Raw genomic sequence first — 55,695 nt, 5'->3', positions numbered from 1 at the left:
GCGGTCGGGTGACGCATAGTCTCTATCTGAGCGCGGGCATAGCCCGGGAGGTCCCGCCGTAGCCTCGCATCTCTGCCAATCCGCCTTTAGCCGTTGCCGGTTCATGGTCTTGTCAGGCGGGCTGTTTCCGCCTCCTGCACGTCGATGGCGTACAGCAGTTCGCCGTTCTCGTCGCGCAGGCGCACGAGCCAACCTGAAAGATCGTCCGTGCCCGGCTGAAGGTCGACCAGAAGATCGATAGCGCATCGAACTGCTTCCTCCCGCGCAGCCTCTAAACTTGGCATCCTGGACGGAGGAACCTGACGGCCGCGTCCGCCGTCGCGATACTCGAAGGTGTAGAGCCCGCCGTTTTCATCTTTCGTCGCTGTGACGGCGACTTCGTCAAATTGCCATTGCTTCGGGCATCGTAGTCGTTCACAGCCAAATCGAGAGTCGCGGTCTGGACCAAGGCCGCCTTCGCTCGGCTGATAGCGGCCTCGTTGTTTCCGCCGTAAACGCGTGCCATGTCGACGGTAACGCAGTCACCGCCTTCGCCGCAGAAGATCACGCGCAGGATGGGCTGTCCGGTCGGGGCGGTTGCCTGGGTAACTTCGGTTCGAATGATCTGCATGAGAAACTCCGTCACCATCGCTACAATTTGACGGCCATTTCCCGGCTCCAGAGACGCAGCTTGCGGCAGCCCTCGATAAAACCAGTAATCGCCTTGGGATCATCGAGACCAATCATGCCTTCATCGGCTTCCGGATCGACGCCGGCCTTCTGCAGCAGCGGGACGGCCTCCGAAGTGAAGCCGATGAATTTGCAATGAGCAAAAGCGTCGGCAACGAAATCGCGCGCGGCGGCCTCGCCCGTCAGGCGCTCCGCTCCTTCCTCGGAGAGGATCAGCGCTACTGCGTCGAACAGGACCGATGGCCCGCCGTCGATCATGTGCTTTGCAGCGATGAGACTTCCATCCGCCGCCTCGACGCCGCCCACCTTGGGCGCTATGACCTCCATCACCGCGCCTTCCTTCTCGATCGCTGCCTGGAGGTTCTTCAGCAGCGCTGCATCGGCGCCGGGACTGACAAGCACACCGACTTTGCGGCCAGCAAAACTGTCAGGCCCGTTCCGGATGATGCTGAGCGCCGGCGATGGTTCGAGATCGTCCCTCGGCGCGACCGCCGCATCCGCGGGCTTGGGCAATTGCTTCATGCCAAGCTTGTCAGCGACAGTTTCTGCCAAGCCTTCATCAATGTTGAGGAGATGCGACACCATGCGCTCGCGGATAACCGTTGTCTCGACCTTGGAGAGCTCGAAGGACAGCGCCATGGCGATATGCTTCTGCTCAGGCGCGGTCTGACTGTTGAAGAACTGTCGCGCCTGGCTGTAGTGGTCGGCGAAGCTCTCTGCGCGCAGACGGACTTTCTGGCCTTCCTCCGCCTCGGCGAACGACCGGAAACCGTGCTGCGGCGATTCCCGCGGGCCTTCGCCGAATGAATTCGGCTGGTAGTTCACGCGGCCGACCGGATTGCGCATTGCCATGTGGCCATCCTGCTGGAAGTGGTGGAACGGGCATTTGGGTGCGTTGATCGGGATATGGGTGAAGTTGGGGCTGCCGAGACGCTTCAGTTGCGTGTCCAGGTAGGAGAAGTTTCGACCCTGCAGCAGGGGATCGTTGGAAAAGTCGACGCCGGGCGGTACGTTCTGCGTCATGAACGCGACCTGCTCGGTCTCGGCGAAGAAATTGTCGGGCATACGATCGAGCACCAAGCGGCCGACCGGGACCGGCGCGAGGATTTCTTCCGGAATGATCTTGGTCGGATCCAGAACGTCGAAGTCAAAACTGTCCGCGAAGTCCTGATCGAAGAGCTGGAGGTTGAGCTCCCATTCCGGGAAATCACCAGACTGGATGGCATTCCAGAGGTCGCGTCGATGAAAATCGGGGTCAGCGCCGTTGATCTTGACCGCTTCGTTCCAAACGACCGACTGCATGCCGAGCTTCGGCTTCCAGATGAATTTGACGAAGGTGGATTCGTCCTTCGCATTGACCAGCCGGAACGTGTGAACACCGAATCCCTGCATGAACCGGAAGGACCGAGGTATCGCCCGATCCGACATGACCCACATAATCATGTGCATCGATTCGGGCGTCAGGCTGATGAAGTCCCAGAAATTGTCGTGTGCCGATTGCGCCTGCGGGAAGGCACGATCAGGCTCAGGCTTCACTGAATGAATGACGTCGGGAAACTTGATTGCGTCCTGAATAAAGAAAACCGGGATGTTGTTGCCGACGAGATCCCAATTGCCTTCGTTGGTGTAGAATTTGACGGCGAACCCACGCACGTCCCGCGCCAGGTCGAACGAGCCTTTCGAACCGGCCACCGTGGAGAACCGCACGAAGGCCGGCGTCTTCTCGCCGGCACGCTGGAAGATATCCGCGCGGGTGTAAGCCGCTAGCGATTCATAGGTCTCGAAGAAGCCGTGCGCGCCATAGCCGCGTGCATGCACGACGCGCTCGGGAATGCGCTCGTGATCGAAATGAAAAATCTTCTCACGGAAGTGGAAGTCTTCGATTAGTGACGGTCCGCGCTGGGCAATCTTTAAAGTATTCTGGTCATCGGCCACTGGGCCGCCTTGGGCGGTCGTCAGGATCTCGCTGTCACGTTCGGCGATCTGGTGAAGCTCGCCTCCGTTCCCCCGCACGAGCTTTTGATCATGGATCGTCGCGGGCTTGCCCGACGACTGTCTGGTTGTCTTGGCCATGCTTGAATTCCTTGAAAAGGAGGGGGCGGCTTCAGGTCTCTCTCAATGCTGGGACACCCATTTAAGTTCCTGGTGGTGGGTGTCACGTGCCCGCATTTCGAAGAATAGCACTCGGCTGCCTGAACAGTGGACCCGGTCGGGCCGGCGAGTTCTTGGGGTCGGAACTGAACCAAGACGAAGACGTTCTCTTGCGCAACCAGAGGAAAGCCTTCGTGAGCTCGGCCGCCGATATTCTGCCCAATCCAGACAAAAACCGGCTCTCCGCACACAAGCGATTGCGACGAGCCGCAACGTTCAAACAACTCGGCCCGGGGCTTATCACGGGCGCAGCAGACGATGATCCGAGCGGTAATGCCACCTATTTCCAAGCAGGCGCCTAGTTCGGCTACAACATGCTGTGGACGATGGTCGTGACCTACCCGCTGATGAGCGTTGGTCAGCGGGGAAATCGGGCGTGTCACCGGATGCGGCCTCGCCAAAAACCTCGGCGACATACTGCCTAGATGGACGGTGCTGAGACTGGTCGCTCTGCTTTTCGTGGCTAACACGATCAATATCGGCGCCAACCTCGCTGCGATGGGAGCAGCAGCACAATTATCCACCGGCACGCCGGCGTTGCCGTTCACGATCGGCTTTGCCGCGATCTCCGTCACATTGCAGACGTTTGTCTCTTACGCGCCTACGCTCGATACCTAAAATGGCTGACACTTGTGCTGCTTGCCTATGTGGCAGTCCTTTTGGTCGCAGATGTCGACCCCTGGCTCGCTGCGGCCAAGGGTCTGGTGATACCTTCGTTTCCGCTCAACGGAGATAGTTTCACCGTCATCGTAGCGATCCGGGGAACGACGATCAGTCCTTATCTTCTGTTTTGGCAAAGCTCCCAGGAAGTCGAGGAAATTGAACAAGAACCGCAAGCCAAAGCGCTGGTCAGGGCACCGGATGGGGCGAAACGTGAAATCCGGCGCATCCGACTGGATACGTTCGTCGGCATGGCTGTTTCCAATGCGGTCGCGCTTGCCATCATGACGAGCACAGCAGCAACCCTTCATGCAGCGGAAAGACCGAGATCGCGAGCGCCCCCGACTTTGCCGAGGCACTGCGCCCGCTTGCAGGCGAGTTCGCGTTCTTCATCTTCAGCCTTGGTATCATCGGAACCGGTTTATTGTCGCTTCCCGTTCTCGCCGGTTCCGCAGCCTAAGCATTTGGGGAGGCCCGCCGGCTGCGTCGCGTCTAGCAACCGGCGGTTGGCACCTTTAGGCACGGCGGGCTTTCGGTTGGCTGGTGTATGGCGCCACCTTCCCGTATAAGCGTAAAAAGGAGAGCGCCGCACGTGCCTCGCAGCCGCCCGATCAGGATGCTTCCTGCACTTCCTCGACTTGTGGCGTCACGGGTGCAGAATTAACGACGTAGGTGTTCGAGGTCAGGTCGCTCGTAGATCGAATGATGATGCCGTCGTCTCTTAATCGGGCAAAGGTCGCCCTTGCGACACGCAGGGGCTTGCCTTTGGCATCTGCGGCGGTGACTTTGTTCGACCAGGGAACGTGAGTGATGGTGTCAACGCGCTTGAGAAAGCGCTTTCCGTCTCGGTCAACTCGATCACGCCCGTTCCTCCATACCATTTTGCTGCGTTTGGTTGGCCGGTAACGCCGATGATGCGACTCCGTTCCAAGGACCCACGGCACCAAACCATGGTAGGGACCTAGCGGGTCCGCCGGGCTTGCTTATCCGCTGAAGCACCCTCCAACGAGGGCGGGGAATTTACCATTTGGCCGCCAGGCACCTCTTCACCTCATGAGCCTCAGCGCCTACTGCGGCCGGCAGCGGGAAGCGCAAAGGCGGAAGGTAGCTTAAAGAATTCGCGGGCATGTCCCGGAACCGCCTTCAAGTGATGCGTCTGGCACGGCAGAACGTGCTGCTGCATAGTCCCTCGATCGGAACCAGGACCCATCGTTATGAACTGGGGTATTGAGGTTTTTACGGCTGCGGCCACGGTCGGCGGCGCTTTCAAGCTCTTCCGAAACAGATAGGCGGGTCATTCAGAGGGCCGCATAGTCAGTGGCAGAGATAGCTGCCCGTCTTGTGGTTCGTCATGGTGCACTGCTGGGCTTTCGATTCTTCAGAATGTTTGCCTCGCGCAGCAGTGATGATCGATCCATTCCTAGCAATTCTATGAGCGTGAGAGCCTGATCCCGGGTGATCCCGGTTTCACGTGCGAGCGCCTGCGCCTAGAGTTCCTTTGCCGCTCGGGTTCACTTTTTCTATCTTCGCCCATGGTGAGATGTTCCTCCCACTACGAACCCAACTTGCGACATAGCGCCTTGTTCCTCTTCCTTCCGAAATTCGTTCATCCGCTCTGTTGTTCGTGTTCAAGCTGGAACTAATGTCCGTTCGGTAGCTTATGCCCAAATGAGCGCACGCGGCATCACCTTCCTGAACAAGTGGATTGCGAACAGCGTTCCTAAAACGGCCCGGCCGGATGTGATTTCGATCAATGAGCTGACGCACAAGCTGTTTGCCGACGCGAAATCAGTGGGCATCAGGCGTGAAGAGATCGACGAGGAAGTCGACAGTCTCTACCGCACCATCCTTAGTGCCATTGTGCATTTCGACCCCGGATTGTCGTTGTAATGGTTTTATCCACGAGCGCCCGCCTGAAGCGCGCGCAGGTGAAGGCGTATGGCAGGGCAGGGCTTCACTTTGCCGTCGTCGAATTTCTCCACGCCGGGAGGGAAATGACGCGCCGACATTTGCCGTCGAGCGTTCGTAATGGGTCCAGTTGGCATAACAGCGTCCGACGCCGACTAACCGCGCGTACATCGACGCGGTGCGTCCACTGGGAACCGTGGTTGTGACCGGCGTCATCCATGGCGGCGCCAGGCTTGATCCCTTCCAATGGCTGGTGAAGGGCATCACCGTCCAGGCGACGCTCGCCTATCCCAAGACCCTGTGGCCCCGGGTCTTGGCGATGATCGCCTCGGGCAAATTCCCGGTGGAAAAGCTTATCGACGCGACAATCAAGGCCGACGAAATCATCGAGAAGGGATTCTTGCGGCTGCTCGACCCTGACTCGTCGGCAATGAAAATTCTGGTGCGGTCTTAGTCACGGCAGCGAGCTCTCCGCTTGGCGGCGCTTGAGCAGTCCATCATAGCCGAAGCCCGCAATCGTCTCACTGATATCGGGTGAACGGCAAGCGGCCACGATCGCCGGAATATCCTGGACCTCGAAGGTCAGACCGCCTGGCGAACGCAACAGTTCGCCAATGGACGCACCGATGCCGGAAGTGAAGATCGTGACGTCAATCGCGTTGCGGCGAAGCTCGGTATCGCAGAAATTCGCGCCGGATCATACACCGCGTCGGTGACCAGCAGATGGTCTCCGGCCGAGCAGTGCTTTCAGTGCGCTGGCATTTGCAGCCAGGCCTGACGGATGGAGAACGGCTCCATCCGCACCTTTAATTTCGGCCATCGCCTCTGTCAGCGCGAACGACGTCTGTGTGCCATGCCGGCCATATCGCAACGCGCCAATTGGCTGGTTCGGGAGCGTTCGTTCGCGCCGAAATCAGGACAGAGCACCCTCGAGGCGCGGACCACTTGCGAATTCACGACACGGCCGAGATCGGCTGGATGGCGGCCGGCATGCACCAGCCGTGTATCCCGTTTGAGTGAAAAATCTGGACGCCCGGGATTGGACTTGGTCTGGCCGGCGACACCCTAAGACGGCGTGAGCCGCCCCCATGCCGAAGGCATCGAGATGGATCGCACGCCTCGCTTCGGCAGTGCATTGAACATGGCCATCTGCGAATTTCGTTCACAAGTCGTGTTCTGTGCGTGCGGCTAGTGCATCGTTCGTCCCAGCAAGAAGATTGGCATGGCGAGAGTGAGGCGTCGAAGGATGCCAAGGGCACGACCCTCACCGCGCCGGAAACGACTGGGAGAGGTCGTCGGCACCGCCACAACGGGAGGAACCATTGAAATCATATCTGTCACGATTGAGAACACTGACCCGTGCCGTCAGCGCACTCGCCGTCGCGAGCGTTTTGCTGGTCCAGACGGCACAGGCCGGCACCTTCATGCCGGAATGCTACAAGCCGGGCCTCGGCGACACCGGCACGATCAAACACGCCAAGAAAGAAGGGCCGTACCGTGTCGCGTTGGTCAACGGCCACACGGGCATTCCTTGGCGCGAGCAGATGATCAAGAGTGTCAAGGTCTGGGCTGCTGCTCCGGAAAACGCCAAGAACATCACCGAACTCAAGGTCGTCAGCACCGGATCTGACGTGGCTGCGCAGATTGCCGCGATCGACAACTTCATTCAGGCTGGCTACGACGCCATCGCTTTCATTGCTGTGAACCCGACCGCCTTTGACGCGGTCATAAAACGGGCAAAACAGGCGGGAACCGTCCTGGTTTCGTTCGACAATCCCGTCGACAACCCGAGCGTGCTGCGCATAACGCCGGAATGGATCGAGTTCGAAGGCATAATCAAAGCCCAGTCCGTCGTGAACCAGATGAAGGAACCGAAGGGCAAGATTCTGGAGATCCGCGGCATTCAGGGCAATTCCACGGATCGTGATCGACATTTGGGCGTGCAGAAGGTCCTCGCGAAATATCCGGACATCGAAGTCGTCGAAGTGGTAGGCAATTGGGATACGGGGACTGTCCAGAAGGTGACCGCCGACGCCATTGCGGTTCACGGTTTCTTTGACGCCATCATTTGCCAGCATGGCTGCCGCGGCGTGACCAACGCGATTAAGGCGACTGGCCATCCGCCGGTGCCAGTTGGCGGTGATGCCGAAAACGGCTTCGTCAAGGCGCTGGCGATGAACGACATTCCTGGCATTTCCGTTTCAACGTCGCCCGGCCAGGGTCCCGTCGCCGTTCGCGCTGCCATTGCCTTGCTGCAGGGCGGAGAGTTTCCGGCCCTGGTCAACGTTCCGACGCCGTATGTCGAAACCAAGGACATGAAACCCAATGTCAACTACTTCCCCGACGAGCCCGACACGTTGGAAACGGTGACCGGCTATGCGGTCTGCGGTGCCGACATGGTGTTCACGCCGGCGCAATTGAACGCCCAGTCCGCCGACAACAACTAGTCACCCCAGCGAAGGGGCCGAACGCACGCAATTGCATATCGGCCGAGAGCAGATTGGATCGGTTCTCGGCCAACCGCGATCGATGGAAGGAGGGAAGATGACCGAAGGTAATTCCTTCTTGGCGTTGACGGACGTTACCAAGACGTATGGCGGCGTCAATGCGCTAAAAAGTGTCTGCTTCGAAGCCAAGCGTGGATCCATTCACGCCATACTGGGCGAGAATGGCGCTGGCAAGAGCACGCTAATGAAAGTCCTTGCCGGTGTCACCCAGCCTGATTCCGGTGCCATTCGCCTGCAGGGCGATAACGTTACATTCACAAATCCCGCCGATGCCGCGGCCAAGGGCATCGTGTGCATCTTCCAGGAGCTTTCCATAATCCCGGATCTGAGCGTCGCCGAGAATATCTGCCTTACCCAGCCGCCGAAGACGGCGTTCGGATTGATCGACCGCAAGGCGCAGGATCGTCTTGCCACCGCGGTGCTGAAACGGATGGGCTGCGGGGAGGATATCGATACGCGGAGCCGCTGCGCCGACCTGCCCTTGTCAAAACGGCAGATCGTCGAAATCGCCAAGGCGATCGTCCGAAAGCCAGACGTCCTCATTCTCGACGAAGCCACCTCCGCGCTGACCGCGTCGGATGTCGGGCCGGTGATGGAGCTTTTGCGCCGCATGCGCGACGGCGGCGCCTGCATCCTGTTCATCTCCCACCGCATGCATGAAATCGAGGCGCTGGCCGACACCTGTTCGGTCTTCCGCAACGGCGAGCACGTCTCGACCTTTGCCAGCGGCGCCAAGACGCATGACGAGATCGTCCAGCTGATGATCGGCAAGCCAATCTCGCAGGTCTATCCCGACAAACCAGCCGAGGTGCCGGTGGCGCCGCCTTACCTCGACATCCACGACCTGCGCTGGGGCGATCAGCTAAAAGGCGTCAGCCTGTCGCTGCGGCCGGGCGAAATCGTCGGGCTTGGCGGCCTCGACGGGCAGGGCCAGCAGGAGGTGCTGCTGGCCATCGCCGGCGTGCTGCGCGGTACCAGCGGCACCATGCGGGTCAACGGCCGTCCGGCCGTCCATCGCGGCCCGAAAGGGGGTAAGGGTTCGGACATGCGGATCGCGCTGATCCCCGAGGACCGGAAGACGCAAGGGCTCTTCCTGAGCCTTTCAGTCCGCGACAACCTCACCGTCTCGATGCTCGACCGCCTGAGCCGCTACGCCGTCGTCGACCGTCTAGGCGAAAAGGCGCTGGTCGACCGCATGATCGATCTGCTCAAGATCAAGGCCGACAACGCCGATGTCGCGGTCGGCACACTGTCCGGTGGCAACCAGCAGAAGGTGGTGCTGGCCAAATGGCTGGCGACGGATCCGAAGCTGCTGCTGCTGATGGACCCGACCCGCGGCATCGATGTCGGCACCAAGCAGGAAATCTATCGGCTGCTGCGCCGGCTGGCTGGCGACGGCCTCGCAATCCTGTTCCACTCAACCGACTATGACGAGCTGATCGGTCTGTGTGACCGGGCCCTCATCATGTACGACGGCCGCGTCGCCTCGACGCTGAGCGGTCCGTCACTGAACGAGCACAACATCCTGTCGAGCGCGCTCAACCTGTCCCATGACAACTCCGGACGAGGAACTGCAGCGCCGAGTGCAGCACTGGCGGAGGGCTTGGCATGACCGCTTTCCTCGACATCCATCTGCGCCGCAACAACCGCGCGCTACTCGCCTGGCTGGTGCTCGGCGGGCTGCTCGTCTATTTCCTGTACATCCATCCGAGGGGTGCAAGCATTGGTGTCCTTTCGGCATGGGCGAACCAGGGTACGGCGCTCGCCTTCCTGGCCGTCGGCCAGACCATCGTCGTGCTGTCGCGCGGCGTCGACCTGTCGATCGGTCCGATCATGGCGTTGACCAATTGTCTGGCTTCGCATCTGGTCAATGGCGGGCCGCTGGAGCTTGCTTTTGGCATCGCCGTCGTAGTCCTCGCCGGCGCCGTCTGCGGTGCGATCAACGGCATCGTCGTCGTCTTCGGCAAGATACAGCCGATCATCGCGACCCTGGCGACAGGAGCCATCTATTCGGGCTTTGCCCTGATTGTCAGGCCGATCCCGGGTGGGTCGATAGACGAGATGCTCAGCGAACTAACGACTGGCGACCTTGCCGGCATCCTGCCCAGTTCGATCGTTATGCTGCTCGTCCTCGTCTGCCTGTTCTGGCTGCCGGTGTCGAAAGCCAGCCTCGGCCGATCGATCGTCGCGGTCGGCTCGTCGGAACAGGCCGCCTATATGTCCGGTCTCAAGGTCGATCGGGCCAAGATCGCCGCCTACACGCTTAGCGGCATCTTCGCCTCATTCAGCGGCCTCTTCATCGGCTTTCAGACACTGAGCGGCGACCCATCGATCGGGCTACCCTACACACTCAATTCGATCGCCGCGGTGGTGATTGGCGGTACCGCGCTGACCGGTGGTGCCGGCAGCATACTGGGCTCGATCGCCGGCGCGCTGATCCTGCGCACCATCGGCAGCCTGATTTTCTTCACCGGCCTGCCGCCGCTGGCACAGCCTCTCTTCGAAGGCACGGTGCTGCTAGTGGCCGTGGCATTCGGCGCTACCCGGCTGCTGCGCATCAACAATCGGCTGGAGGTGTTTCGATGAGAGCCGTGTCGTTCGTCACTTCCTTCGACGGTCCGACCAAAGCGATCGCCTTGGCGATGCTGCTGCTGCTGGCCGTGGGCGGCGCCTACTATCACCAGTTCCTTTCGCCGATGTACCTTGTGCAACAGCTGCAAAACGGGGCGTTTCTCGGCATTGTCGCAGCTGGCGCGATGATGGTGATCCTGCTTGGTCACATAGACCTGTCGGTGCCGTGGACAATTACCGCGTCTGCCACCCTGGCTACCGCGCTGGTCGGCACCAACCCGGAAGCTCTCGTCAGCGAGCGCGGCCTGGTTGCCGGCCTCGGCGCCGGGCTGTTGATCGGTCTGGTCAACGGGCTGGGCGTCGCTTACCTGCGCATCCCGTCGATGATCTGGACGCTGGTCACCAACAACATCATCCTGGGGGTGTGCGTGTTCTACAGCGGCTTCTACGCACTGCGCAGCCAGCCTTCCCCGGTCATGTCGGCATTGGGAGCGGGCCGCCTGTTCGGGATACCGTGCGCCATCCTCGTCTGGTTTGCGGTCTCGGCGGTGATCGTGTTCCTGCTTCGCCGCAGCAGGACGGGCCGCTATATCTACGCGGTCGGCACCCACGAACCAGCCGCCTATCTGTCCGGGATCGATACGCGCAAAGTCATCGTCTTCGCCTTCGTCGTCGCCGGCCTGTGCAGCGCCGTCGCCGGGATGCTCCTCACCGGCTATGCCGGCCAATCCTATCAGCGCATGGGCGATCCTTATCTGCTGCCGGGCATCGCCGCGGTCGTTCTCGGCGGCAGCAGCCTGTTCGGTGGCCGGGGATCCTACTCGGGAACCGTCGCCGGCGTCCTGCTGATCACCCTGATCTCGTCGATGCTGTCGATCATGCAGGCGCCCGAAGCAGCCAAGCAGATCTGCTACGGCGTCGTCATCATTCTCATGGTCGGGCTCTACAGCCGGGCAACGCCGGCCAACTAAATCACACTCAGGCAGACAGGATCGGTCGGCATGCAACGAAGTGACGCACAGCGGCATTTGCAGCCGCCGGCCAAATGGAGCGATGCGTTCAAGCAGGAGTTCGCCGTCAATCAGCTCAATGGCTGCGTCGGCCAGTTGCTGGTATCGGAGACCACCCGGGTTCGCGTCTGGATGATCCGCCTGAAGCCCGGCGAACGGCTGGGCTTCCATCGTCACGTGCTCGACTATTTCTGGACGACGTCGACGGCTGGTAGTTCGCTCTCGTCCTTTCACGACGGCCGGGTTGCCGAGACGATTTACCGTCCTGGCGATACGAAGCATTTTCGCTTCGGACCCGGGCAGTTTGCAGTGCACGACCTGAAAAACACCGGGGATGCGGCGCTGGTCTTCACGACGGTCGAATTCATGGAGAGTGCCAATCCGCCGCTGCCGGTGCCCGATCATGTTCGGGTGCGGCCAGGGCGGGCGACCTGGCCTGCGTTGTCCGAATAGCTCACGAGCCGTTAGGACGGCTGACCGGTGGTTATGTGGCGTGGAATGCGCTCTGCCAGGAAGTTCACGAAGACGCGGATGCGGTTGGACAGATGCTCGTGGTCGACGAAGATCGCGTGGATGGGTTCGAGGTCGCCGGGGTTGAAGTCCTCAAGGACGGTGACCAGCCGGCCCTCCTCGATATCCTTTCCGACATGGAATGACGACAGCCTTGCAATGCCGAGTCCGGCCAGCGCCAGTTGGCGCATGGTCTCGCCATTGTCGGTTCGCATGTTCCCGCTGACCGGCAAGCTGAGCAGGGCTGCGGCAGCATCCTGTCTGTCCTGGAACGGCCAGGTATCGAGGTTGCGGCGGATGTTGAAGTTCAGACAGTTGTGTGACGCCAGTTCCTGCGGATGCGATGGAATTCCGTACTTCGCGAAGTAGATCGGCGAGCCGATGACGTGTCGATCGCTTTCCAGCAGCTTGCGGGCCTTGAGCGACGAGTCATGCAGGACGCCGGTCCGGATGGCGACGTCGGCGCGTTCGTAGATCAGGTCGACCGGAAAATCGGAGAGGGTGAGGTCGAGCGTAATGCCGGGGTTTTGGGCTAGGAATTCGGGAATGATCGGGATCAGGTAGTGCGTCGCGAAAGGAATGTTGGCGTTCACCCGCAGCGGCCCGCGGGGCTCATTGGATCCCGATGCGACGGCGCGCTCGGTCTGTTCGATCTCGCTGACGATGCGCTGAGCCCGGTCGAACAGCATCTCGCCCTCCGGTGTGAGCTGAAGATTGCGCGTCGACCGGATGACCAGAGGAACGCCGAGCCGCTCCTCGATTCTAGTGACCAGCTTGCTGACTGCCGAGGGCGTGATGTACAGCGCGCGCGCCGCAGCCGAGAAACTGCCCATCTCGACAACCCGGACAAACACCTCCATTTCGGCGCCGCGATTGATCACGTGATCTTCCTCCCGCGCTGGACCTGGCGACACCAGGCGCGCCCACTACGCGCTTGATCATAAGGAATCTGCGAGCAATTGTGAAATTGGTTCACAGCTGAAATCTGTTTTTCGCAAATTCTGAAAAACACTCTCTTGCGCTACTGAATGATCAAGCCGGTGCCAACCGGACGACAGCTGAGGAGGGCGGCATGGACAGGATTCAGGATCTTCATCTGTTTCGCACGGTGGTACGCGCCGGCAGTCTCACCTCTGCTGGCAACCATCTGGGTCTTTCACCGGCTGCCATGAGTGGCCGCTTGAAGGCGTTGGAAGCCCACTACGGCGTCTCCCTGCTGAAACGTTCGACCCGTTCGATGAACCTGACCCCGGAAGGGCGGCTCCTGTTCGAGAATTCAGACCGCGTGATCGAGGAATTCGACACGCTGGAGGCGACGTTGCGCCGCGGCGGCAGCGATCTGCGTGGCTCTATCACGCTGACATGTCCAAGCGATCTGGGCCGGCAGCATGTGGCGGGGATGGTGGATGAGTTTCTCGCCGAGAATCCTGAAATCCAGCTGCGCATGTTCCTCACCGACAACCTGCTGGACATCGTCGAGACCGGCTGCGACGTGGCGATCCGCTACGGCAACCTGCCCGACAGCGCTCTGACCACCAGACGGCTCGGACCCAACCGGCGGCTGATCTGCTGCGCGCCTGCTTATGCCGAGCGGCATGGCATGCCGGCCACGCCTCATGATCTTGCGCAGCACAACTGCCTGACGCTGCTCAGGTCGGATCGCATCATGGATGAGTGGGAATTTGTTAGGGATGGCGAGACAACGACCGTCCGCGTCCAGGGCGACCGGATGTCGAGTGATGGCTTCGCCCTTCGGCAGATGGCGATGGACGGTGTTGGCCTGGTGCGCAAATCGCTGTGGGATGTTGCCGATGATCTGAAGAGCGGACGGCTGCTGAGCGTGCTCGACGACTACACGCGCAGCCCCTTCGGTTTTCACCTGCTGACCGACCACCGCACGATGATGCCGCGGCGGATCCGCCTGTTCATCGACTTCGCGGTTCGATATTTCAAGAGGCTGAGCGGCGAGCTGGCGGCCTATGTCTAGGTCGCCGGATGCCAGCATCTGCCTCAAAGCAGTAGCATCTTTCGGAAATGCCGAAATAGGTCTTTCGCCCTTGGCTGTTTTTCCGGCCGGCAAAGACGGGCAACAAGGCGGCGGGCAGAGCGCGTGCAGTCAGCTGCGATCAGCACGAGCGACCGGGCGGACGTTTGCCACAGTCAATTTTCTTCAATCAACAGGATGGAGGCCAAGGTCATGGATCTCGGTATAGCTGGAAAAGTTGCAATCGTGACCGGCGGCAGTTCCGGCATCGGACTGGCAATCGCCCGGTCGTTCCACAATGAAGGGGTAACCGTCGTCATCAACGGCCGTGATGAGGCGAAGCTGGAGGCGGCCGTCACCAAAATCGGACCCAACTGCCGCGGCATCGTCGCCGATCTCACCACGGCGGAAGGCGCGGCCAAGCTCTACGCCTTTGCACGCCAGTCCGGTCCGATTTCGTTCCTGGTCAACAATATCGGCCGCTTCGACGTCGAGGATTTTTTCGACATCTCCGACGAGCGCTGGCACGAATATTTCGAGTTCAACGTCATGACCGGCATCCGCATCACCCGGCCGGTGCTGAAGGAGATGCTCGGAAACGACGACGGCAGTATCGTCTTCATCTCGAGCGAGGCGGCGGTGCGCTCGATACCTTTCATGGTCCATTATTCCCTGACCAAGACCGCCCAGCTCGGCCTGTCGCGGGCGCTTGCCGAGATGACGCGCGGCACCCGCGTCCGCGTCAACGCCTACATGCCGGGACCGACGGCGACGGATTCGGTCAAGGACTACTTCCACGGAATAGCCGCCGAACGGGGGATCTCGTTCGATGACGTGCTGCGGGGATTTTTCAAGGACGACCAGCCCGGATCGCTCATCCAGAAGCTGATCGATCCGGAAATGCACGGACGGGCCGTCGTACAGATGGCGGCCAACTGGGCGATGAACGGCACCACGCAGCGTGCCGACGGCGGCGCTGTCCACTCGATCCTCTGAGCGCCGGGAAAACACGCGCCCGATCCGCAGCGATGATCGGCCGCCGACATCATCCGCATTGACGTGGCGGCACAGCTGTTTGGAAACGCAGCCGGCTGCCGCTGGTCGATGCTCGAGCCTAATATTTCATCGATCGCCATGGGGCGCATCGCGCCGCGTGGACGACAGCATCAGGGAGATCCCATGTACAAGAAACGCGCCTTGATCGTCGGTGTGACCGGCATCGTCGGGCTGAACGTCGCCGAGCATCTTGCCGAGCAGGGGGGCTGGGAGATCAATGGCATCTCCCGGCGGCCGCCGCTCGGCACGAGTTATGTCAACGCGATCACTCTCGATATCCTCGACCGCGAGAAGACACTCCAGAGCCTGGCTCATCTGGAACCGACGCATATCTTCTACTGCACCTGGACCCGGGGCGCCGACGAAGACGAGAACATCCGACTGAACGGCGCCATGCTTGGCAATGTGCTCGAGGCGTTCAGGGGCAAGAGTTGCGTCGAACATGTGGCGGTTGTGACCGGCACCAAGCACTATCTCGGCCCGTTCGAACACTATGCCAAGAGCACGCCGGTGACGCCGTTCCGCGAAGACCAGCCGCGCCTGCCCCACAAGAATTTCTACTATGCGCTGGAGGACATCGTCATGGCGGCGGCGGCAGAGCGCGCCTTCACTTGGAGCGTGCACCGTTCGCATACGATTATCGGCTATGCCCTCGGCAACCTGATGAATATCGGCGCCACGCTGGCGACGCATGCCTCGATCTGCAAGGCAACCGTTCAGCCGTTCTTCTTTCCCGGCCATCCTGCAGCCTATCACGGCCTGAACGACATCACCGATGCGCGCCTGTTGGCCCGGCAGATCGTCTGGGCCTCTACCGAACCGAATGCAGCCAACGAGGCCTACAACGCGGCCAACGGCGATGTCTTCCGCTGGAGCCGGCTGTGGAAGGTCATCGCTGGCTATTTCGGTATCGAGGCCGCGCCTTACCCCGAAAGGCAGGTCAAGCTTGAGGACCAGATGAAGGACTTGGGCCCAGCATGGGACGGGCTGGTCGCCCAACACGGTCTCCAGCCGAACAAGCTTGGCATGCTGGCCTCTCCCTGGCACACCGACCTCGACCTCGGCCGACCGATGGAATGCGTCAACAGCATGGAGAAGAGCCGCCGTTTCGGCTTCCTGGACTATCAGGACACAGACCGTTCGTTCATCGACGTCTTCGATCGCCTGCGGCGCGAACGCGTCATTCCGTGATCTCTTGGATCGGCATCAAGCGGCGCTGGCAGACAGCGCCGCTTTTTTGCGACCGGAGCTGGTGCCAGGGTCTTGTGGGAAGCTTGCCGAGCGGAGTTGTAAGCGGTCGGACCCGCATCAGGTGCGGCGTCGGCCGATGCGGTCGTTACTCGAAGGGGCGGGCGCCCAGCATGTGGGCGATGCGGTCGAGGGTCCGCTCCGATGCATGCATCCGCCGGCACTTTACATCCATGACGCCGGGGACCTCCATCAGGAAGGTGCGGATCGACCCTGCATAGGTCATGGCGATGTTGGGGCATGCCTCGCAGGCACCGGTCAGCTCGACGGTGACGACGCCATTGTCGACATCGACGATTTCGATGTTGCCGCCATGGCCGAGCACCAGCGGGCGGATGCAGGCCAGTGCCCGTTCAAGACCGTCCGCGCTGATCGGTGGGCCACCGGCGGTCATGCGGCGAGCCCGAACTCGGCGCGCTTGCGGTTGAGATCAATACCGAGGCCGTTGGCGAAGTTGATGCCGAAGACCTTTTCCTTGATCGCTCTGGTGAGCTCCGGATAGCCGTATTTGTCCTGCAATTCGTCCGGCATCTCCATCGCCGCCCAGGCATCGATGTAGGGCTGGATGTGGGGCCAGATGAACGCCTCGGAACCGTAGCAGATGCGGTCGCTGCCGACGAAGAGCAGCGCTTCGCCGAGCCTGTGCAGCATCTTGTGGGGCTGCAGGAAGTACTGATTGAACCACAGCGGCAGGATCAGGTAGACGTTTTCGAACCGGCTTGCGATCGAGATGGTTTCGGCGACATAGGGGTCGCCCAGATGGTGAATGCCGAAATTGAGTTCGGGGAAATCGGCCGCCGCATACTGGATGTCGTTTGGCATGAAGGCCTCGACCGGTCCGAGCTCGAGCGGAAAGCCCTTGTGGAACTGAACCATCTTGATGCCGAGCTCGATGGCCTTCTCCCATAGTGGATAGGCGACATCGCGATCGTCGGCGCGCCACTGGCAGCCACGCATCTGGTACTGATAAAACTTCATGCTAACGGCGCCCCATTCCTTTACCTGGCGCTCCATCTCGGCAAGTGCGTAGTCCAGCCCCTGGTAGGCGGGGTCGACGCCTCCCGTCAAAAGGATGCGCGACGGGTTGGATTTGGCCAGTTCGTAGCTCAGTTCGACGGGGCCAAGGCCGGCCTTCCAATGGGCGAAGAGCGGCACCGAACACGCCATGGCTAGATCGGTGTCAGACTTCTCGAAGAGGGCGGCATTCGCCCAGTCGAGGTCCGGTGGTGACTCGAAGCCGGGATTGGCCTCCGGGCCGCGCCGCGCTGTCAGATCGATGAAGCCCTTCAACTGTTCGCGCAGCACGCGCACGCGGCGCCCGTCGCTGCCGGGCTTGATCTGCCTGTCGGTGAAGTCCTGGCAATGGACCGCTGCGTCGAAGACAAACATTCCGTCCTTCATGATTTCCTCCGCTTTGCCGTGGCCGATCGTGCCGCCACAGCAAATTGCAGCGGTAAACGGATCGCCTGATGCTCGTCTCTAGCACGCCAATTGGACTCGGATTTTTCAGCATTTCCGCAGTCAGTTTTCAGAATGAATTGCCAACGGAATGACCGCTGAACGGTTAGAAACCGACAAAAGCCGAAGGTGAGATCGGCGTTCACGTGGAGGACAACAAGCGTGCTCGGGAAGCAGAACAACAGGACAGCAAATAATTCGCCGCTCGCCGGTCGCGCTGAATTCGCGCCCACCGGGGTGGAATTGGCTATGCTGAAGGACAAAGCACTGTTCTCCCGTCTGGAGGCGATCCGGCTGATCGAGATCGCCAAGGTCGGCCATTACACCTCCGCCTTTTCGGCCGCCGAGCTGTTCGCCTCGCTCTACTATGGCGTCATGCGCCTGAAGCCCGGTGAGCCGAACTGGGCCGAGCGCGATCGTTTCATGATGGGCAAGGGCCATGCCGCGGTTGGGCTCTTCCCGATCCTTGCCGATCTTGGCTTCTTTCCGACGGAAGTCCTCGATGGCTACACGCGCCTCGGCAATCCGCTCGGCGACCATCCCGACATGCGCAAGGTGCCCGGCATTGATTTCAGTTCCGGTTCCATCGGCCATGCGCTGTCGGCCGGCTGCGGCATGGCGCTGGCCGGCCGCATCCTCGGCAAGGACTTCCATACTTTCGTGATGATCGGCGACGGCGAGCTGCAGGAAGGCCAGGTCTGGGAAGCGGCGCTGTTCGGAGCCCACAACCGGCTGAACCGCCTGATTGGCATCATCGACCGCAATGGCTACCAGCTCGACGGCGCCGTCGACGATATCATCACCGTCGAGCCGATCGTCGACAAATGGCGGAGCTTCGGCTGGGAAACCCACGTCGTCGACGGCCATGACATCGGAGCGGTAACGACGCTGCTGCGCTCTCTCAAGGCCGACACGGCGCGCGACCGCCCGGTCATGGTCGTGGCCGAGACGGTGAAGGGCAGGGGCGTCTCCTACATGGAGGCCGAACCGGGCTGGCATCTCGGCTATCTCGATCCGGTCGATGCCAAACGGGCGATCGCCGAGATCAAGGCAATGGAGATAAGGGGATGAACCGGCCGCTATCCGAAAAGTCCTGGCAGTATCGCCAGTTGAATGCCCAGACGCCGGGCCTCGACGCCTTATCCGACGCGCTGCTCGAGCTGGTCCAGGCTGGCGAGCCGGTGGTCGCCGGAACCGCCGATCTGCAATATTCGAACGGTCTGGCAAAATTCGCGCGGGAATGCCCGGAGCGCTTCGTCCAGTTTGGAATTTCCGAGCAGAACATGGTGTCGGCGGCGGCCGGAATGGCCGCGGTAGGGCTCAAGCCCTATGTCGCGACATTCGCTTCTTTTCTGGCACTGCTGTGCTGCGAACAGATTCGCATGGACGTTGCCTACTCCGCCCTGCCGGTGCGGCTGATCGGCCACCACGCCGGCATCTCGCTCGGCTTCTACGGCACCTCGCATCATGCCACCGAAGACCTCGCCATCGCCCGCTCTATAGCCGGTCTGACCGTGGTGGCGCCAGCCGATGGCGCCCAGCTTGCCTCGGTGATCGCAGCATCAGCCGACTATGCAGAGCCGATCTATATCCGTACCCAGCGTGGGCGCGACCCGGTGGTCTATCAGGCTGGCAAACCTTTCGTCTTCGGCAAGGCAATCAAGCATCTCGGCGGCAAGGACCTGGTCATAATCGCATGCGGCTCGACGGTGCATCCGGCGCTTCAGGCGGCCAAAGCCCTGAACGCCAAAGGTCACAGCGTCGGCCTGCTCGATATGGCGACGGTCAAGCCGATCGACAGTGACGCCATTCTCGAGGCGGCCACGAACGCCAGGATGGTGCTTACAGTGGAAGAACACAATGTTCTGGGTGGTCTCGGCGGCGCTGTCGCCGAGGTGATCGCCGGCGAAGGATTGCCGGTGAAGCTGCGCCGCCACGGCATCCATGACGAATACAGCCTGATCGCGCCGCCAACCCATCTCTATGCGCATTACAAGCTGGACAGCGCCGGTATCGAAGAGATCGCGGCGGGTTTGCTCGCTTAGGACCAGCGCTGCAACGAATTGAACCTTGGGAGAGCAACGTGGAACGGATCGACCGCATGTGCGAATGCGTCTGCCGTGGCGCCAGGATAGGCGTGGCGCTGACGACAATAATAGGAGCTGGCGTCGCCCTTGCCACACCGTCGCGTGCTGCCGACAGCATGACTTGGATCGGGACTTGGGCCGCCAGCCCTCAGCCGGTCTGGGACGGTGATTTTCCTCTGCCCACTCTGCTGCCGTTCAACCTGTGGAACCAGACGGTGCGCCAGGTCGTGCGTCTCAGCCTGGGGGGCAATCGGCTGCGCATTGTCATCTCCAACGAGTATGGCACGGAACCCCTGATCATCAACGCAGCGCATATCGCGCTGGCCGGTCAAGGCTCTGCAATTCGGGACGGCAGCGATCGCGTATTGACCTTCAGCGGATCGGAAACGGCGGTTGTCCCGCCGGGTGCGCCGATGATCAGCGATCCGGTTGACATTGACGTGCCTGCGCGCGGCGACGTGTCCGTCTCGCTGTTTGTGGCCAGTCCGACGCCGCTGTCGACATTTCATTGGGATGCGGAGCAGGCCGGCTATATCGGCGCGGGAAACCAGGTGGCGGCTGCGGCGATCAAGGACCCCAGCGAGATCACCACACGGATCTTCCTCACTGACGTTCTGGTAGAGGCGCCGCAGGGTGCGCGGACAGTTGTCGCGCTCGGGGATTCCATCACCGATGGCGCCGCTTCGGGTCTCAACCTGAATGTCAGGTGGCCCGACTTTCTGGCCGAACGGCTTGCCGGGGACAACGTCGCCGTGCTCAACGCAGGTATTTCCGGCGCCCGATTGCTGCGGAGCAGGATGGGCGAAAACGCGCTTGCGCGCTTCGGCCGCGACGTCCTCAGCCAGCCCAACATTAGGGCGGTGGTCGTGCTGATCGGCATCAACGATATCGCTTGGCCTGGACAAAGCTTCGCACCAAGGGACCCATTTCCAACCCTTGACGACATTGTCACCGGTTTTCGACAGCTGATCGCCCAGGCCCATACGCGCAATATCCGGATCGTCGTCGGCACATTGACACCGTTCGAGAACGCACTCGCAGGCAGCCCGCTCGAGGGGTACTACAACCGACAGCGCGACGAGCTTCGGCAGAAGGTCAATGCATGGATCCGCACCAGCGGCGAATTCGATGCCGTCGTTGATCTCGATGCGATCATCCGGGATCCTGCAAATCCGCTGCATATGAAAGCTGAATACGATTCCGGCGATCATCTGCATGCCGGTGCCGGCGGCACCAAGGCCATTGCGGATGCGATGACGCTCGACGTGCTGTTCGGCAACCAGTGATCAACGACCATGCGTTCAACCTCACTGCCATGATCTCCCGCGTATGGAATTGGTGCGTCGCGAAACCCGTGGATTTCGAAATGACTTCCAAGACAGGTCCCATTTCATGCGCCAGGCCAATCTCATCAATGGCGAGTGGGTGCAGGCCGACAGCGGCCAGACGGTCGACGTCAACAATCTGGCCACCGGCCTCAAGATCGGCACCGTCTCGAAGTCGGGCAAGGTCGAAGCGCGACGCGCCATCGAAGCCGCCGACGCCGCTTTCCAGGCCGCGCCTTCCGGGTCATGGAGGGGCTGAAATCCGGCATGGTCGGGCGTCAATGAAGGCCTCATCGCTACGCCTGAGGCACCGTTCGGCGGCGTCAAGGAATCGGGCCACGACAAGAGAGACATCAGGGTATCGAGGATTATCTCGATACCAGATATGTCTGCATCGGCGGCCTCGCCCTCTAGAGGAAATGTAGGATGCCAAGACCGGAGGTCAACCGATCGGGTGAAATGGAAGTCTTTGTAAGCGTCGTTGACCTGGGGGGCCTTTCGCCAGCCGCGCGTGCCCACCGAGTGACCCCCTCGGGTGTCAGTAAATTGATCTCGCGGCTGGAAGCACGTATAGGCGCTCGGCTACTCAATCGCTCCACCCGAACGCTCCATCTTACGCCGGAAGGACGCATTTTTTACGAACGCTGTGTCGGGATCTTGTCCGATATCGGCGAGGCCGAAAGCTGCGCCACGGCCAGCGAAGCACCGTCGGGCCGCTTGTCTGTTAGTGCCACCAGACCAATAGGCACGCATATTCTTCTGCCACTCGTTTCCGAATTCCTTTCCCGGAATCCGAAGGTCACGCTCGACATTTATCTCGTCGACGCTATTGGCGACATCCGGAGAGAACGAACAGACGTGATCGTGACGAGCGGTCCGCTGAGAAACTCTCACACTGTTGCTCGCAAGCTTGGTGAGACTGGCATGATTATCGTTGGTTCTCCTTCATATCTTGAAACCTTCGGCACGCCGAAAACGCCCGAAGATCTGGAACGTCACAATCGCCTCGGCCTTGCCCATATTCGGCCGATCGAGGGGTGGCCTCTCATGAAAGGCACCGAGCAAATGTGCGTTCCGCTGGTTGGAAATACTCGTATTGGCGACGGGGAATCCCTGCGAGAACTCGTCATAAGTGGCCTAGGCCTCGCCCGACTGGCTCGCTTTCAAGTGAAGAAGGATATTGAGGCTGGTCGGCTGGTGCCAGTCCTCGAGGAAATTAATGCTGGAGATCGCGAAGAGATCCACGCCGTTTACGCAGGTGAAGGTGGACATCTCCCCGTGCGTGTACGTGCATTTCTGGACTTTCTGAGTAAGAAAGTCTCGATTTCTTGATCGCTGCTTTCGCCCTTTCGTCTCCTGGAGCGTTGGTAAGCGACGAACGAAGTGCAGTAGACCAGCTCAGCGCCGCCGCAACTTACCATCGGGCGGGATGGTGCCGCACAAGCCGGAATGGTTTCTCAACCGCTGGGTCAGCAGGCGATTCAAAAAAGGACGAGTGCTCCAGCATGATCAGAGTTGCCTGTCGGGTATCGAAGGGGCTCATTGTGCGTCCGAACGAGACCAGCCTCCCGTAAAATGCCGTCTTCCTACAAGACCCCGACGGAGGGCTGGTCCAAGAAGGCATTCTCCAACCTCATCTACTATCACAAGGGGGAGGCGGGCGGTCACTTCGCGGCCTGGGAGTATCCGGAAACCTTCGCGGAGGAACTGCGCGCGGCGTTTGCTTCGCTCCGCGATCTCTAATTTTAGGCGTTGGCCACTTACGTTGCTGGTCGCGGCGTTTGCGTCGCGACCGGCCGCGGCCCGCCAGTTCGTGCCAGTTCAGGCGTTTCCAATCTGGCGACCCCTCGCGCATATCCGCGCAAAATTGACCAAGGGCCATGTCATGTAACTGTTCGCCCGCCATTGACCGCGAATTTCTGTCCTGTGATGAAATCGGCCTTGGGCGAAGCAAGGAATACAACCATATCGGCAATGTCGCGCGGCTTGCCGAAGTATCCAAGTGGAGTCCTTGCCAGGTACCAGTCGCGCTTGTCCTGAGGCACATCGGCGTGGCGTTCGACCGGAATCCAGCCCGGTGCCACCAGATTGACCGTGATGCCCTCCGGCGCCAACTCCTTGGCCCAGGATCGTGTCATCGACAGCATGGCGCCCTTTGCCGAGGCGTAGTTGCCGAAATACGGATTGCCGAGTTCCGCGATCTCGGAGCCGATATTGATGACCCTGCCGGACTTGCGGGCACGCCAATCAGGAAGCAGCGCCTGCAGGAGTTCCAGCGGCGCTTTGACGAAGAATTCGAGTTGATCGAGATAGCTTCGCCAGGATTGTACCATTAATGGCATTTCGGGCTGCGGACCGGTGGCGTTGTTGACGATCAGATCGACGGGGCCAAGGTTTCGCGCGATCGCCTCGACACCTGCGGCAAGCTGATCCTGTTCGACAACGCTGAACCTGGCGGCGAAAGCGCGTCCACCCGCCTTGGTGATCTCACCGACCACGCGGTCGGCGCCGTCGCTGTCATGGGCGTAGTTCACCGCGACCCTCCAGCCATCCTCCGCGAGCCGCCTGGCGATCTCGGCGCCAAGGCCGCGCGAAGCTCCGGTTACCAACGCTGTTTTCATGATGCTGCCCTGCCTGCTGTTTCCCGCCCATGCGAGGCGGCGTCAAAAGATGTGCGCAGGGCCTGGGCGCCCTGCATGAGAAATGTCTGATCGCTCGACAGCAGGAAGAAGCTGGCGCCCCGCTCAATCCAGACTGAGACGTCGGCGAGGTTGGAGACGAACATGCCGACCCGCCGGCCTGCTTCGCTCGCGCGCCGGCAGATCTCGGTGACGGCCTCGATAACTGCGAGGTCGTCCGGCGTTTGGCCGCCCATCGAGATGGTAAGGTCGATGCGGCCGACAAACACGCAGTCGAGGCGATCGACGCGGACGATATCGGCCAGATCGTTCAGCGCTTCCCGATCCTCGATCTGCGCGATAATCGCTGTGTCGTCGATGGCTCGCCGCCGATATGCCGCCATCGGGCTGCGCGTGAAGCCAGCAGCGCGGGTCGAGCCGGCATAGCCGCGTCCGCCTGGTCCGAACAGGCAGTGGCGAACCAGCGCTTCGGCCTCGGTGCCGGAACGGATGTGGGGAGCGACCACGCCGCTCGCGCCGAGATCCAGCGCGTTGAGAATGTGTTCGGCCGAGGACGAAGCCGGACGAACCAGAACCGGCATGTCCTGGACTCTCGACGCGAAGATGGCACCATCGAGGTCCTCGCGGTCAAAGGGAGCGTGCTCGGCGTCGAGGCACAGCACATCGAGCGCTGCGCCGGCCAGAACCTCGGCTACGATACGGCTCGGCGTCTTGATCCAGGTGCCGACGAGCGGCTGGCCCGACAGCAATCTGCCACGGAATCCGAGTGCCGTGCTCATACCGGAATCCGCAACGTCTGCCGGTTGACTACCGTTTCCGGCATGCTCCCGGCCAGAACATCAAGGATGGATTGTGTCGCCGAGGCTGTCATCCTGGCGACGGATTCGCGGCTGATGCCACCCATGTGGGCTGCGCAGACGAGATTTGGTACACCGTCGAACGCTTGGGGATCGGGAGGCTCTGCCTCAAACACGTCCAACGCAGCACCGGCGATCTGGCCGGACTTCAACGCCACAAACAATGCCTCTTGGTCGACCACCGGTCCGCGCGCCGTGTTGATGATGAGGGCCGATGGTTTCATCGTGGCGATCGCAGCGGCGTCGATGAGGTGGCGGGTCTCGTCGAGCAAGGGAACGTGCAGGCTGATGATGTCACAACGGGCATAGAGATCGGTCAGGCTCGCAAGTTTCGTCGCGCCCGGAAAATCATCGACCAACTGGTCGAAGTAGCAGATCGAGACGCCGAACCCGGCAAGCCTGCGCGCGACAGCGCGTCCGATCGTGCCGGCGCCGATGAGGCCGACGGTCTTGCCGGGCAGTTCGGAGGGCGTAAACGGGCCGACCCGTTCCCATCTGCCGGCCTTTACCGAGGCATCCTGCTGCGGAACCTTGCGGACCAAGGCAAGGATCAGAGCTAGCGTATGGTCGGCCACCGTTTCGGCATTCATGCCGGGGGTGATCGAAATGGCGACGCCATGTGCGTCGGCTGCCGCGCGATCGATGGAATCGAAGCCGACGCCGACGCGCGCGATGATCCTGAGCGAGGGCAGGGCGCCTAGAACCTCGGCGGTGAACGGATCGGTGCTGACAATTGCTCCTGTGCAGCCATCGGCGAGGCGAACCACGTCCTCTTCCGTGCGCGCACGGAGTTTTGGGGCGAGCACCAGTTCGTGACCTGCCTCGACCAGGCGACGCCCGGTCTGTTCATCTTCCGGATCATAGCCCGGCCAGCTGACGAATATTTTCATGACGCGCTCCCAAAGGTCAGAGCGACCTGTAACTGATGTCGATTTTCTGCCCGGTCTGTGCCGCCCGGACAGCGGCGTCGATGATTTCCGAGCAATAGTAACCGTCCCTGAAGCTGGCCCCGATCGGTTCCACATCGTGGAGACCGGCGATCGCGCCGAGAATATGGACCGCCTCGTGGCTGAACGTGTCGACCCAGCCCAGGGGATGGCCAGGCGGGAACCAGTTCGCACGGAATGGATCATCCTCGCGCAAAACAGGGATGGTGCGGAAGGCGTGATTGCGCCCGGCAACCTTGAGTTCGTTCAGAGTCCGCAGGGAGAACGCGATGGAACCCTTCGACCCGTCGACCTCGATGCGGCTGGTCACCAGGTGGCCGCCGGCGACACGTGAAGCCTCGACAACGCCAAGAGCGCCGTTGTCGAAGTCGAGAAGTGCGGCGAACTGGTCGTCAGTCTCGATTGCGGCGCCATCGGCGGCGGTCGGGACTTTGACCCGGGTCATCGCCTGGACGGTGCGTGGATCGCTGGCAAGCAGAAAGCGCGACAGATCGAGGTGGTGGGCCGCAAGGTCGCCGAGCGCACCTGCGCCGGCGGCGTCCTTGTCGTCGCGCCAGCTTTTGCGCCGGCCGTCCCCCAGCGAAGAGGAAACGAGGAACTGCGAGCGATAGTGGTAGACGTCGCCGATCTCGCCCGACTGGATGATCTGCCGTGCCAGTTGCAGGGCCGGAAAGAACCGGTAGTTGAAGGCACACATGTGCCTGACGCCGGCTTGTGCCGCTGCTTGCCACATGTCGAAAGCGGTGGCGGCCGTCGGGCCAAGGGGCTTTTCGCAGAAGACGTGCTTGCCGGCTTTGACCGCGGCGATCGTCGGCTCCACATGCAGCGCGTTAGGCCCTGAATTATCAATAAGCTGGACGGCCGGATCGGCGATCAGCTGCTTCCAGTCGGTTACGCCGCGTTCCCAGCCGAGCCGGCGGCGAGCTTCCTCGAGCCTGTCGCCGTTCCTGCCGTAAAGCGCCACGAGGCGTGGGCGGGGAACGCCATTGGCGGCAATTGCTGTGACATCGCGGTAGCCAAGCGAGTGAGCCTTGCCCATGAAGGCATAGCCGATCATCCCGACGCCAATCTCGTTCGATCCAGGCATTTCCGCACCCATGAAGCTTCGTTGTGGTGACCGCGCCAGGCGTCGATCATCTGGCATATCTACAATATGAATAGCTATGCAATGTCAATCCAGAAATCGGCTTCTGGCAAGGAAGCTTCGGCTAGCGGAGCGTGGATTTCCGATCTTTGAGGATGCCCGGCACAAGCTTCAGCCTGCCGGCGCTGGTCGCGCCTTCCTGCCAGCGCTGCTTGAGCAGTCCGATTGCGGCGTCGACCATTTCTCCGGCGTTTTGCTGGATGGTGGTCAATCCGTAGGATGGCCAGGCCGAGAAGGAGGCGTCGTCGAAACCAGCGATCATGATGTCTTCCGGAATGCGCAATCCAAATTCGAATCGGGCACATTCCATGACGCCGATTGCGGTGAGGTCGTTGGCGCAAAACACGGCGTCTGGCCGGTTGGCACCTGCAAACATTTCCTTGGCCGCGGCGTAACCGCCCTCATAGTGGAAGTCTCCCTGGATGATTTCCACCTCGTCGATGCCCAGTTCGCGCAGGCGTCCGACAAAGCCGGCCTGACGATCGGTATTGGCGAGCGTTTCCTTGCCTGCGATGTAGGCGAAACGGCTGCCGCCTTTCTGGAAGAGCAGATTGGCAATCTGGCGGCCACCCTCGACATTGTCGCAGCAGACGGCCGAAACCCATTTGTTCTGCTGTCGACCGTTGAACAGAACGACGGGAATGCGCATGTGCGCGCATTCGTCGGCGGCCTCTTTGGACAGGATGGACAGCGCCGAAATGATGCCGTCCACGCGGTAGCGCATGATGAGCGGAATGGCATCGTCGAAATACTCGTTGTGGTCGACGAAGAAAACCAGAACCTGGTAGCCCTGAGACTGGAACTGCCGGGTGAACAGTTCAAAAATCTGGGCATAGTAGGGATTGTACATGCCGCCGATGACGATGGCGATCAGTTGTGATCGATGGGTGACGAGAATGCGCGGCAGGATGCTCGGCTGATAACCAAGTTCGCGGGCTGCAGCTATCACCTTTTCCCGCGTCTTCTTGCTTACGCTGGCGCCCGTCGTAAAGGCGCGTGAGACCGCTGACTGGGATACGCCGGCAAGGCGTGCGACATCGATCGAGGACGGCTGCAATTTCGCGCGTCCCTCGCTTTCGAGCAGGGGCTCGCCCCCAGCTCGCTTTTTGTTCTCGTCGACGCCGTCTCCGCGCACCGTTGCCTCCGGGAATCGCGCTGCGTTGCAATGCATGGCGACGTTAGCCGCATCGGGGATCGGGGACAATGATCCCGGCGCCGATTGCACCGCAAGGTCGCCGGCCCTCGGCAACTGGCGAATTCAGGAGCTGCCGGCCGCCGACAGACCTTCCGAAACGGGCAGTCGGCCGGCCGCCGCGTTGACGCGCTCGACGAGATCGAATGCATTCAGTCCATCGAGGATCGTCGAGATCGGCGCCGCGCGACCAGCAAGAAGGCTGGCGAGATGATCTATTTCAGCCTGATAGGCGGCTTGGTATCGGTCGGGAAAGTGCTCATGGCGACGCGGCAGGCGAGTGGCTTCGGCGCCATCGAAGACCACGGGGCTTATCATGGGGTCGCCGCAGATCAGCCGGCCTTCGGAGCCGAACACTTCAAGCCGCTGCTCGAAGCCATGGGCGGCACGGCGTGTAGCGGTGATCTGGGCAACAGGGCCGTCTTCCCACTCAAGCTGGGCGGCAACGCTGTCATGGTCGTCCACCTCATCCGGGCTTTTGTCGGCGTTGCGGGCGAGGGCTGCATGCACGCGCTCCGGCGGTCGTCCCACCAGCCATAGCAACTCGTCAAGGTCGTGTATGATCATGTCCGCCACAATGCCACCCTGATGGGCGATCACGTCACGATCGGGCAAGCGGGGATCGCGGCTGATTTGCAGCAGGTGTTCGATGCTGCCGACCAAGCCCTTGACGATCTTGTCTTTGACCTCTCGACGGTAGGGATCGAATCTGCGGTGAAAGCCGAGAATGACCGGAATGTCAGCGGCCTTGACCGCCTCCACCGCCTCGACGATCGGTTGTCTGGTCAGCGCAACCGGCTTCTCGCACAACGAAGGCAGGCCAAAGCGCAGCGCTTGCATCAGATATTCGACATGGGTCGCCGTCGGCGACGCGATGACCAAGCCCTCAGGCCGAACCCGTTCGACTGCCGTCGCCAGCGAGGGAAAGCAGGGCACCCCGATGGATTGCGGCAGATCGCCCGCTTCGAACCCGTTGACGAAGCCGGTGAGCTCGAGCGCCGGATTGCGGCGAACCGAGAGCGCGTGGACCGCCGCTATTCTGCCCGTGCCGATGATGACGATACCGCGCCTGCGCATATATACACTTTTTGTTTGAAATGGCTTCCACGACGATATAGCACTAGCAGGCGTGAATAGCTATGCAAGGATGAGCATGCGACCGAAGCGCCTGAAATTTTACGCTGTCACCCATGACATTTTGGGCGATGTTTTCTGGGAGGTGTTCCGCAACGGCCTGATGGATGCGGCGCAACGCTACGACGTCGACGTCGAGCATCTGCGGCCGGGCAAGTTCTCGCCGGAGGTCCAGGCAGGGCTGATCGAAGGGGCGACTTTTGCGCTGCCGGACGGCATCATTTCGACGATCCCCGAGATCGCCGCCGTCGATGCACCGCTGCGCAATGCGATCGCCCGCGGGATCCCGGTCATCGCCATCAACGCCAAGGATCCCAGGCCGAAAGGTGAGCGTATTCCCTATCTGTTCTACATCGGTGGTGACGACACCAATGCCGGGCGGATCGCCGGCGACTACCTGATCAATGAGACGTCGCCGCGGGCCGGCATGTGCGTCGATCACTATCTCTACGAACATATCTGCCATTCCGATCGCTATCGCGGCTTCGACCAGGCTTTCTTTGCGAAAGGATTGCCGGTGGACCGCCTTCGCGTGCCGGGGGGCGACGCCGAGGCCTGTGCGCAGGCAGTCGCCACCTATCTCATGGAAAACGAAAGCGTTAACGCGGTGGTGACGCTTGGCCCTCCGGGCGCCCAGGCGGTTCTCGACGCGCGCAAGCTTTTGCCGCCGCAGCGGAAATGGTCGCACATTACGTTCGACGTTGCCCAACTCCAGATCGATGGCATCAGGTCCGGTGAGATCGTGGCGACGATCGACAGCCAACAATATCTGCAAGGCTATCTGTCGGTCCAGCAAATGTGGATGCATGTGGCGCAAGGGTTTACCATGGCCGATGACATTTACACGGGTCCGGCTGTCGTCGATGCCCGCAACATCGATGCTGCCGAAGCAGGGGTCAGACGCGGGATCCGCTGAAGCGCCGCGCTGTCATTCGAGCGCACTCGGCGCACGATGCTTCGCTCCGGCGAGTCCACTGACCGACAAAAGTGGTCTGCGCCTTTCAGAGCCTGCAGACAGGCTCCCGCCGACCGCTGACATCCGTCTTGAAGATGAACAGGTTGCCAGCTTCGGTTTGGATTCGTCGTTGGTCATCGTCCAGCAGCCGCTTGGCGGTAGTCACGACAAGATAGTCCAACTCTGGGCCGGCAAAGGCGCAGGACGTCACCTGGCTGACTGGCAGGGGAACTTCGCCGACGATCTTGGCGAACTGGTCGTAGACCACCACCCGGCCCCCGCCGAACTTGGCATTCCATATCGTCCCGTCCTGGGCGAGGGCCGCTCCGTCGGGAATGGATGGCAGCGCATGATCGTCGACAAAAATCTGACGGTCTGACAGCGTGCCCTCATCCAGTTTGACCTGAAAGCGCCAGATCGTCTTCAGATGGCTGTCGGAAAACAACAGTTGTTTGTCGGGAAGGAAGACCAGCGCATTGGGGACATGGATCCCCGACAGCACCTGGCGGACAAGGCCGCCGGCAGAGATTCGATACAGCGCGCCTTCCGGCTGGCGCCCCAGCGTCGAGATCGAGCCGATCCAGAAATTGCCGGCATCATCGGTCTTGCCTTCGTTCAGGCGGTTCGATGGGATGCCGGGCTCGGGGTGGAGCAAAAAGCGGTACTGCCCCGTTTGAGGGCTAAACCGGAACAGACCGGTCTGGGCGGCGACGATCAGGTCATCGTCTCCCAAAAGTCCGAGTCCGCCACCAAGCGCGGGCAGGGGCCATGTCCTCATCACGCCGCTGGCCCAGTCGCGTTCGAACAAGGTGCAGCGGATGATGTCCACCCAGTAAAGACGACTGTGGCGATGGTCCCACAATGGACACTCGCCAAGCTCCATCTGCACCGCTGGCATGTCGACGAGCGCCGTCATGCCCACACGCCTTCTGTGTTCTGTTAACACGATCACACCATTGCTTTTTGCCTTGCCCGGCCGGTTTCGTATCGGCGTCGCGCCGCTCTGACCCGTTCGAGCTCGGAGACTTCGGCCACACCGACTTCCCACCAGAGGTCCGCGCCCGGTGAGCCGCCGCGCTTTTCGGCCTGGGCGATGATGACGCTCGGTCCGTCGAGTGTCTTTGCCTTGTCGAGCGCCTCGGCCAGTTCCTGGGGGTTCGAAGCCGCGAAGGTCACGCAGCCCATCGAGCGGGCATTGGCCTCATAGTCGACATCGACATAGTCGCCATCCGGCTGCCTGCTGGCAGCGGTGCGGCGGCGGAACTCGTTGCCAAAATTGTCGGTACCCGTCGAATGCGCTTGCAAGGCGCGAATGCACTGGAAGCCGCCATTCTCGATGACGATCGTTATCATCCTGGCTCCCTCCTGTGCCGCCGTGACCAGTTCAGTCGGCGCCATCAGGTAGGTGCCGTCGCCGATGACAACAAAGACATTGCCCTGGTTGTATCGGGCAATTGCCACGCCCAGGCCGGCTGGTATTTCGTGCCCCATGCAGGAAAAGCCGAACTCAATGAAGCACTCGCTTCCAGCTGAATTGTCCCAGGCTTTCATGATTTCCCCCGGCGATGTACCGGCAGCGGCAATGACGACGTCACCCTTGGCCGCCGCCGCATTCACCGATGCGATGATGGTGCCCTGTTTCATCGGCGCACCTTGCTCGTGGGTGATGGAGCCGTGATAGGTCGCCCACCAGCCTGAGATCGCGTCAGCCACTTCGGCGCGATAGGCGTCGGCAGTGGCGTAGTTGCCGAGCGCATCGCTAAGCGCCAGCAGGGCGAGCTTGGCGTCGGCAACCACCGGAGCAGCACCGAGCTTATGTGCGTCTTGCGCATTGACATTGATCGCCACGAACCGCGTGTCATCGTTGAAATGAGAGCGCGAAGCCGTGGCAAAGTCGGTGAGCCTCGTGCCGATGGCGATGACCACGTCAGCCTTCTCGCCGATCCGGGCAGCAGCAGCGGTGCCGGTCGTGCCGCCGCCGCCGAGCAGCAGGCTGGCATTCTGCGACACGCCCTTGCCGGCAAAGGTTTCCATCACAGGGATGCCGAAGCGGTTGCAAAAAGCGACAAGTTCGGACTGCGCCGCGGCATAGCGGACACCCCCACCGGCAATGATCAGTGGACGCCTTGCTGTGGCGATCAATTCAGCAGCGCTTGCAATCTCGTCGTCGTTCGGACGCATGCGACGGATCTGCCAGCGACGCTTTTCGAAGAAACGGGCCGGAAAGGGGAAGGCCTCGCCCTGCACGTCCTGCGGCAACGAAATGGTCACTGCGCCGGTTTCTGCGGGATCGACCAGCACGCGCATCGCTTCGGGCAATGCGGTCAGGAGCTGCTCCGGCCGCGAGATGCGGTCAAAGAAGCGAGATAGCGGCCGGAACGAATCGTTCACCGACAGGTCGGCCTCGATCGGATGTTCAAGCTGCTGCAGCACATTGCCTGGCCGCCGATGGGCAAAGATATCGGAGGGCAGCAACAGCACTGGAACGCGATTGATCGTCGCCGTCGCTGCACCGGTCAGCATGTTGGTCGAGCCGGGTCCGATGGAGGCCGTGCAGGCCAGGGTGGCGCGCCTGTTCATGGCCTTGGCGAAACCCATGGCGGCATGCACCATCGATTGCTCGTTCTTGGCCTGGTAGAAGGGTAGACCTTCGCCATATTCGTCGAGCGCCTCACCCATGCCGGCGACATTGCCGTGGCCGAAGATGCCGAACATGCCGCCAATCAAGCGTTCCTCCACATCGTCGTAAACGGAGAACTGCGATTTCAGGTAGAGCACCACCGCCTGTGCTGCGGTGAGCGATCTGGCGTTCGTCATGTTCCTATTCCTCATATTGACTAGCTATGCAATTTAGGCTTCATACTCCACCCAAGCGTCGAGTTCAACTAGGGCAGGGAAGCCTTCCGGACGAAATCGAACCGATGACCAAATGGGCAAAACGGGGAATTGAAAACCTATGCAAGGCGACGGGCTGAAGCGATTCGAAGGCAAGATTGTCCTGGTAACCGGTGCCTCTACCGGCATTGGTCTCGCCACCATGAGGCGCATCCGCGACGAGGGGGGGAAAGTTGCGGCAGCTCATCGGCGAAGCAACAAGGACATCGACCTCGATGGGGCATACTCGGTACGGCTGGACGTCACATCCGCCGACGAGTGGGAGCAGGCAGTGCGTTCCGTCGTCGACCAGTTCGGAAGGCTCGACGTGCTGATAAACAATGCCGGCGTGCGGGCGAGTGGCGGGGTCGAAGAAACCAGTCTTGATCTCTGGAACGGGATGTTGCGTACCAACCTGACAAGTGTCTTCCTTGGCTGTCGCGCGGCGGTGCCGCATCTTCGTGCCGCCGGCGGTGGAGCGATCGTCAACGTCGGCTCGATCACCGGCATCCGCGGCACCGAGAATATGGTGGCCTACAGTGCCTCCAAGAGCGGCATCACCACGCTTACCGCGTCGCTCGCGCTCGATCTCGCCAAAGACAGGATTCGCGTCAATGCCTGCTGCCCGGCGGCAATCAGCACGCGCATGGTGTCGAACTGGCTCGAGGCAGCGCCAGATCCGGAAGCGGCGACCGAGGTGGTCGTTGCCAAGCATCCCATCGGGCGCATCGGGCGCCCGCAAGAGGTTGCAAGCGTCATCGCCTTTCTGGCCAGCGATGACGCCAGTTTCATGACCGGCCTGTCCATACCGGTCGATGGCGGCCGGTCGATCAGATAGCAGCATACGGTTTGGGAGAGCATCACGTGCAACGTTTGAGGTTCGGTATCGTCGGTTCGGGCTATATGGCCAAGACCCACAGCCTGGCACTGCGCAATATCGAAGGATTCCTGTGGCCGAAGATGCCGCGCATCGAGATGGTTCGGCTTGCCGACATCGATCTGGACCTGGCCGAAGACAGCGCCCGGCGTTGGGGATGGCGCGAGGCGACCACCGACTGGAAGGCTGTGACACGCGGCGACGACATCGATGTCGTAGTCATTATCACGCCCAATGACAGCCACGAGGAGATTGCGCTCGACGCCTTTGCCAATGGCAAGCACGTCTTCTGCGAAAAGCCGTTGGCCAACACTGCGGCTGCCGCCCACCGCATGGCCGAGGCTGCCGGACGCTCCGGAAAGGTCAACATCGTCAACTTCGTCTACCGCTGCTGGCCGGCTGTGCAGTTCGCTCGCAAGCTGATCGAAGACGGCGAACTGGGTGAATTGCGTCACTTCGAAGGACATTTCTTCCAGGACTACGCCAATGACGCCGGCCTGCCTCATGCCTGGCGCTTCGACAAGGAAAGGGCCGGCGCTGGCGCCGGCGGCGATCTTGGATCGCATATCAGCGACATCGCAGTTTTCCTGCTCGGGCCGATCGGTCGCGTCGCAGCCAACACCCGCACTTATTTTTCCGAACGCGCGACGGCCACCGGTGCGGCAAACGTCACCGTCGACGACATGACGACGACGCTGGTGGAGTTCCGCTCCGGAGCGACCGGCTCGGTCCATTCCTCATGGGCGGCCACCGGACACAAGAGCGATCTCGCCTTCACGATCATCGGCTCGAAGGGATCGCTTTCGTTCAGCTGGGAGCGCAACAACGAGATCCATCTCTACACAGAAGCGCAACGCAAAGATCGCAGCGGTTTCCGCCGTATCATGATCGGAGGCATCCATCCAGAAGCGGAGCCGTTCTGGTATGCGCAAGGGCAAGGTCTGGGTTATGGCGAAGCATTCGTGATCACGGCCCGGCGCCTCATTGAGGCGATCCAGAAGAACGACACTACAGCTTCGCCCAACTTTGCTGAAGCAGCTCATATAAACGCGGTTATAGAAGCGACTGTCAAAGCCGCTGCAACGCGCAATTGGCAGGAGGTCGAAGGCTGATCGCCATTGTCTCCGGTGGCGTGTTTGCGCGTCGATCTCCAGGCGAGTGGATGGAGTTCAAGAGAGCCGTACAGAAAGACCCGACCTCATCGATACTTCTGCAGCTTCGGCGATCTGGAGCGCATTCAGACCGTCGCCAGCACCAGGCGACAGGCTGCCTCCCTCTTCGAGGCGGCTGACAAAGTAGTCGAGCTCTCGCCGATAGGCTTCGGCGTAGCGCTCGAGAAAGAAGGGCTGCGGCCTGTCGGATGAGCCGCCGCCGGCATTCCAGGCAATGACGGGAGTCGGCAGCACATTGCCAAGTTGGAGCATACCGCTCGCGCCATGAACTTCCGCGCGCTGATCGTAGCCATAGGCAGACCGCCAGGAATTGTTGATCGAAACGAGCGTTCCCGAAGGCATGGTCAGGGTCACCATGACGGTGTCGACATGTCCGGCGGCGGCGATCCGCGGGTCTGTGCGCGCTGCACCAACGGCATAGACACTATTCGGCTCCTCACCGGTCAGCCAACGCGCCATATCAATGTCGTGGATAGTGGTTTCGCGAAGAATGCCGCCTGAAGCTAGGATATAGTCGAGCGGCGGCGGGCCGGGATCGCGGCTGGTGAGCAACACCAATTCCGGTGCACCTGCCTCGCCTTTTCGCAGCCGCGAGGCCAGCGACGCAAAGCCCGGGTCGAAGCGACGGTTGAATGCCAGCAGGAATGGGATGCCTGAAGCCTCAACTGCAGCGGCAAGGGATCGAACCGTGCCGAGGTCACGTGCCAGCGGCTTCTCGCAGAAGACGGCCTTGCCGCACGCAAGTGCCCGGTCGATCAGTTCAGGGTGCGTGGAAGCTGCGCTGGCGATGACGACGGCGTCGATGGCCGGATCGTCGAACACATCGGCGGTCGTCCGCACGCGAGACCGGAAGGCGCGCGCCAGAGCTAGCGCGGCCCCGTCATCCGGATCGCAGATCCCGGCAAGCGCGGCACGGGGGTGCGCAACAATGTTTGCGGCGTGGATGGTGCCCATGCGCCCGGCGCCGAACAGCGCCAGCTGCAACCCCTGTCCTGACATGCGTCCTCCTTCCCGACCGCGTCCTACTTGATGATGCCAATTTTCTCGCGATCGATCGTTATGGCGACGGCAATCACTATGACCACGCCGAAGACGATGTTCTGGTAGGCGGGATTGAGCCCGACGATGACAGTTCCGATGCGCACCAGTCCGGCTATAAGTCCACCGACCAGGGCGCAGGCAACGCCCCCTATGCCTCCCGAAATGGCAGTGCCGCCAACCACCACTCCGACGATCGCCGGAAGCAGGTAGTTGTTCGCCATTGCAGGTGAACTGTACCCGGTCTGCCCAAGCAGAAGCAGGCCGGCGACAGACGCGCAGATCGCTGAAATGGCGAAGGCCAGCACCTTTACGCGCAGGGTCCTGACGCCCGACAGGAAGGCCGCCCTTTCTGAAGCGCCGACTGCAAAGATATCGCGACCAAGGCGGGTAAACCGGAACAGGGCGCCGAGGATGGCGGCCGAGACGAGAACAACAATCACCCCGTTCGGCAGTCCGGCGGTGCGGCTGCCGAAGAAGGAGATGATCGCCGATGGTTGCGACAGCGGGGCCGCGGTAGCATTCGAAATGAAATGGGTCACTCCGTAGAGCATTCCCAGAGAGCCGAAGCTTACGACAAACGACGGAATCTGGGCCCGGTGGTGAACAAAACCCTGCAACGCGCCAATGAGACCGGCAAGAACGATCACGGCGACAAACGCCAGTTCCCCCAGGGTCGGATTGAGGATGACGAAGGCAACCGCCGCAAACGAGGCCATGGTCGCGACAGACAGGTCGATGCCGCCGAGCAGGATTACGACCGCGCTGCCCATCACCAGCATAAGCAGCGGCGCAGCGTCTGTTGTCAGTCCGGCAAGTGCGCGCAGCGACAGAAGTTTGGGCTGGACCCATGCGATGGCCGAGAACAGTGCGACAAGCGCGATCGCGGGAACAGCGATTGATCTGAGCTTGCGGGCAATTTCAATCCGCCTGATCGATGCCGACTGTTCGCCGGCCCGGCCAGCGCGTGTTTCTGGAATGTCGCCACTCATACCATTGCCTCGACAATTTCTTCGGCTCTCGGCTTGCGCAGGCAAAGGTCCTCAAATCTGGCCGACACTTCGCCATCACGCATGACTATCACTGTGTCTGCCATGCCCAGCGTCTCCTCGAGCGTCTCCGAGACGAAGACAATCGCCAGCCCCTGGCGGGCGAGCCCCCTCATGACACCGAAGAGATCGGCCTTGGCGCCAGGGTCAAGGCCACGGGTCGGATGATCGAGGATGAGAATCTGCAGACGATCCGACATCAGCCATTTTGCGAGAGAAACCTTCTGCTGGTTGCCTCCGCTCAATCGCTCGACATATTCGACAGGTGATGGCGTCTTGACCTTGAGCCTGTTGATCCAGGAAAGGGCCTGCGCCGTTTCCTTTTTCCGGTTGACCAGACCGCCCCGTCCCATCTGCGGGCCAAAGGTGAGGACGATGTTTTCCAGGACGGTGCGTCCGACTATGACGCCCTCGAGCTTCCGCTCGGCAGGGACATACCCGACGCCGGCACGAATTGCTGCATCGGGCATCTCGGATGAACCCAGTTCGACACCGGCGACCCTGACGCTGCCACTCACACCGTCCTCGGCACCGAAGATGGCACGACAGAAGGGTTCGGCACCCGAGCCGGCCACGCCGGTGACGGCCACGATTTCGCCTGGCCGGACCGAGAGGGACACATCGCGAAACCTGCCGGGCGCGGTGAGTCCCCGGACCACCAGCCGCGGCTCGAACGCCTCGACCGGCCCGCGACCGCTTTCCTGATAGTAGTCGTCGGAGCGTCGCGAGCCGACCATCAGATGGTAAAGTTCCTCGTGACTCGTGGTGTCCTGGGTTCTTTCCGCTACATTCTCGCCATTGACCATGACGTGCACGCGGTCGGAGATCTCCAGCACCTCGTCCATCCGGTGCGACACAAAAACGACCGATGCGCGTGCCCGCAGCCGCCTGATCTGGCGAAACAGATCGTCAACCTCCGATGGGCTGAGCAGCGACGTTGGTTCGTCAAACAAGATGACCAGCGGCTGGTCCACCAGTTCCTCGATTGCTAGCACCTTGGCGAACTCGACCATCTGCCGGTCCGGAAAGCTCAGCGTCTCGACCTTGATGTCTGGACGGATATCGCACTCAAGCTTTGCGAGCTGGCGGGCGGCCTCCCGGTTGAGACCTCTCCAGTTATAGATGCCGAATCGGCGGTGCGGCGACGGCTTGTCGAAAAAGATGTTCTCGGCAACCGTGAGATTGGGGATAAGCGACTGCTCCTGGTGGACCAGCCCTATCCCCATGCTCGCCGCAGCCAGAGGCGACCGGACAACGGTGTCAACGCCACGCAGGCGGATCTTGCCGGTGGTCGGCTGCTCCATGCCTGAAAGGATCTTGAGAAGCGTCGACTTGCCCGAACCATTCTGGCCAATGAGACCAAGAACCTGGTTATGGCGCAGTTCTACACTCACATCGTGCAGCGCACGCACGCCCGGATAGGTCTTGCCAATGCCAGTCGCAGCGAGAACCGGGATCATTTCACGATCCTCAGCCGCCCGCGAAGGCTCCAGTTGCCCACAACAAGAGCTGCGATGATGGTGAGGCCCTCGGCCACATGGCGCAGGTAGGGGTCGACGCCAAGCTGGATCATGCCGTTGCGCAGGACCTCGAGAATGAAGACCCCGATGATCGACTGGAGTACGCCGCCAGTGCCGCCACTGAGCAGCGTTCCGCCAATCACGGCGGCACTGACTGCCGGAAACAGGAAGCCCTCGCCGGCTGCGGGATTGCCGACGGCGAGCTGCGCAGAGATCATGACTCCGCCAACGCCAGACACGAGCCCCATAAGCACGAAAGCCAGGATCTTGTGAAAGCGGACATGCTGTCCTGACTGCCTCGTGGCCTTCTCGTCGCGGCCGATGGCGTAGGACATTCGCCCAAACTGAGTATAGGTCTGCAGAAACCATCCAAGTGCTGCAACAGCGAGCGCCAGAAAAACAAGGGCGGAGACGCCAAGGCTCTTGTCCAGTGCCAGACGCGTCAGCCGTTCATCAAGAATTTGTGGCTGCCTGCCCGGAAAAAGCAGGGTGGCTATGCCCAGCCCGACAAACCAGGTTGCGAGTGTGACGATCAGGGACGGCAGTCGCAGGACCGTATAGGCAAGGCCATTGACCAGGCCAAACGCTGAGCCGAGACAGGCGCCCGCCAGGATGGCCCACCAGCCCAGATCGAAACCTGTCACCGAATTGGCGATGAGCAGCGAGACCAGCATGCTCGATCCTGCCATGACGCCTTCGATCGACAGATCGATTGAGCCCTGAACCAGGATGAAGGAAAGGCCCACGACGAGGACGACCGGGATCGCACTCGATTCAAGAACGACCTTCAGGTTGCCAGCCGTCAGAAACTGCGCGTTTGTCAGCGAGAAGACCAGCACGAGAACTGCAAGCGTCGCGACCGGACCGAGCTCCTTGAGCGGAAATCGATGCCCTGCTGCAACCTTTGCCCGATCCGCTGACCTCCCCGCACTTGTGTGTGGGGAGGCTCCGCCGGCCGCATGTTGGGTAAGTGTCATGACCGACCAGTTTCCAGCTTACTTGTTGGCACCGGCGGGGATCTGGCCGACCGAGGCGGCCCAGAAATTGGCCTTCACCTTGTCATAGCTGAAGGCAGCCGGATCGTTCTTCTTGGTGAGGATCGCGTCGACATTGTCCTTGTTGACCAGGGTCTGCGACAGGTAGAAGTCACGCTGCTCCTTGCCCAGCTTCGCAAGGTCGATGTCGCCGGTGATGACGCCAACGGCCAGTGCTGTGGCCGTTGCGCCTTGGACATAGCCATCTATGTACATCGTCGAGAGCATCTCACCTGACTTGATAAGCTGCATGACATCGCTTGATCCGTCGGAACCTGTGACGGGAACCTTGCCGGCAAGGCCCTGTTCCCGTAGCGCCGCTACTGCGCCGAGAGCCATGCCGTCATTGGCAGAGAATATCCCGTTGAGGTCGCTGCCGTATTTGGTAAGCCAGGCTCGCGTGATGCTCTGGCCCTGGGTCTGATCCCAGTTTCCGACCTGGACATCGAGGAGCTTCAGCCCCGGGCATTCGGCAACCGCCTTTTCCAGCCCCGCGAGCCGCTGCTTGGCCGGCGGATTGTCCGGTATGCCCTGAAGGGCAACGATGTTGCCCTTCCCCTTGAGCGCCTTGCACAGTTCCATGCCGTTGCGGTAACCGGAATCCACGCCATCAAACGATATGTTGGCAACCCAGGCATCAGGTGCCGTATCCCAGGGGTGAATCTCGTCGGGCCGGTTCCACAGATTGACAATCTTGGCACCGGCATCACCGGCACGCTCTATAATTGCCTTGGTAAAGGCGTTGGACGCGGGGTCGACGGCAATGGCGCAGCCTTCGCAGCCGGTCGCGAACACCGCCCCGAACTGCTCGAGCAGTTTCTGCCCGTTGAAATCGCTGACAATGACATTGACATCCTTGCCCTTCGATCCTGCAACTGCCTTTGCTCCCTCTATAAACGCCGCCCAGTACTCGCTGGACGCGCTGCCGACGCCAACATAGACGTTGGCGAGATCGCCGGCCAACGAGGGCGTTGTCGCGAGCGACAGAACCCCAAGTCCGACGGCAAGCTTTCTCCTGAAACACTTTAGCATGGCTTCCTCCCTAGTTATGAAAACCACCCGCCATGAACGGGCTGTCATTACCAAACGCCAATTTGCATAGCAATGCAACCAAATATTGCATTGCTATGCAACATGTGATTATGCTGATCCGCCGCTGCCGCGAAACGGATGGCAATGCAAATACTCAGCCAGGGGATATCCAGATGCTCGTCAAGCTTTCCAACGCGCCCGTTTCCTGGGGGGTCGACTACGCCGACGATCCCGAAAACCCGGCATGGCCGCATGTGATGGATGAGATCAGCGCTGCCGGTTACGGCTACACCGAGCTGGGGCCTTACGGGTACTATCCGACGGATCCTGCGGTTCTGAGCCCCGAGTTCGAACGTCGCAACCTCACAGTCATTGCCGGGTTCGTCTTCCAGGATCTCCACAGTCCGGAGAAGGCTGAATCCGTGCTCGATGTTGCGGACCGCACCGTGCGCCTGCTTGCTGCTGCCGGCGGAAAGTACCTTGTCACGATCGACCATATCTCACCGGAACGGATGAACACAGCAGGGCGGCGTGACCTAGCAGAGCCGATCGATGCGCAGCGGCTCAACCATCTTGTCGGGTTGATCGACCGGATTGCTGACCTGGCGCTCGCCCATGGCGTTATGCCTGTCATTCACCAGCATGCCGGCTGCTACATCGAATTCGAGGACGAATTCGAGACCGTCCTGGACAGGCTGGACCCTAGCCGGGTCGGCATCTGCATAGATACGGGCCACATGGCCTATGCCGGCATCGATCCCGTCGCTTTCTACCGACGGCATCAGCGTCGCGTGCGCTACTTCCACTTCAAGGATATCGATCCCGTCGTCCATAAGCGCGTACTAGCAGACCGCATACCGTTTCTCGCTGCTATCGAGCAGAAGGTTTTTTGCCCGCTGGGCAAGGGCGTTGTCGACTGGGTCGAATTGGCGAAGGCTTTGCGGGATACCGGCTATGACGGGGCCGCTACAGTCGAACAGGACATTGATCCGACGATTTCACTCAATCCGGCGGAGGATGCGCGGGCCAGTCTCGCCTATCTCCGCTCGGTCGGCTTCTAAGCGAGGTGCTGCAATGATCCGTGTCCTGAAAGAAGGCCGTTCATCGGTCCAGAAGGCCAACGACCATACCTCCGTCAAGACGGCGGTGGAATCTGTGTTGACTGCAGTTGAGCAGCGCGGCGACGAAGCCGTGCGCCACTATTCAGAAACATTCGACAAATGGACGCCCGACAGTTTCCGCCTGTCGCAAGCTGAGATCGATGAATGCATATCCGCTGTGGCGCCCCGGGATCTGGAAGATATCCGGTTCGCTCAGGCGCAGATCCGGCGATTTGCGGAGATTCAAAGGGATGCACTTCAGGACGTCGAGGTGGAAACGCTGCCTGGCGTGGTGCTTGGGCACAAGAATATTCCGATGAATTCCGTCGGCTGCTATGTGCCGGGTGGCAAGTATCCGTTGGTGGCGTCCGCGCATATGAGCGTCGTCACCGCGAAGGTCGCCGGCGTGAAACGCGTCATTGCGATGACGCCACCCTTCCACGGCAAGCCGGCGCCGGCGGTGATCGCGGCGATGGCGCTGGCTGGTGCCGACGAGATCTACGTTCTTGGCGGCATCCAGGCGATCGCTGCGATGGCGATCGGCACTTCCACGATCGCTCCGGTCGACTTCCTCGTTGGGCCGGGCAACGCTTATGTGGCCGAGGCCAAACGTCAGTTGTTCGGGCGTGTCGGCATCGACTTGCTGGCCGGGCCGACCGAAACCCTGGTTATCGCCGACGAAACGGTCGATGCCGAGCTCTGCGCCACGGACCTTCTGGGTCAAGCCGAACACGGCCCCGATTCGCCGGCGATCCTTTTGACCAATTCCGAACGGCTGGCCCGAGACACCATCATAGAGGTAGAGCGGCTCCTCGAAATCCTCCCAACCGCGACGATCGCCCGCCAGGCCTGGATCGATTACGGCCAGGTCATCGTCTGCGACACCGATGAGGAGATGCTGGCGGAGGCCGATCGCATTGCTTCCGAGCATGTCCAGGTGATGACCCGCGATCCCGATTACTTCCTGGCCAGGATGACCAACTTCGGTGCGCTCTTCCTAGGACCGCGCACCAACGTCGCCTACGGCGACAAGGTCATCGGCACCAACCACACTTTGCCGACGCTCGGCAACGCCCGGTTCACAGGCGGCTTGTGGGTTGGCAAGTTCATGAAGACCTGCACCTACCAGCGTATCCTCACCGATAAGGCTTCAGCCATGATTGGCGAATATTGCTCCCGCCTTTGCGTGCTGGAAGGCTTCCTCGGTCATGCCGAGCAGGCCAATATCCGCGTGCGACGCTATGGCGGAAGGAACGTGCCTTACGCCGAGGCGGCCGAGTGAGCGCAGTGCAAGATCCTGGCCTCGCATTGCCGGTGACGCCATCCTTTCGCCTTGACGGCCGCCGCGCCCTGGTGACTGGAGCCGGCCGTGGACTGGGCGTGGCGATAGCAGCCGCGCTTGCCGACGCGGGTGCGCAGGTGCATCTGATCGCGCGCACGGCCACCGACGTGGAAGCGGTCGCTGCTGCGATCGAAGCGCGTGGCGGCTACGCCAAAGCGGCCCTTATCGACGTGACCGACCTCAATCAGGTCCGCGCCGCACTGGGCTCAATGGCTCCCTTTGACATTCTGGTCAACAATGCCGGCACCAATCGGCCAAAGCCGATGATTGAGGCGACACAGGCGGATTTTGCGGCGATTTTCGACCTCAACGTCCGTGCTGCCTATTTCGTCAGCCAGGCAGTCGTCGGCGGCATGATCGCAGACGGTCGCGGCGGTTCGATTATCAACATTTCCTCGCAGATGGGTCTTGTTGGAGCGCCTAACCGCACCCTCTACTGCGCTTCAAAGCACGCGCTGGAGGGGCTTACCAAAGCCATGGCGGTGGAACTCGCGGCGAATGGCATCCGGGTCAACACCATTGCCCCCACTTTCGTCGAGACGCCGATGACGCGGCCCTATCTTGAGGATCCGGCATTCTCGCGGGACGTGCTGTCCAAGATCAAGCTCGGCCGCCTCGGACGGGTCGAGGATCTCATGGGAGCGGTGGTGTACCTTGCTTCCGATGCGTCGGCCCTGGTCACCGGGACCGCGCTGGTTGTCGATGGCGGCTGGACCGCCGATTGAGATGCTCGCTCTGGTCTATGAAGTCGGCGGATAGAGAACTGCTCCGGCTGGAAGCGGTCATTCAGCACTGCCGAACGACCGCCCCTAACGTCAGATCTCAGTCCGCTCGGCAAGCACAAGCGCGTCCTCGATAACGACTCCAAATCGAGAGTAACCCATCGTGTTTCTCCTCGGCCTCGTCGCATGGGAATGGCGCAGTGTTTCTGCAGCCGGCGGATGTTTATTTGTGAGCGCAGGTCTGCACCTGCATCCTTTGGCGCTATTACACGTTTGCCCCGCGAAGAAGATGCTCCGGGCCGGCAGCCATGTCGAAGAAAACAACCGACGACGCTTACGAAGTTCAAGTGCAACTTGAGCGGCGGGCCGGACGGGAGGGCCGCGGGCGCGATGCCGAATGGCCGTCAGAGATTCCCAGCCGCGGCTGGAAGGACGTGCTGTGGCGCCTCTTTGCTGAGGTAACCGAGGACCGTGTTATGCTGATTGCGGCCGGGGCCGCATTCTATCTGCTCCTTGCCCTCTTTCCAGCGCTTGCCGCGTTCGTGTCCATCTACGGTTTCGTCGCCGATCCTCAGACCATCGCTGAGCACATTGCGTTCCTTGGCGGCATACTGCCTTCGGGCGGTCTGGATATTATCAGATCTCAGCTTGCGTCCTTGGCCGCTCAGAAGACTGGCGCGCTCAGCTTCGGCTTCATCTTCGGCCTTGCCGTCGCACTGTGGAGCGCCAGTAACGGCATCAAGACGCTATTCGAAGCCATGAACATCGCCTACGAGGAGAGTGAAAAGCGCGGCTTTATCCATCTGAATCTCCTGGCCTTGAGCTTCACACTTGGCGCCATCCTCATCGGTATTGGGTTTATCGTCTCGGTGGGGATCGTGCCGGCCATGCTTGCGCTGCTGAACCTCGGCGGCTGGACCGAAGCCCTTGTGCGGATCTTTCGGTGGCCGATGATGCTGATCATGGTCGGCCTCGGGATTATGCTGATCTATCGCTACGGCCCCAGCCGCGAAAGGGCAAAGTGGCAATGGGCGACATGGGGCGCCTTCCTCGCGGCTGTGGTCTGGATCGCAGTCTCGATAGGATTCTCCTATTATCTTGAAAACTTCGCCGAATACAACGCGACGTATGGAGCCCTGGGGGCAGTCATCGGCTTGATGATGTGGACCTGGATCTCCGTGATTGTCCTGATTGTGGGTGCGGAGCTGAATGCCGAGATGGAGCATCAGACCGCCAAGGACACCACCACAGGTGCGCATCAGCCGATGGGTGCGCGAGGTGCCACGGTCGCCGACACGCTGGGCGGATCGGCCGATGCCGCCGACCAGCAGTCGCGTTCGGGCGAGCACGACAATTAGCGCGCAGATCACTTGGAATCTCCGCGCAACTTCGCTTGGCGCAATCACTGACATCAGCATTGGCGACGAGTTTGCAAGGACGGCTCATCATGGGGTATGGCAAGTCAGATCGCGAGCGTATGAATACCTTCAGGCGCAGTCCCCATCCTGCTCAGACCCCGCGGATGGCAAGCGCGACATCGGCGGAGAACGGCGGCACATCAAGCTTCAGCCAGCCGTCCGAATTCGCTTGCCATTCCGCCGTTTGCTTGCCGGCCGCGGTGTCCCAGGCGATGACGCGATAGGTGCCGCGAGCCAACCCGGGCAGTTCCAAGACGGCAGGAATGGGCGCAGTGCCAGCACGCAGCATGCCGTTTCGCCCGATCGTGTCGCTGCGAACCAGCCAGACCACTGCCTGGGAATCGTCGCCGCAGGCGACCGGCGCGATGTCGGGACCGGAAACCCGCATCTTGTCGCCGAGATGGACACGCCGGAACGAAGCCCAGTCGATCAGGGGCAGGAAGTCGGCCAGCGAACGCTGCGCCCGCCGCATGCCGGGGGTGAGCACGTGCGGGGTGCGGTTTGGCCACCGCATGCCGCCACCGGCACCCCCCGCCGCCAGGTGAGCCCATTGCAAATGGCGGAAGTATTCATCGTCGAAAGGTTCGGGGAGCGTGATCTTCTTGTCCTTGAACGAGTGGATCGGGCCGTGCTCGGAATCGAGAAAAGGGCGGCCGTCAAGAATTTCACCAAGCGCCTCTCCGACGATCCGCGCCATGCCGAGCGCCGGCGCCACCGTGTCACTGGGGTCGTCAATTGTGCCCTCCTCATAGAGATGGAGGGAGGCGAAATCGAGGTCTGGGTGGCGGAAGATCGGCGCGGGCAGCGGCATGTGGGGCCGCCAGCGAAGCTCAGGTCCAAACAGCGAAACCGTCTGCGGGTGAGAGCGGCCGTAAAGTGACGTTTCCAAGCGGCGCACAAAATCGCTGAGATCATGGATGAAGGCGCCGAAGCCGTCCGCGCTGCCCTGAGCCTGCTCGGGATGGATCTCGTTCCAGAGGTCCCATGCGAAGAAGGCTCCGCTGCCGCTCCATCTGCGAATCACGAATTCCAACCTCGCCTTTATCGCGCGGCGTGTATCGGTGCAGACCAGGAATCGCGAGGGGTGGTCCAGCACGCCTCCGTTATTGCGGTTGTAGGGGTGGTGGCGCCAGTGGAGCCACTGCCAGAACGTATCAAAGGGGGTGAGCAGGATTCTTAAGCCTTGTTTTTCGCAAAGATAGAAGAGGTCGTCCCACAGTTGCACCATGGCCGGCACGAAGCGGCCCTGCGGCTTCTCGAAGTAGCGGTGGCGAACCTGGGCATATTCCAGCATCAGCCTGAGGCAGGTGACGCCGCTTTCCTTCAGCCAACGGAGATGATCTTCCACGCCGGCCATATCGGCGCGCCGGAACAGGGCATTGAGTTCGGGCCAGCTTACCGCATCATTCTGCCCGATCGGCGTCCATGCCTCGCCGCCCTCGGTGACGAAATAGGAACCGGCTACCTTGATCCAAGGCAGGCCCGCAGCCGATCTCGGCGCGGAGTCTTCCACTTCGCCGACCAGCGGTATCGCCAATCTAATGTCGTTCAAGGCATGCTCGAATTTCGTCCGCGGAGCAGTATAACTGCCGCGGTGGCAAAATGTTTCGCCGGGCTTGGCAGGCCAATGATCCTTTCGCCCCATTTTGCGGTACAACGATGTCCTGCCCTAGTCGGAGCGAAGGAATCTTAGCGGCAGCCTCGAAGGCCTGACGCACCTCCTGGTGGGATCATCCGGTCCCAAATGCATCTATGCAGGACTGGACCGCTTTCTTCCACTTAGGCACCTTCTTGGGCAGTTCATGAGTTGCTCAAAGGCTCCCTTGATGTGGTTGATCCCCTAGGGAATCCAAGTCGTTCGGTCCTCACGAAGACCGGAGGGGTGAATCAGTGGAGAGCCATGAAGGGGAACTTGCAGCCGCGGGTCTCGTCAGGCAATTTCTGCTCTCGCCGCTCAAGTCGCTGCTGAAGCTCCTCGCTAACATGACATGCTTCGGTGGCAGAGTTTGATTGCGCTCCTAACTGGCAGATCGCGCAGCTCGACATGATCAACTCTCTGAACAAACGTCTTTAGTTAGCGTTGCCATAACCTTAATTTAATCGGAAACTATTTGATTGGATAGAAGCTTCAGAGCTGGCGCTTAGAGTACGCGCTCGATTAAACGGAAACTACTCGCGCTCATCGAAAGCCACGAACAGGCCCAGGGCAGTAGCCGCCTCGCCGATAGCCTCGGTTATCTCGTCGTTGGACGCGACCAAATCAGGCGCAGTCTGCCGAATTTGGCTGATTCAGTGCGGGGCGCCGCCTGCAATATATTATCATAGCCGTGCGTCCCTTCGTGGATAAAGAGCAGAAATTGTAAGTTAGCGGGTCGCCCGCCCAACCAGAATCTTTCAGCCGAAGGGGAACCTCACGGTCGCAGGCAAGTTCGGTACGCAATGTGGGGGAGATTGCGCCATCTCATCGGATGTATCGTTGTCGTGCTTGCGATATTCTCCTTCCTCGGATTCCATTAGGAGAGACCATGCAGCGCGACGACGATCAACGAGGCTCGGCTTGAGAGCGCCAGTCTGTCATCCTGAGGTCGACCTCTGCTCACCGACAATACCTGGACTCGGCTCCGCTCACGCTCGCTTGGTCAACATTCGACGCTTGCACCCGTACCACTCAGAGGCGACGTGATGGCGGCCCGGATGAAATTGTGGTGGAGGTCGAAACTAGCAATGGCCGATCGCCTAGCGGGAGCGCTGGCGCGAGCCTTGGCCGACGGGTTGCACGTATGAGCAACGAGCCGGCGCGTCTGCCAGGCGAATATCCGTCCGAGTTTGCCAGTTTCTTCATGGCTGGCTTCGAATGTTCCTCGCATCGGCGCGGCGACGGAGTGCGCCTCGATTTGATTCGCGCAACCGCACACGACAAACATGCTCTCGGCGACTATCGCAGCTGTGCTGCCCTTGGGCTTCGTACGATCCGCGACGGCTTGCGCTGGCACCTGATTGAAACAGCGCCAGGAGTCTTCGATTGGTCGGGTTGGATTTCAATGATCGAAGCAGCCCACGCGGCGGGGGTGCAGGTCGTCTGGGATATGTTCCACTATGGCTCACCAGATCACGTAGACCAAGGCGCCCCAGACTTTACAGAAGCCTATGTCCGCTTCGCCGCTGAAGCTGTCCGGGTCCACCGCTCCGTCACGGGAGTAGCTCCCCTGGTGTGCCCGATCAATGAGATCTCATTTTTCGCATGGGCGATAGAGGTCGGCTATTTCCCACGCGTGGGGCCGAAGAAGCGGGGCTGGTTCAAGCGACAGCTTGTGAGGGCAGCGGTTGCCGGCGTCAAGGCGATGCGCGATGCCGAACCTGATTGCCGGTTCGTATGGGCTGAACCGCTAATTCATGTTGCGCCCCGTGACCGTAGTCGTGCCGAGCAGCGGCGCGCGGAAAATGTTCGTCAGGGCCAGTTTGAAGCCTATGACATGCTGACGGGCCGTGCCGAGCCTGAATTGGGCGGCAGCGAGGACTGTGTCGACGTCATCGGACTTAACTTTTATCCGCACAACCAATGGTACTTTCAGGGGCCAACGATACCGATGGGCCACCACGAATATCGGGCGCTTTCCGAAATGTTGGTCGAAGTCGCAGAGCGCTACAGAAAGCCCATGTTCATCGCCGAGACAGGCGCTGAAGGATCAGGCCGGCCGGCATGGCTCCATTATGTTTGCGATGAGGTCCGTGGCGCGATGAGCCTTGGTGCGCCGGTTCAGGGTATATGTCTGTACCCGGTAACCGCGTATCCCGGCTGGGACAATTTGCGCCACGCGGAAGTCGGCTTGTTCTCTACGATTCATGCCGACGGTTCGCGCAGTCTTCGCCAGCCGGTTGCCGATGAATTGGATCGCCAGCGCAGATTGTTCGCGGCAGGTGTTTCGTAGCGGTCGAAGAAGGAGCGGGCCACTTAGGTGGGGGACTGCTCCGAATGTTGGCCGAGCATCGTCCGCTGCGTAAGCATCTGCACGGTGCCGGTTGCCGGCAGGCTCTGTTGAATGCGCGCGAACGTCGCCAAAGCTTGACCGACGACCTGATCCATATTGTAGTAGCGGTACGTGGCTAGGCGCCCGACGAACCACACGTCGGAGCACGCCGCTGCCAGTGCTTCATAGCGTTTGTACAGCGCCTCGTTTTCCGCCCGCGGCACCGGGTAATAGGGATCGCCGATGTCGGTTGGATATTCGTAAGTCAGGCTGGTCTTCGGGCTCTGCTGACCGGTCAGATGCTTGTACTCGGTAATGCGGGTATAGTTTTCCGTCTGCGGATAGTTGACAACGGCGACCGGCTGAAACTGCTCGCAATCAAGCGTCTCGTGGTCGAACCGCAGTGACCGATAAGGCAGACGACCAAGGCTCCAGTCGAAATATTCGTCAATCGGCCCGGTGTAGATCATCTGCTGAAAGGGGATCTTCTCGCGAATTTCGCGATAATCGGTCTGCAGCATGATCTTGATCCTTGGGTTGTCCAGCATGCGCTGGAACATGCGTGTATACCCGCCAGCCGGCATATTCTGGAAAGTGTCGCCAAAGTACCGATCATCGCGGTTGGTCCGGGTAGGGACCCGCGCAGTCACGGACTTGCTTAGTTGGGCCGGATCGACGCCCCACTGCTTCCTTGTATAGCCGCGAAAGAATTTTTCGTAGAGTTCTCTGCCAACGGTGCTCACAACCACGTCTTCGGCGGTCCGGACTTCCTCGACCGTTTCTCGCCGGGATGCGAAGAACTCCTCCAACTGCTCGGGCGTCAATTCAAGATCGTACAGGCGATTGATCGTGTCGAGGTTGATCGGTATCGGCAGCAGTTTTCCGTCGACCGAAGACAGTACGCGATGTTCGTAAGGCCTCCATTTGGTGAATTGCGAGAGATAGTCGATGATCGATCGGGCGTTGGTGTGGAATATATGCGGCCCATAGCGGTGGACCAGAATTCCCGCTTCGTCGTAACAGTCATAAGCGTTGCCCCCGATGTGATTTCGCCGGTCAATGAGCAGGACGCTTTCATGCCGTCGCGATGCGATGCGTTCGGCGAGCACGCTGCCAGCGAAGCCGGCGCCGACAATCAACCAATCGAACATGGTCAGGCTCCCCGGCGCAAAGGCACAATGCTTTTCATTGCATAGGCGCGCTGAATATGGGCAGCCATTGCTTCCCACGTTCGTTCCCAGGACATGTTAGCGAGGTAGGCATCGACTTCCTTCAGCAGGAAATTCCGGGGACGTGACAGAACGGACCGAAGCTTGGTTTCGACATCTTCGGCGTCGACGATGTCGACCAGGCCTTCGGCACCATAGGTGCGCACGACGTCCACAATCGCCGTGGAGACCACCGGCAGTCCGGCGGCCAGGAACTCAGGAGTTTTGGTCGGGCTGATATAGCGTGTCGCCTCATTGAGCGCGAAGGGCATCCAGCCGGCGCTCCAGTGCCCGAGATAGCGAGGCAGGTCGGCGTAGGACTTGGCACCCAGCCAATGCAAGTTACTTGCGCGCGGCAGGCTCAGCGGGTCGATCTTGACCACCGGGCCGAGCATGACGAAATGCACTTCGGGCATTGCCGCAGCCGCCTGTGCGATCATTTCAACGTCGAGCCGTTCGTCGATCACGCCGAAGAAGCCCACTCTCGGGTGAGGTATGTCTGCCTGGTCTACAGGGTCATCGCCGGGCTCTCTTGCCTTGTGGAAATGCGCAACGTCGATGCTGCTGGGGAAGGGAAAAATCGACCTATGGAGGCTTCGTTTGGCCTCGTACAGACTCTGCCCGCCCGTGAACACGACATCAGCGCGCTGGAACAGCGCTTTTTCCATCTGCATCAACTCTGCCGGTGCGTTCTTGAAGGCGGAGAGTTCATCCATGCAGTCGTAGACGCATACATCGCAAACTAGATGGTCACTGAAACGCAGCGCCATGGGCGTGTAGTACCATATAGTCAGCCGGTCATGCGGAGTTGAGTTGACGATCTGTTCGACGAACCTGCGCTGGATGGCGTCTGCCTTTGTTGCGGAAATGCTGACCGGAAGAACCGGGGTTACGATTGTGATCATTGCAGACGGATCGTTCACCCGCATCGAAGGATAGCGTGTTTCCTCGTAGACCGGCTCCTCAAAGTAAATTAGCTGCTGCTGTTTTGAGGCGTGCGTCAGAATATGCTGCGGGCGTTGGTATACGAAATTCCACCTGAGGTGAGAAAAGCAAAGTAAAATAGACGATTTTAGGAGGATATTTGGTTTATTTTTTTTGCCGCCCGCTATTTTCATGTAAGAATCCCTTTAGTTATAGCTCGCAATTCTAAGATTAACATATGTTAACCGAAGCATGCTCCTGCTGAGGCCTTCATCCGTACGTCTAACTTTCATTTGAGTAAGTTGTTCCACGGATTTTAATTGGCTGGAGCCGCGGAGCCGGCCACTTGCGCAATTGTTCGAAGAGAAGCGGCGCTGCTACCAACACCCGACGGACAGCGCCTCGGCCAAGGCGGGGGGCCCTTGCAGCTTCAGATCTCGCCAAATGTGGCGCATTGCCACAGAACGGCTGAAATCCGCTCAGTCGTTCAACAACCATTCATTAGCGCAGGTATAAAAGTTAATGAGCTGCGCATGATTCGTTTTGGTCGCCACAGATGGCCCGACGCATGGGCCGATGAAGGCAGCCACCGTGAGAGAGCCGCAAGGAATGAAGTTCGACTTTGAAATCAACGTCTTTCCGTTGTTTCACCCGCAGTCCGTGGATGATCTGAAGGATCCTTGTCCGGTGTTCGACGGCACGCTTTGGCACGTCTTCGGTTCCAGCGGCACTGTCACGACCGAGAGCTGGAAAATACTACATGCCACGGCTCCGGACCTTTATGGGCCGTGGACTGAGCATGAGGCGCTCGACTTGGCGGTAACCGGATCGGGCATAGCGGCGCCCGGCGTCATCCATGAATGCGGCGTTTTCCACATGTTTATCCAGACCGAATTCATGAAGTCTGGCGGACGTTGCGAGCATGCGGTTTCCAATGATGGCTTTCATTGGGTGGTGCTGAATCCGGCGATATTGTCCCTGCCGGACACCGATGAGGACGGGATCTACGATCCCCATCCGGCGATCATCGGCGGCAAGCGCTACATCGTCTATTCAGGCATGCCTAAATTCACCAGGGTGCCGCAGCCTGACGTCTATCTGGCGCGCAGCCAATCCGATTCCTGGTTCGGGCCGTGGAAACGTTTCGGCAAAATATTGGACCATCTCGACGTTCCCCATCACAACGCGCGCGAGCATCCGGACTACGAATGGGGGATCGAGGGCGCCCAACTGGTCGAATTACCTGACGGTCGCGTGCTTCTCAACGCCACCTGCTTCCTTCCCGACGGTCCGCGCGGAAGTCGTCAGCGCGTATTCTTCGCCATCGCCGACGCCGTCCAGGGGCCCTATGTCTCGGTCGGCCCCGTGCTCGATCCTGGTGAGCCTGGGGAGAACGGCCATTCGACGGTGATGATCGACGGCGGGAAACTGACCTTGTTCTACCAGAGCAGACGTGAGGCAACGAACCATCGCTGGCGTTTCGGACTGGCAAGGTGCGACCTGGATCAGCAAGCCCTTTCACGAGTCGCCTAACAGAACGACCAGCCCACTTCAGATAATTCATCTGTGTAAATCTATGTCTGCGCCTATGTCTGATGATAGAAGTTTCCATTTTCTTGAGGCGGTTTCCGAACCGGCTGGAGGCAAGCCCGCAACGGGGCGGCGCTGGTCGGCCGTTTCGCCAGTGTAAGATTGATCATGGGCGCCCGGCACAACCCAAAAATCGAGGCACCGGCAAATGTCGAAAAGGACCCGGAAGATTGGGTCAGCGGAGATGACCCAATGACCCCCGCACAAGCCTCCTATTTGAAAACTTTGGCCGAACAGGCCGACGACCCTGACGCCTATGCTGACAGCCTCAGCAAGGCGGAAGCCTCTAAACTCATTGATGCACTCCGGGAGAAGTTAGGCCTGTAGTGCCCGCTCGTGGCTTTTGGTCTCCAGCGACGGGGAGCCGTTCCATCGAAGCAGGCAGCGGCTCTGTCCAGTTTGTTACCGTGGTCTGGAGGCTTGCGGAGCTCTGTATTGCCCGGCACTCATGGGCCGTCGCGTCGCAAATGGAGCGGCGGGGCTTTTTTGCGTTTTCAGCCAACACCCTTCAGCGGCAGGTGCTCTCGATCGGTATCGGCATGATGTAGCACCTCGCCAAAGATGATGCCGCTGGTATGGTTGGTTTTAATTCGGGTCACGAAGTCCGCGCCATCCGTTGAGCAAGTTCGAGCGGCCCGGGGAATGCGATCAGCGGCACTTTCGACGTCTTCGGCAATAGATTGGCGCGTTATCGCATTAGTCCGCTTGCCTGAGGCAGGGTCTTAGGCCTTCAACCGCTTGACTGGTGCCTTCTTGGCTGGCTCCTTCTTGCTGGGCGTTTTTGCGCCCGCCTTGCGACCAAGTCCGATTGACTTCGCCAGCTCTGACCTTTGTGCAGCGTAGCTTGGTGCCACCATAGGGTAGTCCCGGGCCAACCCCCACTTGGCTCGACTCTTCAGGAGTCATGCCAAGCAAGCCCAAGTGCCGTTTTCATCGACTTGAACTTGCGCCCGTTTTCCAAGGAAATGATGTGGTCGGGAAACACAGACTTTTTGGGATTGACCGCCGGGGTCTGTGTTGGCTGCTCAACTACAGCTGGCTTGGCCAAGCTAACGAGAGCGGAGTTCACCGAAGAAATAAGATCGGGCAGGCCCGCTGCGGGTACTGCGTTATTTTGAACAAACGCCGCGACAGTATCCGCGGTCAATTCCATCAACTCTGCGTTTTGGCGATTGTTCTCTTCGGCCATCCATCAACTCCTATTGCTATTCCGCTTTCGTATGGGGGAAAGGCGGATCGCGCAAGAAGAAGGTCCGCAGAACGAAATATTCGGGATCATCGGCCGGCCGCTGCGTAGGTTTCCTTCGGCAGCTAACATGGCATTCGTTAGCAGGTTGGGACGGCGAAGTCCGGGCGTGGGCGTGCCGTTTCGGTCCTATGAGGACCTGCGGGCCATGGGGCCGACAATTGAAGTGGCTGCCCAACGTAGCGAACCCGAGGAAATGAGAGGCGCGGGCTTCATTTGCTCGACCAATGCGGCGGGCCGCTGGGGAGGTTGAAATCGGCGGGATCTTACGAGTACAGCGATGGGTTACCTGGATAGCCGGCGGTTACCTCTCGGAGGCCCTAAGGCTCCGCGCCGCCTCATCGAGTGCCAGCGGATCGTCACCGAGGCGGTCGATGAGGTCTTGAGCTTGGTCGCCGGTGATGCCTGTTCTCATCGCCAGCGCTTCCGCTGCCTCAACATCCGATTGACCAGCGGCAGGCGGCGGGGTGCGTAGAGTTTCTGCGCACCGGGCACATGACCCCCGCCTAATCCCTCGTGCCCTGTGTACAATTAATCGCCCGCCGTGCCGAAAGGTGCGGCGGGCTTTTTCGAGTGGACCTGTTCACTCTGGCTAATTACGACTGCGCCGGCCCCGCTCGAGCCGCTGACGCCCCAGCAGCCGGCCGGCGACCTCTCAGCACTGACCACGTTCGTCGTGCCGAAGCTGCCAACTGCCGATACGGCTGGATAGGCCAGCGCGGGGCTTTTTCGTCACGCGCTTGGGAACCAGCGCCAGATAGCGAAGTTAGCAGCGTAAGGAGTTTCTCCCATGGCTGACGAACAGGATAGGGCGCCGAACAACCCTGAAATCGTCGTTCGACGCTTGGTCAAAGAAACCGGCATTACCGAAGAACAGGCCCGAGAGCTTATCTTCTTCCTCGGGTTCCATTGGCCATCGCTGCTCCGGGAAGCAAAGTCGCTAGCTGCCAAGCGGTAGGCGGGTTTGTTCAGATATAAATCGCCGCTTTGGTGAACGACTAAGGCGTCTGGCCCGCCGTGCCAAAAGGCGCGTTGGACTTTTTTGTTGTCCGAGATGTCCTGAATCGTATTTAGTTGCGCAGAATGTTTTAGCCCGAGGGGGTGGTATGCCGATTTATCGAAAAGCTAAAGAAGCTGGCGTCTTCGGCGCATCCGAAGTAGCTACGCTGGGCCGTGTGTTCGACCGGCTCAAGAGGGAGGGCGACTCCGAACATCTACGTGAGGCTCTCGCGTCCCGGATCCTTGCAAATTATACGGCCGGTATTACTGACGAGGATGAACTTGTCTCAGCGTCAAAACTGCCGTTGGGTCGGTAGATGCAACGCAAAATAGGTCCTCCCACCGCTTTTCCGATCTTCGCTAGAACCTAGGTTTAAGCCGGAAGTTCGGGACGTGCAGCATGGTCTTGTTCCCTCTCAAGATTGCTGCCGGTCGGGCGATGCTGCGATCAGCCCGCGCCCTCCCTCCGTAGGCGCGGGCTTCTTCGTGCAGGGAACCGAAACGGTCAAGGCTCTTGGGACTTCCAGCCTCCGGGACCGAGCAACGCGGCTTGGGCCCGGCTAAAATAAG

54 protein-coding genes and 3 pseudogenes are annotated in these 55,695 nt (G+C 60.6%); 31 read left to right on the top strand and 26 right to left on the bottom strand.

Annotated elements, in window-relative coordinates; all coding sequences use genetic code 11:
- Nucleotides 1–101 precede the first annotated feature (101 nt).
- From NMG80_RS38050 to katE, 3 genes are read right to left on the bottom strand one after another with little or no spacing between them, the layout of a single operon-like run.
- Nucleotides 102–284 carry a DUF6894 family protein gene (locus NMG80_RS38050; protein ID WP_436798723.1) on the bottom strand — a complete coding sequence of 61 codons (183 nt, stop codon included), beginning with the start codon at nt 282–284 and terminating at the stop codon, nt 102–104.
- A complete protein-coding gene (locus NMG80_RS30415) occupies nt 272–610 on the bottom strand; it encodes a hypothetical protein (protein ID WP_254021542.1) in 339 nt (112 codons plus the stop codon). Before NMG80_RS30415 ends, NMG80_RS38050 begins: the two co-directional genes overlap by 13 nt.
- A 20-nt stretch (nt 611–630) precedes the next feature.
- On the bottom strand, nt 631–2,742 hold the full coding sequence (gene katE / locus NMG80_RS30410; RefSeq protein WP_254021541.1) for a catalase: 2,112 nt from the start codon (nt 2,740–2,742) through the stop codon (nt 631–633).
- Between the two features lie 212 nt (nt 2,743–2,954).
- On the opposite strand from katE, the gene NMG80_RS30405 reads away from it, so the two are divergent.
- The 5 genes from NMG80_RS30405 to NMG80_RS30380 all read left to right on the top strand — a co-directional run bounded on the left by NMG80_RS30405 (nt 2,955) and on the right by NMG80_RS30380 (nt 5,842).
- Nucleotides 2,955–3,122, top strand: a complete 168-nt coding sequence (locus NMG80_RS30405; RefSeq protein ID WP_254021540.1) for a hypothetical protein — start codon at nt 2,955–2,957, stop codon at nt 3,120–3,122.
- A 52-nt stretch (nt 3,123–3,174) separates the two neighbouring features.
- Nucleotides 3,175–3,438 carry a divalent metal cation transporter gene (locus NMG80_RS38175; RefSeq protein WP_254021539.1) on the top strand — a complete coding sequence of 88 codons (264 nt, stop codon included), beginning with the start codon at nt 3,175–3,177 and terminating at the stop codon, nt 3,436–3,438.
- A gap of 14 nt (nt 3,439–3,452) precedes the next feature.
- Nucleotides 3,453–4,049 carry a divalent metal cation transporter gene (locus NMG80_RS37520; protein ID WP_495664014.1) on the top strand — a complete coding sequence of 199 codons (597 nt, stop codon included), beginning with the start codon at nt 3,453–3,455 and terminating at the stop codon, nt 4,047–4,049.
- Nucleotides 4,050–5,148: 1,099 nt separating this feature from the next.
- Nucleotides 5,149–5,370 carry a DUF768 domain-containing protein gene (locus NMG80_RS30385; RefSeq protein WP_254021538.1) on the top strand — a complete coding sequence of 74 codons (222 nt, stop codon included), beginning with the start codon at nt 5,149–5,151 and terminating at the stop codon, nt 5,368–5,370.
- A gap of 220 nt (nt 5,371–5,590) precedes the next feature.
- Nucleotides 5,591–5,842 carry an MDR/zinc-dependent alcohol dehydrogenase-like family protein gene (locus NMG80_RS30380; RefSeq protein WP_254021537.1) on the top strand — a complete coding sequence of 84 codons (252 nt, stop codon included), beginning with the start codon at nt 5,591–5,593 and terminating at the stop codon, nt 5,840–5,842.
- Here NMG80_RS30380 and NMG80_RS30375 read toward each other — a convergent pair whose 3' ends face one another.
- The gene (locus NMG80_RS30375) at nt 5,843–5,992 is read right to left on the bottom strand and encodes a hypothetical protein (protein ID WP_254021536.1); all 150 of its coding nucleotides are present in this window, start codon (nt 5,990–5,992) and stop codon (nt 5,843–5,845) included.
- Nucleotides 5,993–6,085: 93 nt separating this feature from the next.
- Nucleotides 6,086–6,268, bottom strand: a complete 183-nt coding sequence (locus NMG80_RS37515; RefSeq protein WP_367186030.1) for a PLP-dependent transferase — start codon at nt 6,266–6,268, stop codon at nt 6,086–6,088.
- Nucleotides 6,269–6,710: 442 nt separating this feature from the next.
- Here NMG80_RS37515 and NMG80_RS30370 point away from each other — a divergent pair, with 442 nt between their 5' ends.
- From NMG80_RS30370 to NMG80_RS30350, 5 genes are all read left to right on the top strand, one after another.
- Nucleotides 6,711–7,835: a sugar ABC transporter substrate-binding protein gene (locus NMG80_RS30370; protein WP_254021535.1), complete on the top strand. Its 1,125-nt coding sequence runs from the start codon at nt 6,711–6,713 to the stop codon at nt 7,833–7,835.
- Nucleotides 7,836–7,932: 97 nt separating this feature from the next.
- On the top strand, nt 7,933–9,507 hold the full coding sequence (locus NMG80_RS30365) for a sugar ABC transporter ATP-binding protein (protein ID WP_254021534.1): 1,575 nt from the start codon (nt 7,933–7,935) through the stop codon (nt 9,505–9,507).
- Complete coding sequence (locus tag NMG80_RS30360) at nt 9,504–10,481, top strand: ABC transporter permease (RefSeq protein WP_254021533.1); 978 nt, start codon at nt 9,504–9,506, stop codon at nt 10,479–10,481. The genes NMG80_RS30365 and NMG80_RS30360 overlap by 4 nt, the downstream gene beginning before the upstream one ends.
- Nucleotides 10,478–11,437 (top strand): ABC transporter permease, encoded by a 960-nt coding sequence (locus NMG80_RS30355; RefSeq protein ID WP_254021532.1) that lies wholly within the window; start codon nt 10,478–10,480, stop codon nt 11,435–11,437. Before NMG80_RS30360 ends, NMG80_RS30355 begins: the two co-directional genes overlap by 4 nt.
- A 30-nt stretch (nt 11,438–11,467) precedes the next feature.
- Nucleotides 11,468–11,929 (top strand): cupin domain-containing protein, encoded by a 462-nt coding sequence (locus tag NMG80_RS30350; RefSeq protein ID WP_254021531.1) that lies wholly within the window; start codon nt 11,468–11,470, stop codon nt 11,927–11,929.
- A gap of 11 nt (nt 11,930–11,940) precedes the next feature.
- Here NMG80_RS30350 and NMG80_RS30345 read toward each other — a convergent pair whose 3' ends face one another.
- Entirely contained in the window at nt 11,941–12,867 is a 927-nt protein-coding gene (locus NMG80_RS30345; protein WP_254021530.1) for a LysR family transcriptional regulator, read from the bottom strand.
- Between the two features lie 191 nt (nt 12,868–13,058).
- On the opposite strand from NMG80_RS30345, the gene NMG80_RS30340 reads away from it, so the two are divergent.
- The 3 genes from NMG80_RS30340 to NMG80_RS30330 all read left to right on the top strand — a co-directional run bounded on the left by NMG80_RS30340 (nt 13,059) and on the right by NMG80_RS30330 (nt 16,217).
- Nucleotides 13,059–13,973: a LysR family transcriptional regulator gene (locus NMG80_RS30340; RefSeq protein ID WP_254021529.1), complete on the top strand. Its 915-nt coding sequence runs from the start codon at nt 13,059–13,061 to the stop codon at nt 13,971–13,973.
- Nucleotides 13,974–14,183: 210 nt separating this feature from the next.
- Nucleotides 14,184–14,966, top strand: a complete 783-nt coding sequence (locus tag NMG80_RS30335) for an SDR family NAD(P)-dependent oxidoreductase (RefSeq protein WP_254021528.1) — start codon at nt 14,184–14,186, stop codon at nt 14,964–14,966.
- 183 nt (nt 14,967–15,149) lie between these two features.
- On the top strand, nt 15,150–16,217 hold the full coding sequence (locus tag NMG80_RS30330) for an SDR family oxidoreductase (RefSeq protein ID WP_254021527.1): 1,068 nt from the start codon (nt 15,150–15,152) through the stop codon (nt 16,215–16,217).
- A 145-nt stretch (nt 16,218–16,362) separates the two neighbouring features.
- Here NMG80_RS30330 and NMG80_RS30325 read toward each other — a convergent pair whose 3' ends face one another.
- From NMG80_RS30325 to NMG80_RS30315, 3 genes are read right to left on the bottom strand one after another with little or no spacing between them, the layout of a single operon-like run.
- Entirely contained in the window at nt 16,363–16,668 is a 306-nt protein-coding gene (locus NMG80_RS30325) for a NifU family protein (RefSeq protein ID WP_254021526.1), read from the bottom strand.
- A complete protein-coding gene (locus NMG80_RS30320; RefSeq protein ID WP_254021525.1) occupies nt 16,665–17,675 on the bottom strand; it encodes an amidohydrolase family protein in 1,011 nt (336 codons plus the stop codon). The genes NMG80_RS30325 and NMG80_RS30320 overlap by 4 nt, the downstream gene beginning before the upstream one ends.
- Nucleotides 17,672–17,995, bottom strand: coding sequence for a hypothetical protein (locus tag NMG80_RS30315; RefSeq protein ID WP_254021524.1), 324 nt, complete (start codon nt 17,993–17,995; stop codon nt 17,672–17,674). Before NMG80_RS30315 ends, NMG80_RS30320 begins: the two co-directional genes overlap by 4 nt.
- Between NMG80_RS30315 and NMG80_RS30310 the strand changes: the two genes are divergently transcribed.
- The 7 genes and pseudogenes from NMG80_RS30310 to NMG80_RS30285 all read left to right on the top strand — a co-directional run.
- On the top strand, nt 17,982–18,803 hold the full coding sequence (locus NMG80_RS30310; RefSeq protein ID WP_254021523.1) for a transketolase: 822 nt from the start codon (nt 17,982–17,984) through the stop codon (nt 18,801–18,803). The genes NMG80_RS30315 and NMG80_RS30310 overlap by 14 nt on opposite strands.
- On the top strand, nt 18,800–19,777 hold the full coding sequence (locus NMG80_RS30305; RefSeq protein ID WP_254021522.1) for a transketolase family protein: 978 nt from the start codon (nt 18,800–18,802) through the stop codon (nt 19,775–19,777). The genes NMG80_RS30310 and NMG80_RS30305 overlap by 4 nt, the downstream gene beginning before the upstream one ends.
- A gap of 38 nt (nt 19,778–19,815) precedes the next feature.
- Entirely contained in the window at nt 19,816–21,105 is a 1,290-nt protein-coding gene (locus NMG80_RS30300) for an SGNH/GDSL hydrolase family protein (protein WP_254021521.1), read from the top strand.
- Between the two features lie 106 nt (nt 21,106–21,211).
- Nucleotides 21,212–21,403, top strand: a complete 192-nt coding sequence (locus tag NMG80_RS30295) for an aldehyde dehydrogenase family protein (RefSeq protein ID WP_254021520.1) — start codon at nt 21,212–21,214, stop codon at nt 21,401–21,403.
- Nucleotides 21,373–21,558 (top strand): annotated as a pseudogene (locus NMG80_RS38045) (aldehyde dehydrogenase family protein); the annotation flags it as partial. The gene NMG80_RS30295 and the pseudogene NMG80_RS38045, both read left to right, overlap by 31 nt.
- Nucleotides 21,559–21,570: 12 nt before the next feature.
- Nucleotides 21,571–22,476 (top strand): LysR family transcriptional regulator, encoded by a 906-nt coding sequence (locus NMG80_RS30290; RefSeq protein WP_254021519.1) that lies wholly within the window; start codon nt 21,571–21,573, stop codon nt 22,474–22,476.
- 252 nt (nt 22,477–22,728) lie between these two features.
- Nucleotides 22,729–22,887: pseudogene (locus NMG80_RS30285) on the top strand (epoxide hydrolase); the annotation flags it as partial.
- Between the two features lie 140 nt (nt 22,888–23,027).
- Here NMG80_RS30285 and NMG80_RS30280 read toward each other — a convergent pair.
- The 6 genes from NMG80_RS30280 to NMG80_RS30255 form a co-directional block, all read right to left on the bottom strand.
- Nucleotides 23,028–23,765 carry an SDR family oxidoreductase gene (locus tag NMG80_RS30280; protein WP_254021518.1) on the bottom strand — a complete coding sequence of 246 codons (738 nt, stop codon included), beginning with the start codon at nt 23,763–23,765 and terminating at the stop codon, nt 23,028–23,030.
- Nucleotides 23,762–24,562: an HpcH/HpaI aldolase family protein gene (locus tag NMG80_RS30275; RefSeq protein ID WP_254021517.1), complete on the bottom strand. Its 801-nt coding sequence runs from the start codon at nt 24,560–24,562 to the stop codon at nt 23,762–23,764. Before NMG80_RS30275 ends, NMG80_RS30280 begins: the two co-directional genes overlap by 4 nt.
- On the bottom strand, nt 24,559–25,530 hold the full coding sequence (locus tag NMG80_RS30270) for a phosphoglycerate dehydrogenase (RefSeq protein ID WP_254021516.1): 972 nt from the start codon (nt 25,528–25,530) through the stop codon (nt 24,559–24,561). Before NMG80_RS30270 ends, NMG80_RS30275 begins: the two co-directional genes overlap by 4 nt.
- 16 nt (nt 25,531–25,546) lie before the next feature.
- Entirely contained in the window at nt 25,547–26,674 is a 1,128-nt protein-coding gene (locus NMG80_RS30265; protein WP_254021515.1) for a Gfo/Idh/MocA family protein, read from the bottom strand.
- A 121-nt stretch (nt 26,675–26,795) separates the two neighbouring features.
- Nucleotides 26,796–27,866, bottom strand: a complete 1,071-nt coding sequence (locus tag NMG80_RS30260) for a LacI family DNA-binding transcriptional regulator (RefSeq protein ID WP_254021514.1) — start codon at nt 27,864–27,866, stop codon at nt 26,796–26,798.
- A 123-nt stretch (nt 27,867–27,989) separates the two neighbouring features.
- Nucleotides 27,990–29,000 carry a Gfo/Idh/MocA family protein gene (locus tag NMG80_RS30255; protein WP_254021513.1) on the bottom strand — a complete coding sequence of 337 codons (1,011 nt, stop codon included), beginning with the start codon at nt 28,998–29,000 and terminating at the stop codon, nt 27,990–27,992.
- 76 nt (nt 29,001–29,076) lie between these two features.
- Between NMG80_RS30255 and NMG80_RS30250 the strand changes: the two genes are divergently transcribed.
- A complete protein-coding gene (locus NMG80_RS30250) occupies nt 29,077–29,973 on the top strand; it encodes a substrate-binding domain-containing protein (protein WP_254021512.1) in 897 nt (298 codons plus the stop codon).
- An 85-nt stretch (nt 29,974–30,058) separates the two neighbouring features.
- Here the strand turns inward: NMG80_RS30250 and NMG80_RS30245 are convergent, their stop codons facing one another.
- Together NMG80_RS30245 and iolD are read right to left on the bottom strand one after the other, a co-directional pair.
- The gene (locus NMG80_RS30245; protein ID WP_254021511.1) at nt 30,059–30,928 is read right to left on the bottom strand and encodes an SMP-30/gluconolactonase/LRE family protein; all 870 of its coding nucleotides are present in this window, start codon (nt 30,926–30,928) and stop codon (nt 30,059–30,061) included.
- Nucleotides 30,929–30,960: 32 nt separating this feature from the next.
- A complete protein-coding gene (gene iolD / locus NMG80_RS30240; protein ID WP_254021510.1) occupies nt 30,961–32,829 on the bottom strand; it encodes a 3D-(3,5/4)-trihydroxycyclohexane-1,2-dione acylhydrolase (decyclizing) in 1,869 nt (622 codons plus the stop codon).
- A 139-nt stretch (nt 32,830–32,968) separates the two neighbouring features.
- Here iolD and NMG80_RS30235 point away from each other — a divergent pair, with 139 nt between their 5' ends.
- The gene (locus NMG80_RS30235) at nt 32,969–33,724 is read left to right on the top strand and encodes an SDR family NAD(P)-dependent oxidoreductase (RefSeq protein WP_254021509.1); all 756 of its coding nucleotides are present in this window, start codon (nt 32,969–32,971) and stop codon (nt 33,722–33,724) included.
- A gap of 26 nt (nt 33,725–33,750) precedes the next feature.
- Nucleotides 33,751–34,875, top strand: coding sequence for a Gfo/Idh/MocA family protein (locus NMG80_RS30230; RefSeq protein WP_254021508.1), 1,125 nt, complete (start codon nt 33,751–33,753; stop codon nt 34,873–34,875).
- Nucleotides 34,876–34,932: 57 nt separating this feature from the next.
- Here NMG80_RS30230 and iolG read toward each other — a convergent pair whose 3' ends face one another.
- From iolG to NMG80_RS30205, 5 genes are read right to left on the bottom strand one after another with little or no spacing between them, the layout of a single operon-like run.
- The gene (iolG, locus tag NMG80_RS30225) at nt 34,933–35,934 is read right to left on the bottom strand and encodes an inositol 2-dehydrogenase (protein ID WP_254021507.1); all 1,002 of its coding nucleotides are present in this window, start codon (nt 35,932–35,934) and stop codon (nt 34,933–34,935) included.
- A 23-nt stretch (nt 35,935–35,957) separates the two neighbouring features.
- The gene (locus NMG80_RS30220) at nt 35,958–36,965 is read right to left on the bottom strand and encodes an ABC transporter permease (RefSeq protein WP_254021506.1); all 1,008 of its coding nucleotides are present in this window, start codon (nt 36,963–36,965) and stop codon (nt 35,958–35,960) included.
- Nucleotides 36,962–38,482: a sugar ABC transporter ATP-binding protein gene (locus NMG80_RS30215; protein WP_254021505.1), complete on the bottom strand. Its 1,521-nt coding sequence runs from the start codon at nt 38,480–38,482 to the stop codon at nt 36,962–36,964. The genes NMG80_RS30220 and NMG80_RS30215 overlap by 4 nt, the downstream gene beginning before the upstream one ends.
- Nucleotides 38,479–39,519, bottom strand: a complete 1,041-nt coding sequence (locus NMG80_RS30210; RefSeq protein WP_254021504.1) for an ABC transporter permease — start codon at nt 39,517–39,519, stop codon at nt 38,479–38,481. Before NMG80_RS30210 ends, NMG80_RS30215 begins: the two co-directional genes overlap by 4 nt.
- 18 nt (nt 39,520–39,537) lie before the next feature.
- A complete protein-coding gene (locus NMG80_RS30205) occupies nt 39,538–40,608 on the bottom strand; it encodes a sugar ABC transporter substrate-binding protein (RefSeq protein ID WP_254021503.1) in 1,071 nt (356 codons plus the stop codon).
- Between the two features lie 32 nt (nt 40,609–40,640).
- Between NMG80_RS30205 and NMG80_RS30200 the strand changes: the two genes are divergently transcribed.
- The 4 genes from NMG80_RS30200 to NMG80_RS30185 all read left to right on the top strand — a co-directional run bounded on the left by NMG80_RS30200 (nt 40,641) and on the right by NMG80_RS30185 (nt 45,130).
- Nucleotides 40,641–41,669, top strand: coding sequence for a TIM barrel protein (locus NMG80_RS30200; protein ID WP_254021502.1), 1,029 nt, complete (start codon nt 40,641–40,643; stop codon nt 41,667–41,669).
- A gap of 13 nt (nt 41,670–41,682) precedes the next feature.
- A complete protein-coding gene (hisD, locus tag NMG80_RS30195; RefSeq protein ID WP_254021501.1) occupies nt 41,683–42,990 on the top strand; it encodes a histidinol dehydrogenase in 1,308 nt (435 codons plus the stop codon).
- A complete protein-coding gene (locus NMG80_RS30190; RefSeq protein ID WP_436798722.1) occupies nt 42,987–43,775 on the top strand; it encodes an SDR family NAD(P)-dependent oxidoreductase in 789 nt (262 codons plus the stop codon). Before hisD ends, NMG80_RS30190 begins: the two co-directional genes overlap by 4 nt.
- Before the next feature lie 305 nt (nt 43,776–44,080).
- Nucleotides 44,081–45,130, top strand: coding sequence for a YihY/virulence factor BrkB family protein (locus NMG80_RS30185; protein ID WP_254021500.1), 1,050 nt, complete (start codon nt 44,081–44,083; stop codon nt 45,128–45,130).
- Nucleotides 45,131–45,281: 151 nt separating this feature from the next.
- On the opposite strand, the gene NMG80_RS30180 is transcribed toward NMG80_RS30185, so the two are convergent.
- Nucleotides 45,282–46,742 carry a glycoside hydrolase 5 family protein gene (locus NMG80_RS30180; protein ID WP_254021499.1) on the bottom strand — a complete coding sequence of 487 codons (1,461 nt, stop codon included), beginning with the start codon at nt 46,740–46,742 and terminating at the stop codon, nt 45,282–45,284.
- A gap of 1,228 nt (nt 46,743–47,970) precedes the next feature.
- On the opposite strand from NMG80_RS30180, the gene NMG80_RS30175 reads away from it, so the two are divergent.
- Nucleotides 47,971–49,119: a glycoside hydrolase family 1 protein gene (locus NMG80_RS30175; RefSeq protein ID WP_254021498.1), complete on the top strand. Its 1,149-nt coding sequence runs from the start codon at nt 47,971–47,973 to the stop codon at nt 49,117–49,119.
- Between the two features lie 23 nt (nt 49,120–49,142).
- On the opposite strand, the gene glf is transcribed toward NMG80_RS30175, so the two are convergent.
- Entirely contained in the window at nt 49,143–50,309 is a 1,167-nt protein-coding gene (gene glf / locus NMG80_RS30170; RefSeq protein WP_254021497.1) for a UDP-galactopyranose mutase, read from the bottom strand.
- Nucleotides 50,310–50,311: 2 nt separating this feature from the next.
- Nucleotides 50,312–51,484: a glycosyltransferase family protein gene (locus tag NMG80_RS30165; protein ID WP_254021496.1), complete on the bottom strand. Its 1,173-nt coding sequence runs from the start codon at nt 51,482–51,484 to the stop codon at nt 50,312–50,314.
- A gap of 415 nt (nt 51,485–51,899) precedes the next feature.
- Between NMG80_RS30165 and NMG80_RS30160 the strand changes: the two genes are divergently transcribed.
- Together NMG80_RS30160 and NMG80_RS30155 are read left to right on the top strand one after the other, a co-directional pair.
- Nucleotides 51,900–52,823 (top strand): glycoside hydrolase family protein, encoded by a 924-nt coding sequence (locus NMG80_RS30160; RefSeq protein WP_254021495.1) that lies wholly within the window; start codon nt 51,900–51,902, stop codon nt 52,821–52,823.
- A 165-nt stretch (nt 52,824–52,988) separates the two neighbouring features.
- The gene (locus NMG80_RS30155) at nt 52,989–53,207 is read left to right on the top strand and encodes a DUF3072 domain-containing protein (protein ID WP_254021494.1); all 219 of its coding nucleotides are present in this window, start codon (nt 52,989–52,991) and stop codon (nt 53,205–53,207) included.
- Nucleotides 53,208–53,602: 395 nt separating this feature from the next.
- Here the strand turns inward: NMG80_RS30155 and NMG80_RS38040 are convergent.
- A pseudogene (locus NMG80_RS38040) lies at nt 53,603–54,069 on the bottom strand (Ros/MucR family transcriptional regulator).
- Between the two features lie 847 nt (nt 54,070–54,916).
- Here NMG80_RS38040 and NMG80_RS30145 point away from each other — a divergent pair.
- Nucleotides 54,917–55,084, top strand: coding sequence for a hypothetical protein (locus NMG80_RS30145; protein ID WP_254021493.1), 168 nt, complete (start codon nt 54,917–54,919; stop codon nt 55,082–55,084).
- Nucleotides 55,085–55,695 lie beyond the last annotated feature (611 nt).

It is taken from the genome of Mesorhizobium escarrei (assembly GCF_935825525.1).
GTDB classification, from domain to species: Bacteria; Pseudomonadota; Alphaproteobacteria; order Rhizobiales; family Rhizobiaceae; genus Mesorhizobium; species Mesorhizobium escarrei.
Note: the sequence above shows the minus strand (reverse complement) of the source record. Positions and strands in the feature narration are given on the sequence as shown.

What these genes read in the sequence shown, in the direction of transcription:
- NMG80_RS38050 (WP_436798723.1), bottom strand. Translation starts at nt 284, where the DNA reads ATGCCAAGTTTAGAGGCTGCGCGGGAGGAAGCAGTTCGATGCGCTATC.
- NMG80_RS30415 (WP_254021542.1), bottom strand. Translation starts at nt 610, where the DNA reads ATGCAGATCATTCGAACCGAAGTTACCCAGGCAACCGCCCCGACCGGA.
- katE (WP_254021541.1), bottom strand. Translation starts at nt 2,742, where the DNA reads ATGGCCAAGACAACCAGACAGTCGTCGGGCAAGCCCGCGACGATCCAT.
- NMG80_RS30385 (WP_254021538.1), top strand. Translation starts at nt 5,149, where the DNA reads ATGAGCGCACGCGGCATCACCTTCCTGAACAAGTGGATTGCGAACAGC.
- NMG80_RS30365 (WP_254021534.1), top strand. Translation starts at nt 7,933, where the DNA reads ATGACCGAAGGTAATTCCTTCTTGGCGTTGACGGACGTTACCAAGACG.
- NMG80_RS30360 (WP_254021533.1), top strand. Translation starts at nt 9,504, where the DNA reads ATGACCGCTTTCCTCGACATCCATCTGCGCCGCAACAACCGCGCGCTA.
- NMG80_RS30355 (WP_254021532.1), top strand. Translation starts at nt 10,478, where the DNA reads ATGAGAGCCGTGTCGTTCGTCACTTCCTTCGACGGTCCGACCAAAGCG.
- NMG80_RS30350 (WP_254021531.1), top strand. Translation starts at nt 11,468, where the DNA reads ATGCAACGAAGTGACGCACAGCGGCATTTGCAGCCGCCGGCCAAATGG.
- NMG80_RS30340 (WP_254021529.1), top strand. Translation starts at nt 13,059, where the DNA reads ATGGACAGGATTCAGGATCTTCATCTGTTTCGCACGGTGGTACGCGCC.
- NMG80_RS30335 (WP_254021528.1), top strand. Translation starts at nt 14,184, where the DNA reads ATGGATCTCGGTATAGCTGGAAAAGTTGCAATCGTGACCGGCGGCAGT.
- NMG80_RS30330 (WP_254021527.1), top strand. Translation starts at nt 15,150, where the DNA reads ATGTACAAGAAACGCGCCTTGATCGTCGGTGTGACCGGCATCGTCGGG.
- NMG80_RS30325 (WP_254021526.1), bottom strand. Translation starts at nt 16,668, where the DNA reads ATGACCGCCGGTGGCCCACCGATCAGCGCGGACGGTCTTGAACGGGCA.
- NMG80_RS30320 (WP_254021525.1), bottom strand. Translation starts at nt 17,675, where the DNA reads ATGAAGGACGGAATGTTTGTCTTCGACGCAGCGGTCCATTGCCAGGAC.
- NMG80_RS30310 (WP_254021523.1), top strand. Translation starts at nt 17,982, where the DNA reads ATGCTGAAGGACAAAGCACTGTTCTCCCGTCTGGAGGCGATCCGGCTG.
- NMG80_RS30305 (WP_254021522.1), top strand. Translation starts at nt 18,800, where the DNA reads ATGAACCGGCCGCTATCCGAAAAGTCCTGGCAGTATCGCCAGTTGAAT.
- NMG80_RS30295 (WP_254021520.1), top strand. Translation starts at nt 21,212, where the DNA reads ATGCGCCAGGCCAATCTCATCAATGGCGAGTGGGTGCAGGCCGACAGC.
- NMG80_RS30290 (WP_254021519.1), top strand. Translation starts at nt 21,571, where the DNA reads ATGCCAAGACCGGAGGTCAACCGATCGGGTGAAATGGAAGTCTTTGTA.
- NMG80_RS30280 (WP_254021518.1), bottom strand. Translation starts at nt 23,765, where the DNA reads ATGAAAACAGCGTTGGTAACCGGAGCTTCGCGCGGCCTTGGCGCCGAG.
- NMG80_RS30275 (WP_254021517.1), bottom strand. Translation starts at nt 24,562, where the DNA reads ATGAGCACGGCACTCGGATTCCGTGGCAGATTGCTGTCGGGCCAGCCG.
- NMG80_RS30270 (WP_254021516.1), bottom strand. Translation starts at nt 25,530, where the DNA reads ATGAAAATATTCGTCAGCTGGCCGGGCTATGATCCGGAAGATGAACAG.
- NMG80_RS30265 (WP_254021515.1), bottom strand. Translation starts at nt 26,674, where the DNA reads ATGCCTGGATCGAACGAGATTGGCGTCGGGATGATCGGCTATGCCTTC.
- NMG80_RS30255 (WP_254021513.1), bottom strand. Translation starts at nt 29,000, where the DNA reads ATGCGCAGGCGCGGTATCGTCATCATCGGCACGGGCAGAATAGCGGCG.
- NMG80_RS30250 (WP_254021512.1), top strand. Translation starts at nt 29,077, where the DNA reads ATGCGACCGAAGCGCCTGAAATTTTACGCTGTCACCCATGACATTTTG.
- NMG80_RS30245 (WP_254021511.1), bottom strand. Translation starts at nt 30,928, where the DNA reads ATGACGGCGCTCGTCGACATGCCAGCGGTGCAGATGGAGCTTGGCGAG.
- iolD (WP_254021510.1), bottom strand. Translation starts at nt 32,829, where the DNA reads ATGACGAACGCCAGATCGCTCACCGCAGCACAGGCGGTGGTGCTCTAC.
- NMG80_RS30235 (WP_254021509.1), top strand. Translation starts at nt 32,969, where the DNA reads ATGCAAGGCGACGGGCTGAAGCGATTCGAAGGCAAGATTGTCCTGGTA.
- iolG (WP_254021507.1), bottom strand. Translation starts at nt 35,934, where the DNA reads ATGTCAGGACAGGGGTTGCAGCTGGCGCTGTTCGGCGCCGGGCGCATG.
- NMG80_RS30220 (WP_254021506.1), bottom strand. Translation starts at nt 36,965, where the DNA reads ATGAGTGGCGACATTCCAGAAACACGCGCTGGCCGGGCCGGCGAACAG.
- NMG80_RS30215 (WP_254021505.1), bottom strand. Translation starts at nt 38,482, where the DNA reads ATGATCCCGGTTCTCGCTGCGACTGGCATTGGCAAGACCTATCCGGGC.
- NMG80_RS30210 (WP_254021504.1), bottom strand. Translation starts at nt 39,519, where the DNA reads ATGACACTTACCCAACATGCGGCCGGCGGAGCCTCCCCACACACAAGT.
- NMG80_RS30205 (WP_254021503.1), bottom strand. Translation starts at nt 40,608, where the DNA reads ATGCTAAAGTGTTTCAGGAGAAAGCTTGCCGTCGGACTTGGGGTTCTG.
- NMG80_RS30200 (WP_254021502.1), top strand. Translation starts at nt 40,641, where the DNA reads ATGAACGGGCTGTCATTACCAAACGCCAATTTGCATAGCAATGCAACC.
- hisD (WP_254021501.1), top strand. Translation starts at nt 41,683, where the DNA reads ATGATCCGTGTCCTGAAAGAAGGCCGTTCATCGGTCCAGAAGGCCAAC.
- NMG80_RS30185 (WP_254021500.1), top strand. Translation starts at nt 44,081, where the DNA reads ATGTCGAAGAAAACAACCGACGACGCTTACGAAGTTCAAGTGCAACTT.
- NMG80_RS30175 (WP_254021498.1), top strand. Translation starts at nt 47,971, where the DNA reads ATGAGCAACGAGCCGGCGCGTCTGCCAGGCGAATATCCGTCCGAGTTT.
- glf (WP_254021497.1), bottom strand. Translation starts at nt 50,309, where the DNA reads ATGTTCGATTGGTTGATTGTCGGCGCCGGCTTCGCTGGCAGCGTGCTC.
- NMG80_RS30165 (WP_254021496.1), bottom strand. Translation starts at nt 51,484, where the DNA reads ATGAAAATAGCGGGCGGCAAAAAAAATAAACCAAATATCCTCCTAAAA.
- NMG80_RS30160 (WP_254021495.1), top strand. Translation starts at nt 51,900, where the DNA reads ATGAAGTTCGACTTTGAAATCAACGTCTTTCCGTTGTTTCACCCGCAG.
- NMG80_RS30155 (WP_254021494.1), top strand. Translation starts at nt 52,989, where the DNA reads ATGGGCGCCCGGCACAACCCAAAAATCGAGGCACCGGCAAATGTCGAA.
- NMG80_RS30145 (WP_254021493.1), top strand. Translation starts at nt 54,917, where the DNA reads ATGGCTGACGAACAGGATAGGGCGCCGAACAACCCTGAAATCGTCGTT.